At 52.5% G+C, this 55937-nt stretch carries 62 protein-coding genes and 1 pseudogene; 35 read left to right on the plus strand and 28 right to left on the minus strand.

Features of this window, described 5'->3' with window-relative positions; all coding sequences use genetic code 11:
• Nucleotides 1-9: 9 nt before the first annotated feature.
• The 7 genes from B0F88_RS13385 to B0F88_RS13420 all read left to right on the plus strand — a co-directional run bounded on the left by B0F88_RS13385 (nt 10) and on the right by B0F88_RS13420 (nt 9205).
• Nucleotides 10-111 (plus strand): energy transducer TonB, encoded by a 102-nt coding sequence (locus B0F88_RS13385; protein WP_258076677.1) that lies wholly within the window; start codon nt 10-12, stop codon nt 109-111.
• 253 nt (nt 112-364) lie between these two features.
• Nucleotides 365-1030, plus strand: coding sequence for a MotA/TolQ/ExbB proton channel family protein (locus tag B0F88_RS13390; RefSeq protein ID WP_104424438.1), 666 nt, complete (start codon nt 365-367; stop codon nt 1028-1030).
• A 4-nt stretch (nt 1031-1034) separates the two neighbouring features.
• A complete protein-coding gene (locus B0F88_RS13395) occupies nt 1035-1445 on the plus strand; it encodes an ExbD/TolR family protein (RefSeq protein ID WP_104424439.1) in 411 nt (136 codons plus the stop codon).
• A gap of 52 nt (nt 1446-1497) precedes the next feature.
• Entirely contained in the window at nt 1498-2817 is a 1320-nt protein-coding gene (locus B0F88_RS13400; RefSeq protein WP_104424440.1) for an efflux transporter outer membrane subunit, read from the plus strand.
• Between the two features lie 92 nt (nt 2818-2909).
• A complete protein-coding gene (locus B0F88_RS13405) occupies nt 2910-4076 on the plus strand; it encodes an efflux RND transporter periplasmic adaptor subunit (protein WP_258076667.1) in 1167 nt (388 codons plus the stop codon).
• A 192-nt stretch (nt 4077-4268) separates the two neighbouring features.
• Nucleotides 4269-7358, plus strand: a complete 3090-nt coding sequence (locus B0F88_RS13415) for an efflux RND transporter permease subunit (RefSeq protein ID WP_104424443.1) — start codon at nt 4269-4271, stop codon at nt 7356-7358.
• Between the two features lie 305 nt (nt 7359-7663).
• Nucleotides 7664-9205, plus strand: a complete 1542-nt coding sequence (locus B0F88_RS13420) for a PAS domain-containing sensor histidine kinase (RefSeq protein WP_104424444.1) — start codon at nt 7664-7666, stop codon at nt 9203-9205.
• A 1-nt stretch (nt 9206) separates the two neighbouring features.
• Here B0F88_RS13420 and B0F88_RS13425 read toward each other — a convergent pair whose 3' ends face one another.
• From B0F88_RS13425 to B0F88_RS13440, 4 genes are all read right to left on the minus strand, one after another.
• Nucleotides 9207-10541 (minus strand): L,D-transpeptidase family protein, encoded by a 1335-nt coding sequence (locus B0F88_RS13425; protein WP_104424445.1) that lies wholly within the window; start codon nt 10539-10541, stop codon nt 9207-9209.
• Nucleotides 10542-10679: 138 nt separating this feature from the next.
• Entirely contained in the window at nt 10680-11045 is a 366-nt protein-coding gene (locus tag B0F88_RS13430) for a DUF4870 family protein (RefSeq protein WP_104424446.1), read from the minus strand.
• 27 nt (nt 11046-11072) lie between these two features.
• Complete coding sequence (locus tag B0F88_RS19860; RefSeq protein ID WP_219820863.1) at nt 11073-11318, minus strand: DUF1348 family protein; 246 nt, start codon at nt 11316-11318, stop codon at nt 11073-11075.
• On the minus strand, nt 11303-12112 hold the full coding sequence (locus B0F88_RS13440) for a sulfite exporter TauE/SafE family protein (protein WP_104424448.1): 810 nt from the start codon (nt 12110-12112) through the stop codon (nt 11303-11305). Before B0F88_RS13440 ends, B0F88_RS19860 begins: the two co-directional genes overlap by 16 nt.
• A 168-nt stretch (nt 12113-12280) precedes the next feature.
• On the opposite strand from B0F88_RS13440, the gene B0F88_RS13445 reads away from it, so the two are divergent.
• The 9 genes from B0F88_RS13445 to B0F88_RS13485 all read left to right on the plus strand — a co-directional run bounded on the left by B0F88_RS13445 (nt 12281) and on the right by B0F88_RS13485 (nt 19769).
• Nucleotides 12281-12733, plus strand: a complete 453-nt coding sequence (locus B0F88_RS13445; RefSeq protein WP_104424449.1) for a nucleoside deaminase — start codon at nt 12281-12283, stop codon at nt 12731-12733.
• Between the two features lie 183 nt (nt 12734-12916).
• Nucleotides 12917-14215, plus strand: a complete 1299-nt coding sequence (locus tag B0F88_RS13450) for an NAD(P)/FAD-dependent oxidoreductase (protein WP_104424450.1) — start codon at nt 12917-12919, stop codon at nt 14213-14215.
• Between the two features lie 63 nt (nt 14216-14278).
• Nucleotides 14279-14809 (plus strand): YcxB family protein, encoded by a 531-nt coding sequence (locus B0F88_RS13455; RefSeq protein WP_104424451.1) that lies wholly within the window; start codon nt 14279-14281, stop codon nt 14807-14809.
• 65 nt (nt 14810-14874) lie between these two features.
• The gene (locus B0F88_RS13460) at nt 14875-15267 is read left to right on the plus strand and encodes an MAPEG family protein (protein ID WP_104424452.1); all 393 of its coding nucleotides are present in this window, start codon (nt 14875-14877) and stop codon (nt 15265-15267) included.
• An 82-nt stretch (nt 15268-15349) separates the two neighbouring features.
• A complete protein-coding gene (locus tag B0F88_RS13465) occupies nt 15350-16288 on the plus strand; it encodes an FRG domain-containing protein (RefSeq protein WP_104424453.1) in 939 nt (312 codons plus the stop codon).
• Between the two features lie 92 nt (nt 16289-16380).
• The gene (locus tag B0F88_RS13470) at nt 16381-18264 is read left to right on the plus strand and encodes an ATP-binding cassette domain-containing protein (protein ID WP_104424454.1); all 1884 of its coding nucleotides are present in this window, start codon (nt 16381-16383) and stop codon (nt 18262-18264) included.
• Between the two features lie 25 nt (nt 18265-18289).
• The gene (locus B0F88_RS13475) at nt 18290-18802 is read left to right on the plus strand and encodes a hypothetical protein (protein ID WP_104424455.1); all 513 of its coding nucleotides are present in this window, start codon (nt 18290-18292) and stop codon (nt 18800-18802) included.
• Nucleotides 18803-18810: 8 nt separating this feature from the next.
• Nucleotides 18811-19254 (plus strand): universal stress protein, encoded by a 444-nt coding sequence (locus tag B0F88_RS13480; protein ID WP_104424456.1) that lies wholly within the window; start codon nt 18811-18813, stop codon nt 19252-19254.
• A gap of 86 nt (nt 19255-19340) precedes the next feature.
• On the plus strand, nt 19341-19769 hold the full coding sequence (locus B0F88_RS13485; RefSeq protein ID WP_104424457.1) for a TM2 domain-containing protein: 429 nt from the start codon (nt 19341-19343) through the stop codon (nt 19767-19769).
• 73 nt (nt 19770-19842) lie between these two features.
• On the opposite strand, the gene B0F88_RS13490 is transcribed toward B0F88_RS13485, so the two are convergent.
• The 10 genes from B0F88_RS13490 to hisB form a co-directional block, all read right to left on the minus strand.
• Nucleotides 19843-20046: a cold-shock protein gene (locus tag B0F88_RS13490; protein WP_104424458.1), complete on the minus strand. Its 204-nt coding sequence runs from the start codon at nt 20044-20046 to the stop codon at nt 19843-19845.
• Between the two features lie 303 nt (nt 20047-20349).
• Nucleotides 20350-21159, minus strand: coding sequence for a twin-arginine translocase subunit TatC (gene tatC / locus B0F88_RS13495; protein WP_104424459.1), 810 nt, complete (start codon nt 21157-21159; stop codon nt 20350-20352).
• Complete coding sequence (tatB, locus tag B0F88_RS13500; RefSeq protein ID WP_104424460.1) at nt 21146-21496, minus strand: Sec-independent protein translocase protein TatB; 351 nt, start codon at nt 21494-21496, stop codon at nt 21146-21148. The genes tatC and tatB overlap by 14 nt, the downstream gene beginning before the upstream one ends.
• Nucleotides 21497-21501: 5 nt before the next feature.
• Complete coding sequence (gene tatA / locus B0F88_RS13505) at nt 21502-21714, minus strand: Sec-independent protein translocase subunit TatA (RefSeq protein ID WP_104424461.1); 213 nt, start codon at nt 21712-21714, stop codon at nt 21502-21504.
• Nucleotides 21715-21738: 24 nt separating this feature from the next.
• Nucleotides 21739-22056 (minus strand): phosphoribosyl-ATP diphosphatase, encoded by a 318-nt coding sequence (locus B0F88_RS13510; protein ID WP_104424462.1) that lies wholly within the window; start codon nt 22054-22056, stop codon nt 21739-21741.
• Nucleotides 22053-22445: a phosphoribosyl-AMP cyclohydrolase gene (gene hisI, locus B0F88_RS13515; RefSeq protein WP_104424463.1), complete on the minus strand. Its 393-nt coding sequence runs from the start codon at nt 22443-22445 to the stop codon at nt 22053-22055. Before hisI ends, B0F88_RS13510 begins: the two co-directional genes overlap by 4 nt.
• Entirely contained in the window at nt 22442-23215 is a 774-nt protein-coding gene (gene hisF / locus B0F88_RS13520) for an imidazole glycerol phosphate synthase subunit HisF (RefSeq protein ID WP_104424464.1), read from the minus strand. Before hisF ends, hisI begins: the two co-directional genes overlap by 4 nt.
• A 2-nt stretch (nt 23216-23217) precedes the next feature.
• Nucleotides 23218-23952, minus strand: a complete 735-nt coding sequence (gene hisA / locus B0F88_RS13525; protein WP_104424465.1) for a 1-(5-phosphoribosyl)-5-[(5-phosphoribosylamino)methylideneamino]imidazole-4-carboxamide isomerase — start codon at nt 23950-23952, stop codon at nt 23218-23220.
• 41 nt (nt 23953-23993) lie between these two features.
• Nucleotides 23994-24638 carry an imidazole glycerol phosphate synthase subunit HisH gene (gene hisH, locus B0F88_RS13530; RefSeq protein WP_104424466.1) on the minus strand — a complete coding sequence of 215 codons (645 nt, stop codon included), beginning with the start codon at nt 24636-24638 and terminating at the stop codon, nt 23994-23996.
• A 26-nt stretch (nt 24639-24664) separates the two neighbouring features.
• Nucleotides 24665-25258 carry an imidazoleglycerol-phosphate dehydratase HisB gene (hisB, locus tag B0F88_RS13535; RefSeq protein ID WP_104424467.1) on the minus strand — a complete coding sequence of 198 codons (594 nt, stop codon included), beginning with the start codon at nt 25256-25258 and terminating at the stop codon, nt 24665-24667.
• A gap of 660 nt (nt 25259-25918) precedes the next feature.
• Between hisB and B0F88_RS13545 the strand changes: the two genes are divergently transcribed.
• The 18 genes and pseudogenes from B0F88_RS13545 to B0F88_RS13630 all read left to right on the plus strand — a co-directional run bounded on the left by B0F88_RS13545 (nt 25919) and on the right by B0F88_RS13630 (nt 42019).
• Nucleotides 25919-27598 (plus strand): DUF342 domain-containing protein, encoded by a 1680-nt coding sequence (locus B0F88_RS13545; protein ID WP_104424469.1) that lies wholly within the window; start codon nt 25919-25921, stop codon nt 27596-27598.
• Between the two features lie 435 nt (nt 27599-28033).
• Nucleotides 28034-28249, plus strand: coding sequence for a DUF1289 domain-containing protein (locus tag B0F88_RS13550; protein WP_104424470.1), 216 nt, complete (start codon nt 28034-28036; stop codon nt 28247-28249).
• A gap of 7 nt (nt 28250-28256) precedes the next feature.
• Nucleotides 28257-28529 (plus strand): SemiSWEET transporter, encoded by a 273-nt coding sequence (locus tag B0F88_RS13555; protein ID WP_104424471.1) that lies wholly within the window; start codon nt 28257-28259, stop codon nt 28527-28529.
• Nucleotides 28530-28743: 214 nt separating this feature from the next.
• Entirely contained in the window at nt 28744-29787 is a 1044-nt protein-coding gene (locus tag B0F88_RS13560) for a methyltransferase domain-containing protein (protein ID WP_104424472.1), read from the plus strand.
• Between the two features lie 3 nt (nt 29788-29790).
• Nucleotides 29791-30384: a sigma-70 family RNA polymerase sigma factor gene (locus B0F88_RS13565; protein ID WP_104424473.1), complete on the plus strand. Its 594-nt coding sequence runs from the start codon at nt 29791-29793 to the stop codon at nt 30382-30384.
• Nucleotides 30377-30577 (plus strand): zf-HC2 domain-containing protein, encoded by a 201-nt coding sequence (locus B0F88_RS13570; protein WP_104424474.1) that lies wholly within the window; start codon nt 30377-30379, stop codon nt 30575-30577. Before B0F88_RS13565 ends, B0F88_RS13570 begins: the two co-directional genes overlap by 8 nt.
• Nucleotides 30578-30590: 13 nt before the next feature.
• On the plus strand, nt 30591-30812 hold the full coding sequence (locus B0F88_RS13575) for a GDCCVxC domain-containing (seleno)protein (RefSeq protein ID WP_104424475.1): 222 nt from the start codon (nt 30591-30593) through the stop codon (nt 30810-30812).
• A gap of 556 nt (nt 30813-31368) precedes the next feature.
• Nucleotides 31369-31698, plus strand: a complete 330-nt coding sequence (locus tag B0F88_RS13580) for a hypothetical protein (RefSeq protein ID WP_104424476.1) — start codon at nt 31369-31371, stop codon at nt 31696-31698.
• Between the two features lie 160 nt (nt 31699-31858).
• Nucleotides 31859-32251, plus strand: coding sequence for a carboxymuconolactone decarboxylase family protein (locus B0F88_RS13585; protein ID WP_104424477.1), 393 nt, complete (start codon nt 31859-31861; stop codon nt 32249-32251).
• Between the two features lie 20 nt (nt 32252-32271).
• The gene (locus B0F88_RS13590; protein ID WP_374953587.1) at nt 32272-33168 is read left to right on the plus strand and encodes an HvfB family MNIO-type RiPP peptide maturase; all 897 of its coding nucleotides are present in this window, start codon (nt 32272-32274) and stop codon (nt 33166-33168) included.
• Nucleotides 33165-33926, plus strand: a complete 762-nt coding sequence (locus B0F88_RS13595) for an HvfC family RiPP maturation protein (protein WP_104424479.1) — start codon at nt 33165-33167, stop codon at nt 33924-33926. Before B0F88_RS13590 ends, B0F88_RS13595 begins: the two co-directional genes overlap by 4 nt.
• The gene (locus B0F88_RS13600; RefSeq protein WP_181049907.1) at nt 33919-34356 is read left to right on the plus strand and encodes a hypothetical protein; all 438 of its coding nucleotides are present in this window, start codon (nt 33919-33921) and stop codon (nt 34354-34356) included. Before B0F88_RS13595 ends, B0F88_RS13600 begins: the two co-directional genes overlap by 8 nt.
• 1 nt (nt 34357) lies before the next feature.
• A complete protein-coding gene (locus B0F88_RS13605) occupies nt 34358-35476 on the plus strand; it encodes an inorganic phosphate transporter (RefSeq protein WP_258076668.1) in 1119 nt (372 codons plus the stop codon).
• A 101-nt stretch (nt 35477-35577) separates the two neighbouring features.
• On the plus strand, nt 35578-36327 hold the full coding sequence (locus B0F88_RS13610; RefSeq protein ID WP_258076669.1) for a DUF547 domain-containing protein: 750 nt from the start codon (nt 35578-35580) through the stop codon (nt 36325-36327).
• 25 nt (nt 36328-36352) lie between these two features.
• A pseudogene (gene lpdA, locus B0F88_RS13615) lies at nt 36353-38519 on the plus strand (dihydrolipoyl dehydrogenase).
• 11 nt (nt 38520-38530) lie between these two features.
• The gene (gene arsS, locus B0F88_RS13620) at nt 38531-39478 is read left to right on the plus strand and encodes an arsenosugar biosynthesis radical SAM (seleno)protein ArsS (RefSeq protein ID WP_104424480.1); all 948 of its coding nucleotides are present in this window, start codon (nt 38531-38533) and stop codon (nt 39476-39478) included.
• A gap of 515 nt (nt 39479-39993) precedes the next feature.
• A complete protein-coding gene (locus B0F88_RS13625) occupies nt 39994-41112 on the plus strand; it encodes a methyltransferase domain-containing protein (RefSeq protein ID WP_104424481.1) in 1119 nt (372 codons plus the stop codon).
• 19 nt (nt 41113-41131) lie between these two features.
• Nucleotides 41132-42019, plus strand: a complete 888-nt coding sequence (locus B0F88_RS13630) for an HD-GYP domain-containing protein (protein WP_104424482.1) — start codon at nt 41132-41134, stop codon at nt 42017-42019.
• A 138-nt stretch (nt 42020-42157) separates the two neighbouring features.
• Here B0F88_RS13630 and B0F88_RS13635 read toward each other — a convergent pair whose 3' ends face one another.
• The 11 genes from B0F88_RS13635 to B0F88_RS13685 all read right to left on the minus strand — a co-directional run bounded on the left by B0F88_RS13635 (nt 42158) and on the right by B0F88_RS13685 (nt 51307).
• Nucleotides 42158-42835 (minus strand): cupin domain-containing protein, encoded by a 678-nt coding sequence (locus B0F88_RS13635; protein WP_104424483.1) that lies wholly within the window; start codon nt 42833-42835, stop codon nt 42158-42160.
• 75 nt (nt 42836-42910) lie between these two features.
• Nucleotides 42911-43531, minus strand: coding sequence for a glutathione S-transferase family protein (locus tag B0F88_RS13640; RefSeq protein WP_104424484.1), 621 nt, complete (start codon nt 43529-43531; stop codon nt 42911-42913).
• On the minus strand, nt 43518-43811 hold the full coding sequence (locus B0F88_RS13645; RefSeq protein WP_146083353.1) for a hypothetical protein: 294 nt from the start codon (nt 43809-43811) through the stop codon (nt 43518-43520). The genes B0F88_RS13640 and B0F88_RS13645 overlap by 14 nt, the downstream gene beginning before the upstream one ends.
• A 497-nt stretch (nt 43812-44308) precedes the next feature.
• Nucleotides 44309-44791 (minus strand): nuclear transport factor 2 family protein, encoded by a 483-nt coding sequence (locus B0F88_RS13650; protein ID WP_104424486.1) that lies wholly within the window; start codon nt 44789-44791, stop codon nt 44309-44311.
• Nucleotides 44792-44847: 56 nt separating this feature from the next.
• Nucleotides 44848-46149, minus strand: coding sequence for an MSMEG_0569 family flavin-dependent oxidoreductase (locus tag B0F88_RS13655; protein ID WP_104424487.1), 1302 nt, complete (start codon nt 46147-46149; stop codon nt 44848-44850).
• Between the two features lie 311 nt (nt 46150-46460).
• Nucleotides 46461-46748 carry an MSMEG_0570 family nitrogen starvation response protein gene (locus B0F88_RS13660; protein ID WP_104424488.1) on the minus strand — a complete coding sequence of 96 codons (288 nt, stop codon included), beginning with the start codon at nt 46746-46748 and terminating at the stop codon, nt 46461-46463.
• Nucleotides 46749-46787: 39 nt separating this feature from the next.
• Nucleotides 46788-47765, minus strand: a complete 978-nt coding sequence (locus tag B0F88_RS13665) for a sll0787 family AIR synthase-like protein (RefSeq protein ID WP_104424489.1) — start codon at nt 47763-47765, stop codon at nt 46788-46790.
• Nucleotides 47762-48304 carry an MSMEG_0567/Sll0786 family nitrogen starvation N-acetyltransferase gene (locus B0F88_RS13670; RefSeq protein WP_104424490.1) on the minus strand — a complete coding sequence of 181 codons (543 nt, stop codon included), beginning with the start codon at nt 48302-48304 and terminating at the stop codon, nt 47762-47764. The genes B0F88_RS13665 and B0F88_RS13670 overlap by 4 nt, the downstream gene beginning before the upstream one ends.
• A gap of 1 nt (nt 48305) precedes the next feature.
• Complete coding sequence (locus tag B0F88_RS13675; protein ID WP_181049908.1) at nt 48306-49400, minus strand: MSMEG_0568 family radical SAM protein; 1095 nt, start codon at nt 49398-49400, stop codon at nt 48306-48308.
• On the minus strand, nt 49397-50551 hold the full coding sequence (locus B0F88_RS13680; RefSeq protein ID WP_258076670.1) for a Nit6803 family nitrilase: 1155 nt from the start codon (nt 50549-50551) through the stop codon (nt 49397-49399). The genes B0F88_RS13675 and B0F88_RS13680 overlap by 4 nt, the downstream gene beginning before the upstream one ends.
• 273 nt (nt 50552-50824) lie before the next feature.
• Nucleotides 50825-51307: an MSMEG_0572/Sll0783 family nitrogen starvation response protein gene (locus tag B0F88_RS13685; RefSeq protein ID WP_104424595.1), complete on the minus strand. Its 483-nt coding sequence runs from the start codon at nt 51305-51307 to the stop codon at nt 50825-50827.
• A gap of 501 nt (nt 51308-51808) precedes the next feature.
• On the opposite strand from B0F88_RS13685, the gene B0F88_RS13695 reads away from it, so the two are divergent.
• Complete coding sequence (locus tag B0F88_RS13695; RefSeq protein ID WP_104424492.1) at nt 51809-53233, plus strand: aminotransferase-like domain-containing protein; 1425 nt, start codon at nt 51809-51811, stop codon at nt 53231-53233.
• Nucleotides 53234-53419: 186 nt separating this feature from the next.
• On the opposite strand, the gene B0F88_RS13700 is transcribed toward B0F88_RS13695, so the two are convergent.
• From B0F88_RS13700 to B0F88_RS13710, 3 genes are read right to left on the minus strand one after another with little or no spacing between them, the layout of a single operon-like run.
• A complete protein-coding gene (locus B0F88_RS13700; RefSeq protein ID WP_104424493.1) occupies nt 53420-53893 on the minus strand; it encodes a nuclear transport factor 2 family protein in 474 nt (157 codons plus the stop codon).
• Between the two features lie 31 nt (nt 53894-53924).
• Complete coding sequence (locus tag B0F88_RS13705; RefSeq protein ID WP_104424494.1) at nt 53925-54530, minus strand: glutathione S-transferase family protein; 606 nt, start codon at nt 54528-54530, stop codon at nt 53925-53927.
• A gap of 15 nt (nt 54531-54545) precedes the next feature.
• Nucleotides 54546-55829, minus strand: a complete 1284-nt coding sequence (locus tag B0F88_RS13710) for a pyridoxamine 5'-phosphate oxidase family protein (protein WP_104424495.1) — start codon at nt 55827-55829, stop codon at nt 54546-54548.
• Between the last annotated feature and the right edge of the window lie 108 nt (nt 55830-55937).

Consider the following 55937-nt stretch of genomic DNA (forward strand, 5'->3'; position numbering starts at 1 on the left):
GAGGCCGCCATCGAAGCGGTCGAAAAATGGAAATTCATTCCAGCCAAGCGGGGCGACACGCCGGTGGCCAGTTCGGTTATCGTACCCATTAACTTTGTTTTGAATAACTAATAAGTAGACGTTCAAAAGTCTTTTAACGTAACCATGAAGAGCATGAAGAGCATGAAGAGCATGAAGGGCGTGAAGTTATTTTTCTTCTTCATGATCTTCGTGTTCTTCATGGTAAATAAGGAGACAAACGTTTTTTCATTTGGTTAAAAAACTTTTGCTTACTTATATGCACAGTCCAATGGACAGTGCGAAATTGGAGTGTCTTTCGTGGACAGCGCTTAACCTCAATTAATAAATAAAAAAGGAGATATTAATGCCCACTCATATTTCACCGGAAGTCATCATAGACGGTACCCTGTACACACTGCTGATTTTTTCGGTGGCCACTTGGACGGTGATACTTTTTAAAATCTGGGAATTTGCCAATAACAGTTACCGTAACCGGCGTTTTCACGCCGCGTTTTGGGATGCAGGCGATCTGGCGCAAGCCGAATCGGTTCCGGCAGACACAGCGATAGGCCCGCAGGCCCGGATTGCGCAACAGGGCTTTACCTGGCTCAATGAAAGCCGTCTGTCCGACGGCAAGCAGCTTAAATATTGCGGCGCCCAAGCTGACCTGCTGGAACAAGCGATGCGTGAGCAAATGCAGAAAGAACAACATCTGATGGAGAGCGGCCTGACCATGCTCGCCAGCATCGGCAGCACCGCGCCGTTCGTCGGCCTGTTCGGCACCGTATTGGGCATCATGCACGCGATGCATGAGATCACCGCCAGCGGCTCGACCAGCCTCGACGTCGTGGCCGGCCCGATCGGCGATGCGTTGGTCGCCACCGCAATCGGTATCGCCGTCGCGGTACCGGCCGTATTGGCCTACAACTTCTTCCTGCGCCGGGTCAAACAGCATCGTGCCGGCTTGGAAAACTTCGTCGCCAGCTTTCTGCATATCGTCTTCGGCACAGACAGTAAAGTTAAGGAATAGACACATGGCTTTTAAACCGCAATCGGAAGATGAAGGAGCGATGAGCGAGATTAACGTCACGCCGCTGGTCGATGTGATGCTGGTGCTGGTTATTATTTTGCTGGTGACCGCGCCTATGCTGACACAATCGGTGCGCGTGACTTTGCCGAAAACCGCCGAGACCACGGCGGATACCAAAGATCAGCCGCTACAGCTCGGCATTGATGCGCAGGGGGCGATAACGCTGAATAAGCTGCCGATGGCCGATCTGGCCGCATTGGAAACGGCGTTGAAGAACGAGCTCGCGCAAAACCCCGAGATAGGACTGCATTTATACGCCGACCAGGACGTTGTTTATTCCAAGGTTGCCGAAGTCATGGCGACGGTGCAGCACGCGGGGATCGCCAAAATAGCCTTTGTGACTGTGGAGCAGTAATTTGCCCGGCAGGATTTGTACAGTAAGTTTGTGCGTTCTAGGTTGCACGGTGATGCTGCTGACCGCATGCGCTACGACGCCGGAGCGCAATGCAACCGACATGACCCCATTTCCGGCGCAATGGACAGCCGCCAATGCATCCGATAAGCCCATTGCGACACAATGGTTAAGCGCCTTTGCCGACCCGGAGCTAAGCGCATTAGTGCATGATGCATTGAACCATAACTATGACCTGAAAGTCGCCGCCGCCCGCGTCTATGCAGCACGGGAGCAGGCGCGGATCGACGGTGCGGCGCGTTGGCCGCAGCTGGCTTTTGCCGCGGGATACCGGCACGGCGCGACCATAACGAACAGCGAGAGCGGCGCGTTTGAAGCGCTGTTCGCGATGAGCTGGGAAATCGATGTATGGGGGCGCATCAAAGCCGCCCAGCAAGCAGCCGGACAGGATGCCGAAGCCGTGGCCGCCGATTATCACGGCGCCGGATTGTCGCTGGCGGCGCGCACCGCACAAAGCTATTTTGAATTGATCGAAGCCAACCTCCAGGCCGAGGTCGCCGAGCAATCGACCAAGGATCGCCGAACCATCGTCGATCTGGTCCGCGGCCGGTTTGCCCGTGGCTTGACCCGCGGCCTCGATTTACGCTTGGTGTTGACCGATCTGGAGAATGCCAAAGCGCAATTGGCCGGTGCGCGCAATCGGGTGCAAATCGTCACGCGCCGTTTGGAAGTGTTGCTGGGCCGCTATCCCGGCAATAGCTTTAAAAAGCGCTCAGCCTTGCCGACGCCGCCGGCCGCTTTATCCGCAGGCTTGCCCTCGGAACTGTTGGCGCGGCGGCCCGATCTGGTCGCCGTTTTGTCGCGGCTGCGGGCGGCGGATTCCCGCGTGGAAAGCGCGAAAAAAGCGCTGTTGCCCAGGATCACCCTGACCGCCGCCGGAGGCACAGGCAGCCCGGCGCTGACTGAGCTGATCGACCCCCGCGCCGTCGCCTGGAATTTGGCTATGGGACTGGTGCAGCCCATTTTCACCGGAGGCCGCCTGACGGCGGCAATACATTTGAATGAGGCGCGCACCGAAGAAGCGTTTAATCAATATCAAAGTACGGCGCTTAACGCCTTTCGCGAAGTGGAACAAGCGCTGGCTGCGGAATCCTGGTTAAGGGAGCAGGAGCGGGCGCTGAAGGAAGCTGTCGAGCAAACCGAAGCCAGCCGAAAGCTCGCTATCTATTCGTACCGCCAAGGCCTGATCGAAATCCTGACATTGCTGGACAGTTACCGCAGCACCCTGAACGCCCAAAGCGCGCATCTTTCCGTGCAACGGCAATTGCTCAGCAACCGGATTGATCTTTATCTGGCCTTGGGGGGCGGGGTTTAAGGTGAAGGGCAAAAGGCGAAAGGCGAAGGGGGCCGTGTTGAAGCTTAGGTGTTTCGCCTTTTGCCCTTTGTCTTTCGCCTAAAAAAACATTTATGAGACGTTATTTAATGATTGTACAAAGCCGATTGAAAATTCTGCTGCCCGTTGTCTTGTTGCTGGCCGGTATCGCCAGCGCTTGGGCGGTTATTGCGACGCGCCCGCAAATGACGCTGCAAACGCCGAACACTGAAGCGCCGCTGGTTACCGTGATTCAGGTCGAACCGCAATCGCTCCGGCTTGATGTCCATTCTCAAGGCGTCGTCACGCCGCGCAACGAAATCGATTTGATACCGGAAGTCTCGGGTAAAATCATCCAGCTTCATCCCGATTTTGTCGCAGGCGGTTTTTTTGTCCGCAACGACCTGTTGGCGGCTATCGATCCGCGCGATTATGACTACGCTATTTCCCAAGCCCAGGCGCAAATCGCCGAAGCCAAACGGCAATTGGCGATGGAAGAGGCCCAGGCCGAGCAGGCGCATAATGAATGGCAAGCCTTGGGCGAAGGAACGGCCTCGCCGCTGGCGATGCATGAGCCGCAACTGGCCGAAGCCCGCGCCAAACTTAAAGCCGCCGAAGCCAGTCTGCTGCAAGCCCAGACCAAGCGCAGCCGGTGCGAATTGCGCGCGCCGTTTACCGGACGCCTGCAAACCAAGCTGGTCGGTTTGGGCCAAACCATCCAAGCCGGCGAAAAACTGGCGCGCATCTATTCGACCGATCTGGCCGAAATCAGGTTGCCGTTGCCGACCGATCAGCTGGCCTATCTGGATTTGCCGCTGGGAGAAGGGCAGTGCGGCGAGACCTGTCCCAAAGTGACATTCACCGCCGACTTCGCAGGAACCGTGCAAACCTGGGAAGGCCGTATCGTGCGCAGCGAAGGCAAGCTGGATGACACTACCGGCGTGCTCTATGCGGTGGCCGAAGTGCTCAATCCGTATAGCCGAAAAGACCGGAACTCACCGCTGCTGGCCGGGCTGTTTGTGCAGGCGCAGGTACTGGGCAAGGAACAGCAAAATCTGTTTGTGCTGCCGCAGGTTGCAATCAACGCCTCGCAGCAGGCCTTGGTCGTTGACGCCGAACTGCGGTTGCATATCCGCCGCCTTGAGGTGCTGCGCAATGAGCCGGATCGTATTCTGGTGAAAGGCGGCCTGAACGCAGGCGACCGGATTGTGACGTCCGGTATTCATGTGCCGGTGGAAGGCATGAAGGTCAGGGTCGAATGATTAAGGTAAAAGGCGCAAGGCGAAAGGCAAAAAAATTCTTGGACGCACAGCGTCCTGAAATGCTACGAATCATAGGTCACAAGGCTTTACACCCTGTCCAGATTACACGGCGCAGCGCGCCGAGACTGCGTTCCCACGTAGCGCGTGGGAACGAGGTAATATCTGTCCATGCAAGCCGTATTTTTCTAACTCATGAATAGTTCACCACACTATCGTTCTACCGGCCTTTTAGCCTGGTTCGCCTCCAATCCGGTGGCGGCCAACCTGTTGATGATACTGATCATTATCGGCGGCATCGTCGGTTTTAAGGTGATGGACAAGGAGGTGTTTCCCCGTTTTAACCTGCAACAGATCGAGATTACTGCAAATTATCCGGGCGCGGGGCCTTTGGAAATCGAAGAATCGGTGTGCGTGCGCATCGAAGAGGCGATCAGCGATATGCCGGGGATCAAACGGCAAAGCAGCGTGATTCTCGAGGGCGAATGCACCGTCAAGGTCTGGGTGTTGCCGGATTACGATCAGGATCTGGTTATCAGTTCCCTGCGCGGACGCATTCAAAATATTCCCCGGCTACCGAAAAACCTGGAAAAAATCGACGTGCAACCGGCCACCCGCAATGGCGATGACGGCGTTATCTGGGTGGCTTTGCACGGCCCTACCGATCCGCTGACGCTGCAACGTTTCGGCGAGCGCATTCGCGCCGACCTTGAGCAAATCCCCGGCGTGTTCCGGGTAATCAATTATGGCGAAATTCCTTATGAAATCGTTATCGAGGTGTCTTCGGCCAGACTGAATCAATACCACCTGTCCCTGCACGATGTCACCGAAGCCGTGCGTCGCGCCTCGCTGGACCAGTCGGGCGGACTGGTGAAAACGCCGTCAGGCGAATTGCAGCTCAGGGTCAAGGGCAAAGCCAAGGACGCATCCAGTATCGGCGATCTGGTGCTGCGCACCCATGCCGACGGCACGCGCTTGCGTCTCGGCGAGGTTGCCGTGATCCGCGACGGCCTCGAAGAGCGGCTGTCGGAATGGCATTATAACGGCGAGACCGCCCAGGGCTGGGCAATCCATACCAAATACAGTTCTGTCGACGTGGCGCGCCGGGTTAAGGACTATGTCGCCGACATGCAGCCGCAACTGCCGGAAGGTCTGGCGATGACGACCTGGTGGGATGATTCGCAGGCTTACGAGGAGCGGGTGCGCACGCTGGTGGAAGACGGCCTCGGCGGCTTCGTGCTGGTATGCCTGGTGTTGACCTTGTTTTTGCGCTTGCGCGTGGCGGTCTGGGCCGGAGTCGGTATTTTCACGTCGGTACTGGGCGCGTTGTGGCTGATGCCGATGCTGGATGTGTCGCTGAACATGCTGTCGTTGTTCGGTTTTCTGTTGGCGATGGGTATTCTGGTCGACGACGCGATCATTATCGGCGAAAGCGTGCATTCGCATCAGCAGGACGGGCAGGATGCCGAGGCCAGTCTTGCCGGTGCGATCAGCGGCGTACAGGCGGTGGCCTTGCCGGTGATCCTGTCGGTCATGGTGGCTTTGGTGGCGTTCCTACCGGGGCTGTTCCTGCCCGGATGGGCCGGGCAGATGATGAAACCGATCTGTCTGGTGATGATTTTGACCCTGGTGTTTTCGCTGATCGAGGCCTTGCTGATTCTGCCGTCGCATCTGGCCGCGCCCAATCGCGCGGTAACGGCTTATTCCCGGCTGGAACGTTTACGGGGCAAGCTCAATGCCGGCCTGGACCGCTTTGTCGAGCGTTACTACCGCCCGTTTCTGCAATTCGCACTGAATTGGCGCTACCTGTGCGTCGCCGGTTTCATGGTGTTGATACTCCTGTGCGGCGCATGGCTGGACAGCGGACGGCTGCGCATGTCCCTGCAGGCGGATGTGGTCAAGGACAGTTTCTGGGTTTCCCTGGCATCGCCGCAGGATGCGCCTTACAGCGAAGTGCGCGGCCGGGCGCAACAGGTGGAGCAGGCGTTTTTTGCGCTGCGAGATGAACTGGACGGAGCAAACCGCGATCCCAAGAAAGCCGGCGTCGTTGTCGGACTGGAAACCATGATCTGGGAGCATAGCGCCGGTTTCTGGACCGAATTTTCGGAGGAAGGCCGGCGACGGATAGTCGTCGAAGATTTTATCAATGAGTGGCGTAAACGTATCGGCGACCTGGGCCGCACCAAGATCGATTTTCTGTACAAGGAAGGCGACGTGCCTTACGACATCGAGATTGATCTCGGCGCGACCGATTCCGAGATGCTGCCTAAAGCCGCGGCTGAGCTCAAGCGCGCACTGGAAGGCTATCCCGGCGTTTACGATGTGGTGGATTCCAGTGAGCCGGGCAAGCCGGAAATCCGCTTGACCTTGAAGCCGGAAGCGGAACGCTTAGGATTGCGCCTTGAAGATTTGTCCGAGCAAGTCCGTCACGGCTACTATGGCGATGAAGTGCAACGCTTGCAGCGCGGGCGTAATGAAGTCAAGGTGATGGTGCGTTATCCGCGCGACGAACGCCAGTCGCTGGACAGCCTGGCGGCGCTGCCGGTGCAACTGCCTGACGGCCAGCATGCGCCGTTGGGCACATTAGCTAAAGTGACATTAACCCCCGGCGTCGCCAAGCTGATCCGGCAAGACCGCCGCCGGGTGTTGAAAGTGCAGGCGCGGGTCGACCGGCAAAAAGCCGATGTCAACGCGATCTATGCGGGGCTGGAAACCGGCGAGCTGAAAAACTTGCGCTTGAATCATCCCGGCCTGAGCGCAACCATCGGCCAGGATCGCCAGGAACAGCAATCCATGCTTGAGGCGCTGAAACAAAACACGCTGATCTCGCTGCTGGTGATTTATGTGCTGATTGCGGTGCCGTTCCGCTCGTACCTGAAGCCGCTGATTTTCCTGTTGGCCGCGCCGGTCGCCTGGTGCGGGGCGGTCATTGCGCACGGGCTGGCGGGTTTGCCGTTGTCGATGGAATCCTTGGTCGGGATGATCGCGGCCAGCGGCGTGGTTGTCAACGACAGCCTGGTGCTGCTGGATTATATGAAAGAGAACCACGACCCGGAAAAGCCGATTACGGAATTGATTTGCGCCGCCTGCACCTCGCGGTTTCGGCCGATCTTTTTGGCTTTCCTGACCAATTTCGTCGGATTTCTGCCGGCGCTGCTGGAAACCAGCCCGCAAGCGCAATTTTTGATTCCGATGACCTTGTCCCTGTCGGCGGGCCTGTTGCTGGGCATGGCAGCCAGCCTGATACTGACGCCGGTTTGTTACGCTATTTTGGGCAAGGCTTGAGTCCGCTCCACCGGAGCGAAACGGCGCCACCCTCATTCATAACTCGGTTGGATGGGGTTCACGGGTAAGGATAATCGCCCAAAAACACCTAAAACCTTTACGTTATTGATAAGTAACCGTACTTATTGATTGCAAACGTTCGATTCTCTATTTTAAACATACCCGTGCGGCATTGTCGGCCTTGATGATGTCGGCTGCATGTAAACGGCGCTATCGAGGGGCGTTGACTCTCAGACCTGTTTTGGGCTCCGGTTTTTTATGACGGTGCATTTCCTCATTTTATCCGATACCTGCAATGTTCCCGTATGACTGAGTTTTTTGGTATTAAAAACGAGACCCCTTATAGCTATTGTCTGAGCTGTAGCCCGGAATTGCTTTGGCTGCACGTTATTTCGGATTTGCTGATCACGCTTTCCTTTTATGCCGTTTTCCTGGGGGTCGTCCGTTTTATCCGGCAGCGTAAAAATTTACCCTATCCGTGGCTGTTTGCCTTGTTCGCCGGATTTATTGTCGCCTGCGGCGCCACGCACTTACTGTCGGTTATCATGATTTGGCTGCCTTTATATTGGCTGGACGGCCTGTTTAAAGCCTTTGCGGCGGCGCTCTCTGTCGCGATTCTTGTGCCGAGGCTGCATCTTATTCCCCGCATCTTGTCTGTCTCCGGCGCTACACACCTTCAAGCTGAGGCGGAGCAAGCGGAGAATAAACTTGCGGTTATTTCCGATAGCGTTGAGGCCTGCATACTGGATTCCCTGACCTCTCAGATCGCCGTGCTGGATACGCAGGGCGTTATCGTTGCGGTCAACAAGGCGTGGCGGCGGTTTGGCAAGGAAAACGGCAGTCAAGCTATGCCGGGATTTGATTATCTGGACGCTTGTAAAAGAGGACTCAATCAATCTTATGGCGATCAGGGAGCCGCCGCTCATATCGGCATTGCGGCGGTTCTGGCCGGCGAGCTGGAAACATTTCAGCTGGAGTATTCGTGTCATTTATCCGATCAGCAACGCTGGTTTTACATGAACGTGTCGCCATTGCGAGGTTCTCGCCGGGGGGCGGTGCTCAGCCATGAAAACATCACCGAGCGTAAGTACCGGGAGCAGCAAGACAAGGATCATCTGGATCAGCTCGCTCATGTCACTCGCCGCGGATTGATGGGCGAAATGGCGTCGGGCATCGCCCATGAAGTCAACCAGCCCCTGTCTGCGATTTCAAGCTATACGCAAGTGAGTTTAAACCTGATTAACACGGAAGACCCCGATCTGGTAAAGCTCACCGAGATATTGCATAAAACCCAGCAGCAGGCGTTGAGGGCGGGGTGGATCATTCATCGCATGAGGGAGTTTGTGCAAGCGCATGCAAAATACCGTTCAACGGCCGATGTTAATCATTTAATTCATAACGCTGCCGGCCTGTGTAGCGCCGAACTTAAACGAAACCACATCAGGCTGACCTTTGAGCTGAAAAGCAACCTGCCGCCTATCTATGTCGATTATGTGCAAATCGAACAAGTCATCATCAACCTGATCCGAAACAGCGTTGACGCGCTGCAAAACTTACCGCCGAAACAGCAGCGCCAGTTATCCATCCATAGCGGATTGGTGGGGGATAACGGCATACAGGTCAGGATGAAAGACAATGGGCCGGGACTCGATGAGGACCAGCAACAAAAAATATTAACGCCTTTTTACAGCACCAAGACCGATAGCATGGGCATGGGCTTACCGATCAGCCGCTCTCTGGTCGAAGCTCATGACGGCACGTTGCGTTTCGATAGCGCGCCCGGAAAAGGCGCCACTTTTTATTTCACGCTGCCGATACACAGAAAACTTGATGGGGATGGGGGCTGATTTAATTCACAGATGTTGAACGGGGTTTTAACGGTTCGGCATCAATTTCAAAATCCATTTTGATGCGTTTTACGGCGGCTTTCATTTCCGATTTGCTCTTAAAAGGTCCGGCGATAACTTGGTAGGCATCGTCTTTTTGGACTTTACGGGCGGGTATGACCGGTCCCTGGTGATTAAGCATGGTTGCCAGTTGTTGCGCTTGCGTTTCGTCATTAAAGCGGGCTACTAAAACGGACCAGTCGCTGTCTTTTAGCTCCTGGATAACCGGTTGGTCATAGAACCGGCCGGGATGTTTCAACTGCAAGGCGTTTGCCGATATTTGCGTTATATCGGGGCTGTGCATGAGCACCGGCGTGGGAATGCCGTCTGAGCGCCGGAGTATGCGTTCGACTTTTTCCCAATCGACAGCGACGCTTTTTTTTGCGCCGATTTCATGTAACTGCCTGATGACCTGTTTTTTCAGCTTGGCTTTATCCTTGGTCCATTTTTGTAAGGGTTCATGCGCTTCAAGGTATAACATGTCCTGACGCCATGCGGTCAAATAGGGCTGGTGAACGATGTGTACCGGCATGCCGACCGTCGCTTTTTTGAACAGCGCTTCAATATCTTCGGGATAAAGCTGCACGCAGCCGTGACTGATCTGCATGCCGATACCGTAGGGTTTGTTGGTGCCGTGGATTAAATAACCGGGGACGCCCAGGCGCATTGCATAAAGCCCCAGCGGATTGTCCGGTCCGGCATCGACTACCGCGGGCAGTGAATCGCCTTTTTCGGCGTGTTCGCGATGAATGGATTCGGGGACGCGCCAGCTGGGATTGGCGTTTTTGGCGACGATGCTGGTCAGTCCCATCGGCGTATTCCAGCCCTGGCGGCCAATGCCTACCGGATAGGTGTAGACTTTGCCGGGTTGTTTTGGGGGGTAATAAAACAGCCGCATATTCGCCAGATTCAGGGCTATGCCTTTGTGAGGCGAGTCGGGAAGTATAAATTGTAAAGGCAGCAAAACATGACTGCCCGGCGTGGGAGTCCAGGGGGAGACAGCGGAATTGGCTATGCTGATGTCGTTATAGCCCAGGCCGAAATGCCGGGCAATATCCGGCAACGTATCGTTTTCTCGGCTATCGATTGCGGCAATCGCACCGACCATGTTTTCGCCGTCAGACAGGTCGAATTCGTGGGTGGCGATGGTTTCGGGTTGAGGAATCTGATGGCTTGCCGTTTCCTGATAAAAAAGCGACGATAGCGTCTGACAGCCGCTAAGCAGTATTAATCCGGCTATCAGGGTCAGCGGCAGGGCGGTTTTTTTAACGGTGGGCAGGCTTCCTTGGTTGGGCATAGTCATAAGCTGCGAGTAGTGTTACAAGCGTCAAAGTATAGTCAGGGAAATATTAAGAAAGGATTAAATGCGGGGGCTTCCGGCCGTATGCGGCTGAAACCGCCTGGAGTTAAACTCCTTAGCTCCAGGCGGTTTAAGTCAAATCGATGGCTCTTTAACCGGCCGGTCGGAATTCAGGGCCATCCATCCGATTACGATTCTGTATATCATCAGTAGCAGGGTTGCAATCAGGATAAACAGGCCGATGCCCAACTCAAAAGTCAATCCGGCCAACGCCATACCGGCCAGAGCTATCCAGACGGTTTTGATTTGCCAGTCGAAATGGGATTCCAGCCAGGTTCCCCGGACGTCATCCCGCCTCATGAAGTTTATAACCGCCCCCACCAGCAACGGCAACCCGGCAAATGCGAAAGAGAGTACCTGGCATAGATAGACGGTCGCCGCCAGTCGTTTCAAGTCGTGTGATTTTTCAAGATCGGTTTGATCAGTTGAATTTTCATTCATGATACACCTGCCTGTTGATTTTTTCTGTTATGGCAGCCGCGAAGCCGCAGTGCCTTCTTGGCCGAATATAAGCTTTATTATCAGGCGGTAATCCAGTAGCCTGGCCCATTTTTGCTTTAGAAACTGCACAATCCGGTCGCGGCCGCTAAGAAATTGGGTCCGGTTACGCCATTGGCTGTCAATGCTGTAAGCCGGCGCTATTTTTTCCGGGTCATGGGGTATTCCAGGCGTTTTCGGCGGCGCGTGAATGCGGATTTTTACTGCAATACGAATTTAAGCCCGATCAACATCAGTATGCAAGCTAAAACCGGGCGTAAAAATCTTTCCGGAATCTTTGCGCTCAGGTGGCTGCCGATCCAGATGCCCGGCAACGAGCCGAGCAGCAGGCTGACCAATAAAATCAAATCCACATTGCCCAGGCTAAGGTGGCCCAGTCCCGCGACTGCGGTCAACGGAATGGCATGAGCCAGATCGGTGCCGACAATCTTCAGCGTGGTCATTCTGGGATAGAGAAATAACAGTGCAACGGTACCCAGCGCGCCCGCGCCGACAGACGACAGAGTGACCAATACGCCCAGCACCGCGCCAATCAGCACCGTGGCGGGAATTTGCAGATGCTTGAAGCGCCCGGCATTCTCGGGGGTGCTGTGCTCGTCATCAATAGGTTTAAGTTTCGCCGCCCTGTTTAATAACACGCTGCGCACGATCAGTGAGATCGAAGTCAGCACCAGCGCGATGCCCAGCGTAAACGTAATCGCCCCCGTGGTTTCCTTGCCGACTTCCATAAAATGTTTAAGTACAAACAAGGTGGCCAGCGCAAAAGGTATGCTGCCCAGCGCCAACCAGCCGACGATTTTCCAGTCTACCGAGCTGTGTTTATTGTGATGCACCCATACGCCGCCGGTTTTGGTGATGGCGGCAAATAAAAGATCGGTACCCACCGCGACGGAAGGTTTGAATCCGAACAGGAAAACCAGTAATGGCGTCATCAGCGAACCGCCGCCCACGCCGGTCAACCCCACCAACAGACCTACAGCAAGACCGGAAAAAGTGTATCCCCAATTCATAAAACCAACCCTTGTTTTAATGCGTCTAAAAAGACAGGCATTATAACAGGCGAGTAGTGCTGATTTTTAGATATGTTGTTCTGGATTATGAATAATGACTTTGCGTTTGGCGCTAAAATGCCTGTATAACCGTTTTGCAACGATATGCCCACCTTAGGAGAACCCTCGATGAACTATGCAAACATGCTGGCCGTGGCGCTTGCCGAAGCGCAAACCGGCTTTGATGAAGGCGGCGTACCGGTCGGCGCGGCGCTGTTCGACGCTGACGGCAACCTGCTTGGACGCGGCCGCAATCGCCGGGTGCAGGATAACGATCCCTCCGTTCACGGCGAAACAGACGCCTTCCGCAAAGCCGGCCGTCAAACCCATTATCGCGACAAGATTTTGGTGACGACGTTGGCGCCCTGCTGGTATTGCTCGGGGTTAATCCGGCAATTCAATATCGGCACCGTGGTGGTCGGCGAATCGGTCAACTTTGAAGGCCACCTGGACTGGCTCAAAGAAGCCGGGGTGAAAGTTGTTGAAATGAACGATCCCGACTGTATCGCGCTGATGTCGCGCTTTATCGAGCAATCGCCGCAGCTTTGGTTTGAAGACATCGGCGAATGCGATTGTGCTTAACGGGGCCTGGCGGTTTGTCTGCTGATTTGAGTCGCTCCGGCTTCAAGCGATTATGCTAAATCAGGCGCCCCCCATCAAAATTCAGCTCATCCCCAATCCGTGCTGAGTAAAATCGGTCACAACGGGGTTGATTCGATATAATGCTATCGTGCAGAAAAATAATGTTTTTTGAGGGGGATGACAATGACTGATAATAATGAAAAACACAAGATAGTGATTGTTGGCGGCGGGGCGGCGGGACTTGAGATTGCCACCCGTTTGGGTAAAAAATTAGGTAAAAAAGGCTTGGCTGAGGTCATGTTGCTGGACGCTTCGCCGACGCATATCTGGAAGCCGCTGCTGCATGAGGTTGCAGCCGGTACATTGGATGAGTCCGAGCAGATTGAATATCTGGCCCAGGCGCACCGGAACCATTTCCGCTTCAGGCTGGGCAGGATGGAAGGCCTGAACCGGCAGAAAAAGGAAATTTATGTCAGCCCGACGTTCAGCGACAGCGGCGAAGAATTAATCCCCCGGCGCACGTTCAGTTACGATACGCTGGTGATGTCGGTCGGCAGTATCAGCAACACGTTTAATATCAAGGGTGTGGCGGAACACTGCCTGTTCCTCGATACCACCGCGCAGGCTTTCAGGTTTCAAAAGCAACTGGTCGAATCGTATATCAAAAGCCATGCGGGCACAGCCGCCGACAAGACCTTGTCTATCGTTATCATTGGCGCGGGAGCCACCGGCGTCGAGCTGTCGGCGCAATTGCACGAGGTGACCGATTTGCTGGCGGTTTACGGCCTGGATGAATCCAGCGATGTAAAACTGACCATTATCGAAGCGGCCACCCAATTGTTGCCCGCATTGCCCGGCAAGCTGGCTCAGGCGACGCAGCAACAGCTGGTCAAGCTGGGCATTGACCTTAAGCTGGGCCGCCGGGTGGTTGAAGTGACCGGGGACGCCGTGCATACCCATGACGGCGAAATAATACCGGCGGATCTTAAAGTCTGGTCGGCGGGCATTAAAGCGCCGGACTGGATGAAAGACCTGGACGGCCTGGAAGTGAACAGGATCAACCAGCTGGTGGTCGATGAAACCTTAAAAACCAGCGACGATAACATTTTTGCGATAGGCGATTGCGCGGCCTGCCCGTGGCCCGGACACGACGGCAATGTGCCGCCGAGAGCCCAAGCGGCGCATCAGCAGGCATCGACGTTAAGTAAATCGATAGTCAACCGCTTACAGGGCGGAAAGCTGGTGAAATACACTTATCTCGATTACGGGTCGCTGGTGGCGCTCGGCAAATACACCACGGTCGGCAACCTGATGGGAAACCTGATGGGTTCTGTCAGTATCGGCGGTTTTATCGCCAGAGTGGTTTATCTGTCCCTGTACAAAATGCATCAGGTGGCGATACACGGCTATTTCAGGACGGCGATGTTGACGCTTTCCAACCTGTTCCGGCGCAGCGCCCATGCAAAAATTAAAATGCATTAAAATTTTTTATGTACCTACGCCTGCGTAGTTACTTTTTTATCATTATTGACCAAGACCAAAAACATGTTTGAAATTGAATACGAATTCCGCGAAGAAGATTTAATTCATTTTAATGAAATACAATTCATGAGAAATGAAGAGATACAGAGCAATATAAGAAAAAACCGCTGGATAGTGCCGGGCGTCATGGGGCTTATCGGTTCGTTTTATTATTTTTATTACGGCGATATGACTTCATCGGGCTACATCGTCGTTATTGCGATACTCTGGGCGTTGCTGTCGCCCAAGATCATGATGCTGGATTTGCGCAGGCAGATTCTTAAGAACTATACCTATAAAGAAAAGCACAATATGTTCGGCACCTATGTTTTAACCATAGACCCCGCCAATCCTAATTACCTGCTGGAGAAGTCGCCCAGCGGCAAGCATAAAATGGCCTGGAGCGACCTGGTTCGGGTCGAATACGGCAAACGCTATGTATATATCTATATTAATCTGAGCACCGCGTTGGTTATTCCGGTGGAAACCGTCAAAAGAGGCAATCTTGAACAATTTGCCGAGCAGGCGGAAAAGATGATTGAACGGTTTGCATAGAAGGCATGACACGTGTAGCAGGGAAGCTTTAACTCTTTTTAAATTTGCCTTACGGGGTAAAAGCCATGATTACATCAATATATGCATCGCTATCGGCCTTATTAATAGTGAAACTTGCGCTTTCGGTAATAAAGCTGCGTAGAAAAAACCGCGTCAGTGTCGGCGACGGCGGAAATGAGGCGTTGCAGCTGGCAATTCGCGCTCATGCCAACGCAGTGGAATACATTCCTATAGCATTGATGCTTTTGTTAACGCTGGAATTAAACGAAGCGCCGAAGATACTTATCCATGTATTGGGCGCGACATTATTAATTGGGCGAATCCTTCATGCTCTGGGTCTTCCCGCAAAGGACTTCAAGAAAAGAGTATTGGGCATGCAGATAACAATCTACCTGCTAATCGGCTTGGCCGTGCTGAATATTGTATTTTTTGCGTTTGCTGAGGCGCTTAAATTTTAGATTAGCTATATACCGCATGCCTGCCTGTTACAGGGCTTGAGTTGCACTGCGAAGGTAAAGCAAGCCCAAAAGGGATTATTTTATGTGCTACGACGAAAGGCATTTTGACACTGCTAAAGAATTAGTAGATTTTATTGAAAGTAATGAAAGTGAAAGCTTTAGAACTGCTGGAAAATTTGAAGCCACAACTGTTGGTAGAGGATTGCATATTTTTCGAGGGCAATCAGATTCCACTTGGGAAATAGTACCCGCTGTGTTTCGAAACCTCACTGCCCCGCCACATCCATTAAGTGATTTTGCGGCACAACTACCCGGTATATACGAAAAGACAACAGATAAACATCAATGGTTACAATCACAATTACATGCAGAACTTTGGTCTGTGTCGGAGTTTTTAAATACCGCTGACAAATTAGGAATAACAACACCAATTAATTATTTTCAAACCATAAAAGCTATAGATAGCAATATCTATGGCGACAAAGAAGAAAATTCACAACAAGATTTTCCACCTATAGCGATAATTGAAGGAATAGCGTTAGCTCAGCATCATGGTATCCCAACCAGGTTAATTGATTGGACTGAATCGCCATTGATTGCTTGTTTTTTTGCCGCATATGGTGCCTCAAATTTAGTATCAGATGGGAAACGAGAAAATTCAGCCAATATAGCTATCTTTTGTTTCAATGTAGTAACGCTCTCACGCTCAAACAAGATTGTCCAAGTAGAAGCAGCAAGACATAGAAACAATTTTTTACGGCAACAAAAAGGCTTGTTCACCTATATTCCAACGGCGAATTCTTATTTTATTAAAAATGGAAGTTGGCCTTCACTTGAAGATATTATCTGTGAAGAAAATAGTAGCGGGAGTTTAAAAAAATATACACTTCCTTCTTCGCAAGCCGATGAACTACTTAGAATATTATTCGATTATGATATTACTAAGCACCATCTTATGCCAACACTTGACAATATTGCACACAGCCATAGGTACATAAAGAAGTTATGGCCACAATTCTAAATCTTAATGAAAGTACCTAACATAATTTATGTAAAACCGGATTGCAAAGAATCCTTGCACCTTGCACCTTTTACCTTTCACCTTGAGCCTTAATGCTAAATTTTAGAAATATAACCCTCCGCCGCGGCGCGCGGGTGTTGTTTGCCAACTCTTCTTTCACCATTCACAAAGGCCAAAAAGTGGGCTTTACCGGCGCAAACGGCGCGGGTAAGTCCAGCTTTTTTGCGTTGGTCAGGGGCGAGCTGCATTTGGATGAGGGCGATTTTTCGATGCCGCCGGGGCTGGAGATTGCTCATGTCGCCCAGGAAACTCCGGCCGTCGTCCGCTCTGCGATCGATTACGTCATTGACGGCGATCAGCCGTTAAGACGCTTGCAAGCCCAATTGGTTGCCGCCGAACAGGCCGAAGACGGCTTGAAGCAGGCCGAATTGCATGCGGCCTTGGACACCATCGGGGGCTATACCGCACAGGCCCGTGCTTCACGGTTAATGAACGGCTTGGGCTTTAGTTCGGATCAGGAAAATAATGCAGTCAACTCGTTTTCCGGCGGCTGGCGGATGCGTCTTAATCTGGCCCAGGCCTTGATGTGCCGTTCGGACGTATTGCTGCTTGATGAACCGACCAATCATCTGGACTTGGATGCGGTGATCTGGTTGCAGGACTGGTTGTGCAAATATCCCGGCACTTTATTGCTGATTTCTCATGACCGGGACTTTCTGGATACGATCACCGATCATATCGTTCACATTGAACAGAATAAGGCCGAAATCTATACCGGCAATTATTCGGCCTTTGAACGCATGCGTGCCGAAAAGCTGGCGCAACAACAATCATCCTATCTGAAGCAGCAACGGGAAATCGCCCATATGCAGAGCTTTGTCGACCGCTTTAAGGCGCAGGCGACCAAGGCGAGACAGGCGCAAAGCCGGATCAAAGCCCTGGAAAGGATGGAGCTAATTGCGCAAGCGCATGTCGATTCACCGTTCGATTTCAGTTTCGCCAAGCCGGGAAAAATGCCGAATCCCCTGTTAACGCTGGATAAGGTCGATATTGGCTACGGGCAAACCTGCGTGATCAAGCAGGCAGGCTTGTCCATATCGCCGGGCGACCGTATCGGCTTGCTGGGGCCGAATGGCGCGGGCAAATCCAGCCTGATCAAGGTGCTGGCAGGCGATATGCAGCCGTTATCCGGCAACAGGAATGAAGCGGAAGCGCTAAAAATCGGCTATTTCGCCCAGCACCAGCTGGAGCAGCTGCGCGTCGATGAAAGCCCATTGTGGCATTTGCAGCAGTTGGACAAGCAGGCGACCGAAAAGGATCTGCGCAATTTTCTGGGCGGTTTCGATTTTTGCGGCGACAAGGTGTTGGAAGTCGTCAAACCCTTTTCCGGCGGCGAAAAAGCGCGGCTGGTTTTGGCGCTGCTGGTTTATCAAAATCCGAACCTGTTGCTGCTGGATGAGCCGACCAACCACCTGGACCTGGAAATGCGCCACGCCTTGAGTGTGGCCTTGCAGGACTATGAAGGCGCGATAGTCGTCGTCTCGCATGACCGGCATTTATTGCGCTCGGTGACCGATCAGTTATTATTGGTGTCAGGCGGCAAGGTGCAGCCTTTCGATGGCGATCTTGACGATTACCGGATGTGGCTGGCGGAGCAGAAAAAAGGCGAGGAAAAAACCGTTGCCAATACTGTTCAGACCGTATCGCGGAAAGACCAGCGAAAGCTGGACGCAGAACGCAGGCAAAAACACAAGCCTTTGTTCGATGCGCTGAAAAAAGCTGAAGCTGCGGTGGAAAAATATCATAATGAACAGCGGCAACTGGAGCAGCAATTGGCCGATCCTGCGATTTATGCCGAATCGGAAAAAGAGCGGTTAAAAGAATTGATGGAGCGGAAAGTAAAAATCGATAAGGCGCTGGATGAAGCGGAAGCGGCCTGGATGGACGCCGAGGAAAAGATCGAAGTGGCTAAATAATGGTGCAGGGGCGACCGGGGAAATCATGTTTGAAATCATAAAGCTGTTATTCGATATTTGCCTGTTTAAAAAAGGCCCGCAGGATTTGCCGTATTCCCTATGGTTGTTGCGGGTGTTGGCCGTTGCCGACGTTATCGTCAGCTTTTTAATGGTCAGTCTCGGTACGAAGTGGCTTGATTCGCTGTTACAGGCCCTTGTTTCAGTCTTGCTGATTGTCGTATTCAGCTGGGTTTTGTTATATCTTGCCCGAAAGCGGGGGCGATTTTATCAAACCGCCAGCGCCTTATTAGGCGCCGATGCGGTAATCAGTTTTTTTGCGCTGCCGGCAATGGGCTCAATGGTGATCGGGCAAGGCTCTTTATTGGCATTTATTGTGACAATGGGCTTAATGATTTGGCATTGGGCCGTTACCGGGCATATTATTCGCGATGCGCTGGGACAAACCTTGGTTTTTAGTTTAGGCTTGGCGTTTTTATACATATTCGGATCATATCAGGTGATGGCTTTGTTGTTTCCTGAAGTTGCCGGCGTTGAATAGGAGAAATGATGGAAAGCTATAAACATATATTACTGGCGGCCGACTTTTCCGAGCACGGCGAGGCCGTTGCCGACAGAGCAAAAGATTTGGCCGGGAAATATCAGGCAAAACTGGGTATTGTGCATGTGATGGACAATTTACTGATTGCCGATGCGGCTTATGGTTCGACGATCCCTTTTGATCTTGATTTAACCGCAGAATTAATGACGGCGGCAAAAAAGAGACTGGCCAATTTGGCAGAAAGATTGAATATTGCTGAAGATTGCCGGTGGCTGGAAACGGGCAGCCCTAAATTGGAAATCATCAGGGTTGCGGAAGAAAACAATGCAGATTTGATCGTAGTCGGTTCGCACGGACGGCATGGCTTCGCCTTGTTGCTGGGGTCGACCGCAAACGGAGTGCTGCATCATGCGCGGTGCGATGTTTTAGCCGTGCGTTTGTATGATGATTGATCTTGAAAGCCGGATTATATCGGTATTGTAATGTTCACAGGGCGAAGATGGCCGATGCGGCATCCTATTTTAAAGGTAGATGATAAATGATTGGACAGATTGAAAGCTATGATCCCGATAAGCAAACCGGGGTGATAAAAAATGAGGGTGGGTTGTTTACGTTTCATTTGGAGGATTGGGTCGCCGATGTACCCCCCGATGAGGGCGATGACGTTAACTTTGACGCTGACGGAACAATTGCGAGCAATATTAACTTGGTCGGCGCGTATTTGGAGCCGCCTAAAGCCGTTAAATATAAATACCTGGCCGCCGTGTTGGGAATAGTTTTCGGTTGGACAGGCGTGCACCGGTTTTACCTGGGTTTTTACCGGCTTGGTTTTGCCCAGTTAATGTTGACTGTGGTGCTTTATGTAACCGGACTGCCTGGATTTGCCGCGTTGTGGGGGTTTTTAGAAGGCGCTCTGCTTTTTGGCGGTCATATCAATAAAGACGCCAAAGGCCGCCCTTTAAAATAGTTTTCAAAACGAGAGATAAAAAAAAGCCCTTGTGAGTCGGCTCACAAGGGCTTTTTTTTAGATCAGGACATTCTTAGTTAGAACGCACATTAGCGGCGGTTAAGCCTTTGGGACCTGATTCGATGTCAAAAGTGACTGTTTCGCCTTCAGTCAGGGTTTTAAAGCCTTCGCCCTGAATAACTGAATGGTGAACGAAAACGTCTTCGCCGCCGTCAGCCGGTGCGATAAAACCAAAACCTTTCGTGTTGTTAAACCACTTTACGGTGCCTGTTGCCATTTTGAAACTCCTAAAATAAAAACTTACGGTTAACACAGAACTACAACATTGATAACCGGACAACCTAATAATTTAGGAATCCCTTAACTCAACATCTGTTTTCTGACGCAGCGTATTGTACTGTCTTTTTTATGATACTGTCATCCGCAATCTGCCTGCTGAGAGCCTACTTTTGCCGGTTGTCGGGTCGGCGCTCTCTGTCGATATATTGATGCCCGGATCTTTGGCTGTTTTAACCGGCAGCTAATCGGTCAGTTATGCGTGGAACTGGGTTCCGTTTTGTAAATAGCGCTTCCCAATGTCTTATTCATCTTCTTGGTGTTCAATCTGATCCAGCCGGGCTTCCGTTTCGGCGTCATCCGGGGCGGGGTAATGGCTGTCAGGCTTGGGTGCGAAAAGCCTTGAGCATAACAGGCCCAGCTCAAACAGCATCCACATCGGCACCGCCAGCAATGTTTGCGAGATGGCGTCGGGGGGCGTTAAAACGGCCCCTACGATAAACGCGCCGACGATCACATAAGGCCGTTTGTCGGCAAGACCTTCGGGCGTGATCATTCCGGTCCAGACTAATACGATGGTGAATATAGGTACTTCAAAACAAACGCCAAACGCAAAAAACAGCGCCAAGACGAAATCGAGATACTTGGCAATATCGGTCATGACCGCTACGCCAGTGGGTGCGGCAGCGGTCAAAAAGCCGAAAACCAACGGAAAAACCACGAAGTAGGCAAAGGCTACGCCCATATAAAACAGCAGGGTGCTGGCAATCAGCAGCGGTAAAATCATGCGCCGTTCGCGCTTATACAAGCCTGGCGCTACAAACGCCCAGAACTGGTAAAGAATGTAGGGAACGGAAATAAAAACCGAGACGATCAACACCAGTTTGAACGGCGTGAAGAAAGGGGAGGCCACGTCAATAGCGATCATCGTGCTGTTTTTCGGCATGTGCTGAAGCAAGGGGCCGGCCAAGAAGCTGTATATTTCATTGGCGTATGACGCCAGCCCCAGAAACACGATCAACACGCATAGAATGGCTCGCAACAGGCGGTTGCGCAGTTCAATCAGATGACTGATAAAGGGTTGTTCGCCCTCGTTATATTTATTTGGGTTCATGCTGTTCGGCGCTATCTGACGGTAATCGCACGATGTCGTCGTTCTGCGTTTTTGTTGCCGCCTGCGTCGGGTCGAATGTGGCTTTAAGCGAGTTGGACGTCTCGTCGAGCATTTGCTGGACGTCGTCGTGCAGAGCGGACTGCTCTTTAAATATCTGGCGCATTTCTTCGGCTTGCAGCTCCAGTTTGATTTCTTCCTTGACCGAAGCCACCATGCCGCGTGTCTTGCCCAGCCAGTACCCGGCAATTCGGGCTACTTTCGGCAATCGTTCGGGGCCGATCACTAGCAGGCTGACCAAACCGATCAGGCAAAGCTCCGAGAAGCCGACATCAAACATGGGCGTTAATCTTTATCGTTTTTTTTGGAAGTGACTTCGCCTTCGATGGCTTCGCCTTTATCTTCGGCGGCTTTGTCTTCTCCCCCTTCTTTCATGGCCGTGCGAAAGCCTTTGATGGCTCCGCCCAGATCTGCGCCTATATTGCGCAGGCGTTTGGTGCCGAACACGACAACGACGATGGCTAATACAACTAATAAGTGAGTAACGCTGAGGCCCATTTTAAACTCCAATGGTGAAGGACTTTACTTGTTACGTTGCGCCTTTTCTTCCAGACCGGACAAGCCGAAACGACGTTGCAGTTCCTGCAATACGTCATCGGGTCCCAGTCCCTGATCGGCCAGCAACACCATGCAATGAAACCACAAATCGGCGGTTTCATAAATAATCTGTTTTTTATCGCCGTCTTTGGCGGCGATGACGGTTTCAGTCGCCTCTTCGCCGATTTTTTTCAGTATGCTGTCCAGTCCCTTTGCATACAGGCTGGCGACATAGGATTTATCGGCAGACTCCAGTTTACGCTGTTCCAGAATTTGCGCCAGTTGTTGTAATACGTCGCTCATGATTTTTTATAAATAGTTGCGGGATCTTTCAAAACCGGGTCGACGGCTTGCCATTGTCCGTCGACCAGCTTGCGATAAAAACAACTCTCGCGGCCGGTATGGCAGGCAATGCCGCCTTCCTGCTCGACTTTAAGTAAAATCACGTCTTCATCGCAATCCAGAAACAGGCCGATCACTTTCTGCCTGTGCCCGGATTCCTCGCCTTTGCGCCATAATCTGCCGCGCGATCTCGACCAGTAAACCGCGTAACCTTCGGCGGCGGTTAAGGCTAATGACTCGCGGTTCATCCAGGCGAACATCAGCACTGTTCCCGTGTCAGCCTGCTGAGCGATAACCGGTGCCAGTCCGTCTTCGGTCCAGCGTATTTCGTCCAGCCAGGATGCGCTCACAGCCGTACCTCGATGCCGCGCGAGGCCATGTGTTGTTTGGCCTGCTCAATGGTGTATTCGGCAAAATGGAAAATACTGGCTGCCAATACCGCATCGGCCTTGCCTTCGATAATGCCGTCAGCCAGATGGTCGAGATTGCCGACGCCGCCGGATGCAATGACCGGCACCGATACCGCCTCGCTGATGGCGCGGGTCAACGGCAAATCAAAACCTTCACGGGTGCCGTCCCTGTCCATGCTGGTCAGCAGGATTTCCCCCGCGCCGTAGTCGACCATTTTTTTCGCCCAGGCTATCGCATCGATGCCGGTCGGCTTGCGGCCGCCGTGGGTGAAAATCTCCCACCGGCTGGTTTCGCCGGGGAGGCTGGTTTTTTTTGCGTCGATGGCGACCACGATGCATTGCGAGCCGAAACGCTGCGCCGCCTCGCGGACAAACTCAGGATTTGAAACCGCCGCGCTGTTAATGCCGACTTTATCGGCGCCCGCATTCAGCATGCGGCGAATATCTTCCAAGGTCCTGATGCCGCCGCCGACCGTCAGCGGGATAAAAACCTCGCTGGCGACCTGCTCGACGACATGGGCAATGGTGTCCCGATTATCGTGCGTGGCGGTAATATCCAGGAACGTGATTTCATCCGCGCCTTCGCGGTCATAGCGTCTGGCGATTTCTACCGGGTCGCCGGCGTCACGAATGTCGACAAATTTTACGCCTTTAACGACGCGGCCGTTATCGACATCCAGACAGGGGATAATGCGTTTGGCTAAGCTCATGGTTACTCAAATGATTCTGCTAATTTTTCGGCTTCTTCAAAATCCAGCGTGCCTTCGTAAATCGCCCGGCCGGTGATCGCGCCCATAATGCCGTCGCCTGCGACAGCGCCCAGGGCTTTGATGTCATCCATATTGGTGATGCCGCCGGACGCAATGACCGGAATCCGAATCGCGCGCGCCAGTCTCGCAGTGGCTTCGACATTGACGCCGGACATCATGCCGTCCCTGGAAATATCGGTATAGATAATGGCCTCGACACCGTATTCCTCAAAATGCCGGGCCATATCGACCACATCGTGTTTGGACAGTTTGGACCAGCCGTCAATAGCCACCTTGCCGTCTTTTGCATCCAGCCCGACGATGATGTGGCGAGGATATTCCAGCGCCATATCCCTGACAAAATGCGGCTCGTTAACCGCCTTGGTGCCGATAATGACGTACTCCACGCCGGCGTTAAGATAAGCCTGGATCGTTTCTTCATCGCGAATGCCGCCGCCTATCTGCACAGGTACATCGGGGTAGGCTTCGACGATGGCGTGAATCACGTCGGCATTTTTTGGTTTTCCGGCAAACGCGCCATCCAGGTCAACCAAATGGATTCTTTTTGCGCCCGCGGCAACCCATTTGCCTGCTACGGCGACAGGGTCATCGGAAAAAACCGTATTATCATCCATGCGTCCCTGACGCAAACGAACACATTTTCCCTCTTTTAAATCGATTGCAGGTATTAACAACATAAACAGTGAGTCCTCAATGGCGTGTAATCAGTCAAAAGTAACTAGGCTTGTCCATCCCAATGCAAAAAATTCTTCAGTAGCTGCAAACCAACCGCCTGACTTTTTTCGGGGTGAAATTGTACGGCAAACACATTGTTTTGCGCCAAGGCGCAGGTAAATGCATCCGGGTATTGCGTAGTCGCCGCCGTTATTGCGGCATCGTCAGGCTGCGCATAATAGCTGTGTACAAAATAAAAGCGGCTGTCCTGAGGGATATTCTCCCATAGCGGATGTTGCTGTTGCTGATGGACCTGATTCCAGCCCATGTGCGGAATTTTGAGTAAATTTCCGTCGCTGTCTTTTAATGATTCGGGAAAACGCACGACATGCCCGGCAAAAACGTCCAGGCAGGGGGTGCCGCCGTTTTCTTCGCTGTCGGTCAACAGCGCCTGCATGCCTAGGCAAATTCCCAGTAAAGGCTTGCTTTTGGCAACCTGTTGGATAACGGCAGACAAGCCCGAGTGATTGAGGGCCTGCATACAATCCCGAATTGCGCCGACGCCGGGGAAAACCACCCGGTCGGCGCGAAGGATCGAATCGGCGTCGGAGACACAAACAACTTCGACTTCAGGCGCTGCATGTTGCAGCGCTTTTACGATTGAATGCAGATTACCCATTCCGTAATCAATTACAGCGACAGAAGACATAAGAAATACAGGATTAAGATTAAAAGTTAGAGACTGCCCTTGGTTGACGGCATGATGCCCGCCATACGCGGGTCGGCGGTAATCGCCATGCGGATGGCCCGGCCCATGGCTTTAAAAATAGTTTCAGCGACGTGGTGGGCGTTTGCGCCTTTCAGGCTGTCGATATGCAAGGTTACGCCGGCATGGTTGACAAAGCCCTGAAAAAACTCGCGGAACAAATCAACATCAAAACTGCCGATCATGGCTTTCGGGTATTTGACTTCATAAAACAGGCCGGGTCGGCCGGAAAAGTCGATCACGACGCGCGACAAGGCTTCATCCAACGGTACATAGGCGTGCCCGTAGCGATAAATGCCTTTTTTGTCCGCCGTGGCTTTGGCAAACGCTTGGCCCAAGGTAATGCCGATGTCTTCAACGGTGTGGTGGTCATCAATTTCCAAATCCCCTTTGGCTTCAATATCCATATCGATCAAGCCGTGTCTGGCAATCTGATCGAGCATGTGTTCGAGAAAAGGGACGCCGGTTGAAAACGAGGATTGACCCGATCCATCCAGGTTAATTTTGATTTTGATTTGAGTTTCGAGCGTATTCCGCTCTACTTCCGCAGTACGTTGAGCCATGTTTGCATTATTAATATTGGTGACTGCGGCATTCTACTATGACAAGCAAGATTTTGCAGTGTTTGTTATTCATGGCGGCCGATGGAAATGTCCCGATTGGAAAATGACAGGCAACTGAAGTTATCCGTACCGTGTCGATGCCGCTCAAACATGCCATAACAGCCGACACGGCGTCATTTCAAGAGTACGCCAAGTTAAGCCTTGACCGGCTTTTTTCAAGGGGGTTTTCTGGGACAATAGCCGCGCCGCCAAAACAGAAGACGGATTTAATCAGTTTTAACAGGACGTTGCCAAGGATGGAGTGCAGCGCCAACCAAGCAGGCGGCGATCTTTAATCCCAGTACATCCTCGTGTGCTGGGATTTTTTTTAAATCGGCAAAACGCGCTCGGTGTGAACGACGAGGAGCGTTGCCGCGAGCTTCTAGTCGAGCAAGAAAAACCCCGGCAAACTCCGGCCTATACAGATAATCCCGCTGTTCAGCAGCCTGTCGAAGGGCTAAATCAGCGCTTCTTTAATAATGTGCTATCTTTAAGTCGGACTTCAGACATTGTTCCCGTGTTTCGCCTACTGTGGGCGATGACGTTCAAATTGATAGGGCAGGGTTCATGTTGTATATTCCCAACGCTGATAAGCAGCAATAATTCTCCAAGGAGCAAGTCGTGAATGATGCGTCACTTACCGATGTGTTGACGTTTAAGCTGAGCGATGACGGCAAGCTGCTTGCCGCATTTGAACCGTGTGAAAGCAAGCCTCCCGTTGATGAGGCGGCGATCAAGATGGCCCTGGCTAAGCAAGGTTTATCCAGCTTGTTTCTGTATGAAAATTCACTCTCGAATCTGGTACAGCAATACAACAGTCTTAATGAGAGCTTTGTGCTGGAAATAGGCGAGCGCCGCGATGGCGTATGCTCGATCCACATTGCCGATGACAAAATGACCGCCAGTCTTACCTTAACCCCTCCTTACGGCGGCGCTCCAGTCGGGTTGCTTCAAATCCAGCTTGCCTTACAGGAAAAAGGAGTGGTCAGCGGCATCATGAAAAATGAAATTGAAGCCGCGTTGAAGGAAGGTTACGCCAAGGAGCGCGTCATTGCCAAAGGACTGCCTCCGGTGCGGGGTATTGACGCGCGGTTTCAAAGCCTGATACCTGAAATAAGGGAACGGAAACCTCGGGTGGACGAACACGGCATCGCCAACTACCGCGATCTTGGGCAGCTTATTGTCGTCAGGCCCGGCGATCCGTTGATGTTCCGCACCCCGCCCACCGAAGGCAAAAAAGGGCGGGACATTACCGGACAAATCCTGATGCCCGAACCAGGACAGGATACGCCGTTTGCATCGGGATTGCAGGGCGTAGAGATTGATTCGAATGCGGAGCTTGACCCGGATCATAATACGTTATTGCTGGCTGTGATTGCCGGTCAACCCAAGCTGGTTCCTAACGGCGTTATCGTGGAACCCACCATCGACCTGCCGCGGGTGGATCTTTCAACCGGTAACATGAATTTTGACGGCACCATTAATATCAAAGGCGATATTAAGGACGGGATGAGAATTTGCGCGTCGGGAGACGTGTTCGTGGGCGGGATCGTCGAAGCGGCGGAAATTGAAGCGGGTGGAAATATTGTCGTCAAAGGCGGCGTGATCGGTCACAGCGAACATAGCGGCGACTCAAACGAAACGCCTACCTTTAATGCGAGAATTATCAGCAAAGGCTCAATCAGCGCACGCTTCGCCGAGAATGTCTGCATGGAAGCGGGCACCGATATTATTATCGAAGAATTCTCCATGCATAACCATCTGACCGCGCTTAACCGGATATTGGTCGGAAAATCAGGCGGAAAAAAAGGCCGCATCATCGGCGGCATTACCTGCGCGTCAGTTCTGGTAAAAGCGGCCATAATCGGTTCAAACGCCGGTTTTATAACCAAGATCAAGGCGGGCTTTAACCCTTATCTTCAGGCGCAGTTGGACAAGCTTAAGCTTGAGATTGACGTGAGTGAAAAGGAGCTGGAAGACCTCAAGAAGATTATCGCCTTTGTGTTGGCGCATCCCGAAAAAGATAAAAACGGGCTGTTAAACAAAGCGTTGCATACCAGGGAAAAAGTTGAGGCCGATTGTACCCGGCTGCATACCGAACGCGCCCATTTGCTGTCGGAAATGACGCTGGCCGAGAACGTCCAGGTTATTGTTGAAGACTCCGTCCATTGCGGCGTGGAGATTCAGATCGGCAACTCGATTTGGAAAAATAACGAAGAACGCGGCAAAGGCGTGTTTCAAATCGTTGACGGCGCCATTGATTTTGGCAACATCATGTTGAGCGTCGACAGATCGCAGTAACACTAACCGACGTTACACGGTCTTTATTTGTTGCAGAAAGGCGCCGCTAACGCGACGGCTATTTGAATCCGGTTCTCGCGGCTGAAAGCGAGTTACTTTTTTTGCGTCGCCTTAAAGCGCCCGCTTTCGGTTCCCCCCTATATTGCACTATCCCCGCGTCGGCGCGGGCAAGGATTGTAACGGCTGATTTTCCGTGTGGTAAAATCTCGCCAGGAGAAGTGGCGGCGGTCGCCGCACTATCTTCCCATTACCCTAAAAAATCAGTTGAGTCTTCCAAATGGTGAGGAGTGGAATCCGCTCATGCTTCGACAAGGCTCTCCTGAGCGTAGTCGAAGGGCTCAGCACGAACGAACGGTTTCCGCACGTTCCAATTGATTCTTTTAGAATGAAACCCCTGGCTTTTGAACAAGTCTGCAAACACGTAGAGGAGAGATTATGAAATTTAATCCATGTATTGATAAATGTACTTACGAAGGAACCCATTGCGAAGGCTGCGGCCGATCCCGCGAAGAAATAGCGGAAACTAAAAAGCTGGTCATGGCCTTAGTCGATTTTGCCCAAACACAGGGCTATGAGAACGTTGATGATTTTGCGAACGCGATCGGGCAAAGCATCGCTAAAAAACTGAAAAAATCCGCATCAGGAAAATAGTGGCGCTATGACGCACGTTGAAATTATCGGCTATATAGCCGCGACACTGACTACCGCCTCGTTTGTACCCCAGGCGGTATTGACGATAAAAACAAGAAACACCGAATCCCTTTCTTTCGGCATGTACAGCGCTTTTACCCTGGGCGTGTCATGTTGGCTTATTTATGGGATTTATCTCGCCGATAAGGCGATTATATTTGCCAACGCAATTACACTGTTGCTGGCCGCATCGATACTTTTCGTTAAGATCCGTAATATGGTTGGCAAGAAAAAAGCATAATTAGCTTAGCCGGATATTTTTTGTAAGGATTCTTGTCCTCTTAACGACTATTTATATAGTTCGGCGAAGGAGAACCCAATGATCACAATTGCGGCGGCAGGGCCGGTGCCGAAGTAACCGTATCAATTGCGCTACCCCGGCTGCCGACATGGCTATGTTCAACCGTTATGCGCCGGTAGCGGTCGTTTTTAATCTGAAACATTGGAAATCTCTCATGACTGTCAATATAGAAATCAGCGAGTCCGTCCGCCATTATTATGGACAGGTTCTGCAATCCAGCAATGACCTGAAAACCAGCGCCTGTTGCAGCATCGACGCGATGCCGCATCACTTAAAAGCCTTGCTGGCCGACGTGCATCCTGAAGTACTGGAACGTTTTTACGGTTGCGGTTCGCCGCTGCCGCCGGTTTTAACAGGCAAGACCGTGCTGGATTTGGGTTGCGGCTCAGGCCGCGACTGCTATCTATTGTCGAGACTGGTCGGCCCTGCGGGGCGGGTGATCGGCGTCGATATGACGCCGGAGCAACTGGAAGTCGCCGTGCGGTATCAAGATTGGCATGCCGAACGCTTCGGTTACGCCAATGTCGAATTCCTGCACGGGCATATCGAAAACCTTGCCGCTGTCGGTATCTACGATAACAGCATCGACGTGGTGGTTTCCAATTGCGTGATCAACCTGTCGCCGGAAAAGCCACGGGTACTGGCGGAAATATTCCGGGTGCTGAAGCCGGGCGGCGAACTGTATTTTTCCGACGTCTTCGCCGACCGACGCATTCCCGACGCCTTGCGTCAAGACCCGGTGCTGCTCGGCGAATGCCTGGGCGGCGCTTTGTATTGGGAAGACTTTCGGCGGATTTTGCAGGAGTTGGGTTGCCCCGACGTGCGCGTCGTCAAACAAAATCCGATTAGTCTCGATGATCCCGAAGTCGCCGACAAAATCGGCATGGTCAAGTTCCGCTCAGCGACCGTCCGCGCTTTCAAACTGCCGCTGGAAGACCGTTGCGAGGACTACGGCCAAGTAGCCTGCTATCTTGGCGGCATTCCCGAACATCGGCATGCCTTCGATCTGGACGACCACCATCATTTCGAAACCGGTCGGCCGCTACGGGTGTGCGGCAACACCGCCGACATGCTCGCGGCCAGCCGCTATGCCGGGTATTTTCAGGTGTTGGGCGGTAAATCCCGCCACTTCGGCTTGTTCGACTGCACGCCGGGGCAACAAGGCGAGTCGGCTGCGGTCGACGGTGCGTGTTGTTAAGCGGTGACAGCCTCATTATTATTGACTGAACAGACGCTGGCCGCGCAAAGGCCGGTGCTGTTCCGCTACGCTCTGCTGCAATTGCGCGACAGCGCGTTGGCCGACGACGCCGTGCAGGAAACGCTGCTGGCCGCCTGGCAATCGGCGGCGGGCTTCGAAGGCAAGGCGGGCTTGCGCACATGGCTGATCGGCATCCTTAAACATAAAATCGCCGACCATTGGCGGCGTAGCGCCCGTGAAGCCGTTGCCCCGGACGTTGACCGGGCTGACGACGGCGAAGCGGAAGAAGACGATTATTTCATCAGCAGCGGCCACTGGAACGGCGGCCCCAAAGCCTGGGCCGATCCCGAGGCTGCGTTAAAGCAGCAGGAATTCTGGGCGATCTACGAGGTCTGTCAAAACAACCTGCCGCCGAAAATGGCTAACGTGTTCATGTTGCGCGAATTGGTCGGTCTTGACGCCGATGAAGTGTGCCGGGAAGCGGAGCTTAGCGAAGCCAATTACTGGGTCATCATGCACCGGGCGCGGCTCAGGCTGCGCGAATGCCTGGAAATCCGCTGGTTTAACAACACCCTACAGGATAAACGCCATGCGTAGTTGTCGAAACATTTCCGCCTTGGTTTCTCAGGGAATGGATAAAAAATTGAGTTTGCGCGAGCGTTTTGCAGTGCGGATGCATCTGATGATGTGTACCCGTTGCCGCAATTTCCAATCCCAGAGTCGGTTTATCCGCAAGGCGGCGCGCCGCTATGTCGACGCGTTGCAAAGCCGGTTAGACAACAAATCGTAAATTAAGGATTGCCATGAACAACGTCATTTTGGAATCCGCGTTGGTTTGCCCTGAGTGCGGTTACCGCAAAACCGAGCCAATGCCCTCGGATGCCTGTCAATGGTTCTATGAATGCCAGGGTTGTCATAGTCTGCTAAAACCCAAAACCGGCGATTGCTGCGTATTCTGTTCCTATGGCAGCGTCGCCTGTCCTCCGGTTCAGCTGCACGGCAAACATTCGGGCTGTTGCGGGTGATGAATCGTCCCGAAAACTCAGTTAAGGAACATGCATGAAATAACTTGAGCAAGTTTTATTTTTCATTTTTTAACCATGAAGGACATGAAGCGGCATGAAAGGTTTAAGTCTTCATGTCCTTCATGCTCTTCGTGGTAATTGCCTAAATTAATTTAGGCACTATCCTAAGCCACGGATGAACGCCGTGATATGCCGGCCCTTCTCGCCAAGATTTTTCAAGCATCGAGACGGCGCGCCCTACGGCGAGAACTTTTAATGGCGTTTCCTTGACTTAATGGCGGTGATACGCCGTGTGGAAATGTAGTAAAGGCTTGTCCTGAGGCGTGTCGAAGGTGGTCCCTCTTATCTGTGAAATCTGTGTCCAATGATGGTTTTTAGGGGCTCATAGACTTCAAAATCATCCTCCGTTTGGACGATGGTTCGACAAAAATTCAGTTATCCCAAAAAGTTTTTGTAAGGAATACGGATTGCCCCCGACTGATGAGGCAGGAAGGTTTTACAGCATATGCCGTTAAAGCTTTCCTGACATTCATCAATCACTTTTGGAGTAATCAATATGAATAAAAAAACCTTATCTTTGACCTTGGGCGGCGCGATTGCATCCTCTTTTTTAAGCATGTCCCCCGCCATTCAGGCCGGTGAGAATCCGTTTGCAATGGCCAACATCAATACTTCGCAACAGCTTGCCGCAGCCGACGAAAAAATGAACGAAGGCGGTTGCAGCGGCAAATTGAAAGAAGGCAAGTGCGGTGAAGGCAAATGCGGCGGCAACAAAAATAAAATGAAGGAGGGCGGTTGCAGCGGTGCTGCTAAGCCGGAAGAGAAAATGAAAGAAGGCGGATGCGGAGACAAGATCAAAGAAGGCGGTTGCAGCGGAAAAATGTAGCAGCCCTAAAGAAAGCCGCCTGTAATTCATAGGCGGTATTTAATGGCCGTCCGCAATTTTTCTGTTTCAGACGCTGTAGGGCGCGCCGTGCGCGTCCTGCATACGCGGGATAAATTATCGGGATAGCTGTAATCGCATCTGACCCATATCGGGAATAAACATGGCAAACATAAATTTAATCGATGAAGCTGAAGCCGCCGAACCGGTCTTATCCATTTACAACGACATCAAGAAAACATTCGGCATGGATTTCGTCCCCGGCATGTTCAAGGCGATGGCCAATAACCCGGCCTATCTGGAAGCCAGTTGGAATCGCTATAAAGTCATCATGGGGCCGGGAAAACTGGACCGGAAAACCAAGGAAATTATTGCGGTCGCGGTTTCTACCGTCAACGGTTGCGAATATTGCATCAACGCGCACACCGCCGTGCTTAAGAAATTGGGCCTAGGCGATGCCGAGATAACGGAGCTTATGGCGGTGGTCGATTTATTCAGCGGCTTTAACAAGCTGCTGGACGGTTTGCGGGTCGAATCCGATATTTTCCCTACCTAAGCTTGTTCAATAGGCTAAGCATGATGAAAACTTTTGCTGTTAACGGCGCCGGGCTGGGGCTGCGACGGGAGCTTTTACCGGCGTTGGAATCGGGCGTTCCCGGAACGATTGACTTTTTCGAAGTGTCGCCGGAAAACTGGATAGATATAGGCGGCAGATTGGGCAAGATCTTTCGCGGCTATACCGAACGCCATAGCTTCGTGGCGCATGGGCTGTCGCTGTCTTTAGGCGGCCCGGCGCCGTTGGATATAGCTTTTTTGCGGCGCATGAAGGCCTTTCTCGATGAACATAACTTCGTGCTCTACACCGAACACTTAAGTTTTTGCAGCGACGAGGGGCATCATTACGACCTCTACCCGATCCCGTTCACCGGGGAAGCGGTGCGCCATGTCGCCGGACGCATTCGTCTTGCGCAAGACATTCTTGAACGCCCGATTGCGCTGGAAAACGCCTCCTACTACGTCAAGCCGCCGTTAGCTGAAATGGACGAGCTGGCCTTTATCAATGCGGTGCTGACGGAAGCCGATTGCCCCTTGCATTTGGACGTGAACAACATCTACGTCAACAGCCTTAATCACAACTACGACGCCGCCGCATTTTTAACCGGGCTGTGCGGGGAGCGGATTGTTTACGGGCATGTTGCGGGGCATGATTTGGATAAGTCGGGAGTGATTATCGATACGCACGGGCAAGCGGCTTGCGACCCCGTCTGGCAATTATTGGAACTGGCTTACCGGACATTCGGCGTGTTCCCGACCTTATTGGAACGGGATTTCAACATACCGCCGCTAGCCGATTTGTTGGTGGAAGTCGGGCATATCGCCGACTTGCAACGGCATCACGGCTACGGCATTGCGCCTCGCGCCGCCGGGTGGCTACCTCTTTTGCCAGTGCAAGCCGGTCGGGAAACCGCATGATGGCCTTTCGACAGGTACAACGGCAATTTTTAGCGCATTTGCGCAACCCCGTGCAACAACCTTTGCCCTCGGGGTTTGTCAAACAGGATGTGGCGATTTATGTTGACTTGCTGTACAACAAATTCAACGATAGCCTGACTGCCTGCTTCCCCGTAACGTATGCGATTTTGGGTGAAACGGCTTGGCAGCGGCTGCTGAAAGACTTTATCGCCGAACATCGTTGCCGGTCGCCTTATTACCGGCAAATCCCCGATGAATTTATCCGGTATTTGCAGACCGAATGGGTCGATCATACCGGACTGCCTTATTTGCTGGAACTGGCGCATTTCGAATGGGTAGGGCTGATATTGGCGATTACCGATGCCGAACCCGTTGTTAAGAACGAGACTGCGGTTAACGATTGGCTGGCATGCCACCCCGTTTTCGCGCCGGTCTTGCAGTTACTGCATTATGTCTATCCGGTACAGCGCATCGATGAAAATTATCAACCGGCTACGCCCTCGGAACAGGCAACGCATATTTTAGGGTTTCGGGATAGAGATGATACCGTGCAGTTTATTGAATTAAACCCTGCAACGGCGCGGCTGGTAGACATTTTGCATAACACTGATAATACCTACACCGTCCGCGAAGCAATAGAACAAATCGCCGCCGAGTTACAACACCCTGAACCGTCCGCGCTGTTTACTTTTGGCGTTGCAACCTTGACGGATTTAATGCAGCAAGGCGCTATTTTGGGCAGGGCGGCGGATGATTAATCAAAAACAAAAGTTAGAACTGTCACTGGTTTTATTAAGATTAAGTGTGTTTTTAGTCATGCTTATGTGGACGCTGGATAAATTGGTTAATCCCGGCCATGCCGCAAAAGTTTATGAAAAGTTTTATTTTCTCTCAGGTTTGGGGCATGAGCTTATGTACGCACTCGCGGCGGTTGAACTCATCGTTCTGTTGTTATTTGTGTGCGGTGTTTATAAAAAATACAGCTACGGAGCCGTGTTAATTTTTCATGCCGTTTCAACTTTGTCTTCATTCAAACAATATTTATCGCCTTATGAAGCGGGGAATTTATTGTTTTTCACTGCGTGGCCGATGCTGGCGGCATGTATCGCCTTGTTTTTGTTAAAGGATCAGGATGTACGATTATCGTGCGGAAATAAAGTTAAAAACCGAGTTTTTACGAGGATTTAAAATGATTTTTTTAAGCCTGTTAATCATTGCTACCTGTTTCCTGGCTTATGCCAACGGCGCAAATGATAATTTTAAAGGCGTTGCCACCTTGTTCGGCAGCGGCACGAGCAGTTACCGCAATGCTATCGGTTGGGCAACCCTAACGGCTTTCGCCGGTTCTGTTTGTTCCATTTTTTTAGCCGAAAAACTGCTTAAAAGTTTTTCGGGTAAAGGCCTGGTTCCCGATGCGGTCGCACTCTCGCCTGAATTTTTATTAGCCGTCTCAGTGGGTGCAGGCATAACGGTTTTAGTCGCCGCCTTAAAGGGTTTTCCTATTTCCACGACTCACGGTTTAACAGGAGCCTTAGTGGGTGCGGGACTGATGGCGGTCGGTACGGAGATTAATCTTTCCGTGTTGGGCTCGGCTTTTTTTATCCCTTTGTTGGTCAGTCCCTTAATCGCGGTTATCTTGGGCGCCGGGGTTTATTTTGTATTTAGAGCGGTACGCATTCAATCGGGCATAAACAAAGAATACTGCGTCTGCGTTGGACAAACGGAAACCATCGTCCCGATCCCGCGGCCTGATTCATGCTTTGCCATGACCACTGTTACCGGCATTGAAGCAAGTATTGATAGCGAAGCTGTCTGTCGGCAGCGCTATGTCGGCACGGTTTGGAAAATCAACAGCCAAAAATTATTGGATGTTTTTCATTACCTGAGTGCCGGGGCGGTTTGTTTTGCACGGGGCCTGAATGACACGCCTAAAATCATGGCTATTTTAATGTCCGCTCATGCCTTGGGAATGCAATCCGGCTTGTTGTTGGTCGGTTCTGCGATTGCGATAGGCGGTTTATTGCATTCGCGTAGAATCGCGGAAACGATGGGCAAGAAAATCACCCCGCTGAATCATGGGCAAGGATTTTCCGCCAACCTGGTGACCGCTTTTTTGGTTATTTTCGCCAGTCAATTAGGCGTTCCGGTATCAACGACGCACGTCTCGGTCGGCGCTGTGTTCGGCATAGGCGCGATTACCCGGCAAGCGAATGTCGGCGTAGTTTCTCAGATTGTGTTGTCATGGGTATTAACCTTGCCGATTGCGGCTTTTTTTAGCGCCTGTATTTACGGGTTCTTCATGGTTTAAAAATAAAACTTGCTCAAGTTACTTAACACCGCGCAATTGTGTAAGGTTTCGCCTTCTCGTGCGACTTAATAGCATCATACATAAATAACAAGGTACACATCATGCGTTTGACTAAATCCTTATTACTTGCCGCGGCGCTGAATTTAATGCTCTCAGCCGCTGCTTTTGCCGCCTCGCCTGACTGGAGCGTGTACGCCGAAACTTTACAAACGGTCAAATCCGGTAAAAAACACGATACCCCGCTTAATCTGGTGGATTATTCAGCCTTGAAAAAATCGGGACAACTGGAAGCGGCTTATCAGCTCATCAACACCTTTCCCGTTGAAACATTGGCAAATAGAGAAGAAAAACTGGCGTTCTATATCAACGCCTACAATATTCTTGCCCTGAAAATGGTGCTGGATCATTGGCCTGTAGACAGCATTAAAGACGTGGGAAATCTGTTAAGTCCCGTTTGGAAGAAAACAGCGGGGGTGATTGGCGGACAAGAAGTCTCGCTGGATGCGATTGAAAACGAGGTGTTAAGGCCGATGGGCGAACCGCGCATTCATTTTGCCATTGTCTGCGCTTCAGTCAGTTGCCCCGATTTACGCACCGAACCTTATAGCGCGGACAAGCTTAATGCGCAGTTAGACGATCAAGCCGGATTATTTCTTAACAACGCCCAAAAGGGCTTGAACGATGACGGCAAGGTGATTCACGTTTCAAAAATTTTCGACTGGTTTGACAACGATTTTAAAGCGGTCGGCGGCATTGAGGCGTTTATCCGTCAACATCGCAGCGGATTATCAAAATCCGCTATCAAAGCCGATATTGACTACGATTGGTCACTTAATAGTGCCGGCGAATAATTGTTATAGCCCTTGGAATAGCAACATGAATACACCCAAAATTGTCTTACTGCTGGTGATTGCCGGCGCCATCGCCGCTTTTTTTTACTTTAACGGCCAGCAGTATTTGACGTTGGCGATGCTTAAATCGCAGTACGCCGGTATTGCGGCTTTTCGTGATGACCATCCGATACCGGCGATTGCGGTTTATGGGCTGATTTATATTGCGGTGACCGGTTTATCGTTGCCCGGCGCGGCTATTTTAACCTTGGCCGGCGGGGCGGTATTCGGTTTGTTCTGGGGGACGGTGATTGTTTCTTTCGCCTCGACCATCGGTGCGACACTGGCGTTTTTAGCGGCGCGGTTTTTGTTTAAGGACAGTATCCAAGCCAAGTTCGGCGACCGCTTGCAAGCGATCAATGACGGCATTGCGCGGGATGGAGCCTTCTATCTGTTCACGTTACGACTTGTGCCGCTGTTTCCTTTTTTTGTCATCAACCTGTTAATGGGTTTAACCTCGATAAAGGTCCGCACCTTTTACTGGGTCAGCCAAATAGGCATGTTGGCCGGAACGCTGGTGTATGTGAATGCCGGTACGCAACTGGGCAAGCTGGAGTCTTTATCCGGCATTTTATCTCCCCTTGTTGTCGGGTCTTTTGCGTTGTTGGGAGTGTTTCCACTGATGGCAAAAAAAGCCATTGAATTTATTCAACAACAAAGGAAGTCGGATGTCTGAATCAGTCGCTAAAAAATGGCTTAAGCCAAAACACTTCGATAACAATTTAATCGTTATCGGTGCAGGTTCCGGCGGCTTGGTCACGTCTTATATTGCCGCTGCGGTTAAGGCAAAAGTCACGCTGATTGAAAAACATAAAATGGGCGGCGATTGTTTAAATACCGGCTGCGTGCCGTCTAAAGCGTTAATCCGTTCGGCCAAGTTTTTATCGCAGGTCAGCCGCTCGGCTGAATTCGGCATTAAGAGCGCTCAAGCGGAATTCGAGTTTGCCGAGGTGATGGAGCGTGTACAAAATGTCGTTAAAGCCGTTGAACCGCATGATTCGATAGCGCGTTACAGTGAATTAGGCGTGAATGTGTTAACCGGCACGGCTAAAATCGTTTCGCCTTGGCAAGTGGAAGTGACTACCGAAACAGGCGTGCAAACCCTTAGCACGCGCTCGATTGTGATTGCCGCGGGCGCGCGTCCTTTTGTGCCGCCGATTCCCGGCTTGGATGATGTCGGTTACCTGACTTCGGATACTGTCTGGAATTTGCGCAAAAAACCTAAACGCTTAGTGGTGTTAGGCGGCGGCCCTATTGGCTGTGAGTTGGCGCAAGCCTTTGCCCGCTTAGGGATTGAAGTCACCCAAGTTGAAATGCTGCCAAGGATTATGATGCGTGAAGACAGCGAAGTATCGGCTTTGGTGACGGCTAAATTTCGCAAGGAAGGCATTAAGGTTTTAGTCGAACATAAAGCCAAGCAGTTTATCGTTGAAAATGGCGAGAAAATCCTGATCGCCGAACATGACGGCAAAGAAGTCCGTATTGCCTTCGACGAAGTTTTATTAGCGATTGGACGCGTAGCGAATATCTCAGGCTATGGCGTTGAGGAAATGGGCATCGCCTTATCGCCACGTAGAACCATTTTGGTTAACGCCTTTCAAGAAACCAATTACCCGAACATCTACGCTTGCGGCGATGTCGCAGGCCCTTACCAGTTTACCCATACCGCCGCGCATCAAGCCTGGTACGCCGCGGTCAATGCGTTGTTTGGTTGTTTCAAGAAATTTAAAACCGATTATTCGGTGATCCCGTGGGCAACCTTTACCGATCCCGAAGTCGCCAGAGTCGGCTTGAATGAACAGGAAGCCAAAGAACAAGGCATTGCTTATGAGGTCAGCATTTACGGCATTGATGATTTGGACAGGGCGATTGCCGATAGTGAAGCGCATGGTTTTGTGAAAGTCTTAACCGTTCCGAATAAAGATAAAATTCTGGGCGTAACGATTGTTGGCGAACATTCCGGCGATTTGATTGCCGAGTTTGTGTTGGCGATGAAACACGGTTTAGGGCTGAATAAAGTGCTGGGAACTATCCATATCTACCCGACGATGGCGGAGGCGAACAAATATGTTGCGGGAGTTTGGAAACGCAATCACGCGCCGCAAAAATTATTGGTGTGGGTTCAGCGTTATCACGCTTGGCGCAGAAACTAACTGAGGTTTTTATGCTTGATTCCTTACCCTATTTAAAAAACTCCGATTTTCCCGCGATTAGCCGCAACAAGCTTGAAATTCTGCAAGTCAATCTGGGCTATTTATGCAATTTGAGTTGTACGCATTGCCATGTCAATGCCGGCCCGAAACGCACCGAATTAATGGACAAAGCCACGATGGATGAGATTTTAACGTTCATTGACAGTCATGCGGTCCATACCCTGGATTTAACGGGCGGCGCACCCGAAATGAACCCGCATTTTCGCTATCTGGTGACGCAAGCCCTGGACAGAGGCTTAAAAGTCATCGACCGCTGTAATCTGTTGATTTTAATGGAACCGGGTTTTGAATGGCTGGCAGGCTTTCTGGCAAAAAATCGGGTTGAAATCGTAGCTTCCTTGCCTTGTTACCTGAAAGACAACGTCGATAAGCAGCGCGGTAAAGGCACGTTCGATGCCAGCATAACGGCTTTACAAAAGCTGAATGCACTGGGCTATGGCCAGGGTAATAGCGATTTACAGCTCAATCTGGTTTTTAATCCGCAAGGCGCGACCTTGCCGCCGGAGCAACAAGCCCTTGAGCGCGATTACAAACAGCATTTATACGAACATTTCGGCATTGTGTTTAACCATTTATTTGCCCTCGCCAACCTGCCTGTGCAGCGTTTTGGCAGTGTCTTACTGAGTACGGGACAATTTGATAATTACATGAACTTACTCAAAAACAACTTTCAGGCCCCCAATTTGGACAAGGTGATGTGTAAAAACACCTTGAGCGTTGACTGGCAGGGTAAGGTTTATGATTGCGATTTTAATCAAATGCTGAAACTGCCGTTAGGGACGGATAACAAAACCCATATTCGCCAAGTTGCGGACTTAACGGGCAAAGCTATTAACACCTTGCAACATTGCTACGCCTGCACCGCAGGGCAAGGCAGTAGTTGTACGGGCGCGATTTAATGTCCACGAAAGGCACGAAAAACACGAAATATTTTCTCGTTCCCACGCGCCGCGTGGGAATGCAGTGCAGGACGCGCTGCGTCCCGTATACGCCAGACGTTGATCGTGATTCGCGGCGCAGAGCGCCTTGACTGCATTCCCACGGAGCCCGTGGGAACGAGAGCGAATGATTATTCACTTCGTGTCATCGGAATAAATTAAGCGCGATTGCCCTGAGTGAACAAAGCTCTCGGCAACCGCTCCTGCGTTGCCTACATGGATGTAGGTACTTAGCGTGAGCAGGAGCGGAAGCTGCGCCTAAAGCGCCTACTGTTGGTGCTCTACCTCCTGCATCCTTGCAGTCGTAGCTTTGCGAGCCGGGAAGCTAGAGCTTCCCGTACTGAATTCCCAAGCAGGAGCTTGGGAACTAGCACGATCAGCGTCTGGCGTCTCAATGCGCCGCGTTGAACAGTAGACCGTAGCGCGTGGGAACTAGGTAAGAAAACTAATTAATTTTTTATTTATTTGGAGAAGCTATGACTATCGAAACAGGCGTTTTACAGCGTTATTCAGAAGGCGCGGAAGCTGTGCAACCCGAATTGTGCTGCCCTGTTGATTATGACCGTGAATTGTTGGCGCTATTGCCGCAGGAAATTATCGATAAGGATTACGGCTGTGGCGATCCCTCGCGTTATGTACAGAAAGGCGATGTGGTGCTGGACTTGGGTTCAGGCTCAGGCAAAATCTGCTACATGGCGGCGCAATTGGTCGGCGATAGCGGCAAAGTCATCGGCGTGGATATGAATGACGATATGCTCAATTTAGCGCGTAAATATCAAGTTGAGATGGCAGTAAAAATAGGCTCGGCTAACGTCGAATTTGTGAAAGGGCAAATTCAGGATTTAGCCTTGGATTTAGCCGCGATGAATCAACATTTAGCCGAAAATCCGATTGCGACTGCCGAAGACGTGATTCATTTACGCGCCTGGCAGGAAAAACAGCGCAAAGAATCGCCCTTAATCGCCGACAATTCAGTCGATTTGGTGGTTTCCAATTGCGTACTCAATTTGGTGCATGACAGCGACAAAGAGCAATTGATTCAAGAGATTTTTCGCGTCGTTAAACCCGGCGGACGGGTCGCCATTTCCGATATTGTCAGCGACGAACTGGTGCCGCCGCATTTAAAAGCCGATACCCACTTGTGGAGCGGCTGTATTTCAGGGGCGTTGCAAGAACATGAGTTTTTACAGGCTTTTGTTGCCGCAGGTTTTGTGGCGGTGGCTTATGACAAATGGGAAAGCCAGGCCTGGCAGGTGGTTGAAGGCATTGAGTTTCGTTCGGTTACCATTACCGCCACCAAACCATCATCCGAACCCTGTCTGGACAAAGGTCATGCGGTGATTTATCGCGGACCTTTTTCTAAAGTGTATGACGATGAAGGCCATGTTTTTTATCGAGGGCAACGCATGGCTGTTTGTGAACGCAGTTGTAAATTGCTGACCAGCGGAGCGTATGCCGACCACTTTATCGGCATTGCCCCCGTGCTGGAACAATCGCCGCAAAACTGGCACCATGCTCCGGGTGCATTAAGGCCTGCGGCTGAAACCAAAGGCGCAGCCCATAAAGCGGACTGTGCATCATCGGGTTGTTGTTAAAAAGGGTTAGGGTTTTATCATGCTATCAAAAACTAAAATCGATGATTTTTTGCAAACGCTTTACACCATGGCTTTTTTGGTTGAAGCGCGCGATGCTTATACCGGCGGGCATTTATGGCGGGTATCGCAATTGACCGGGCGTTTAGCGCTAGCTTCCGGATTATCGCGTAAAGAAGCCGCCACAGCCGCATTAGGCGGTTTTTTACATGACTTGGGCAAAGTCGGCGTACCGGATGCTATTTTGAACAAAACGGATAAATTGACCGATACCGAATACGCGATTATCAAAACCCACCCTGAAGTTGGCGTGCGTGTGTTGCACGGGCATCCGCTGACCGGGCTTATTCATGATGCGGTGCTGAGTCACCATGAGCGCATCGATGGGCGCGGTTATCCTAACGGTATTACCGAAAGCGCAATCACACAGGTGGCGAAAATGGTCGGCTTGGCGGATGCGTTTGATGCGATGACCAGCAGCCGCCCGTATCGTGCCGGTATGCCGATAGTGGCTGCATTGGAGCAAATCGAAATAAATTTAGGTCGGCAGTTTGACAAAAAACTGGGCGAACGGTTTATTGCCTTGGGTCGTGCCGGGGAATTGAACGCTATTGTCGGACATAGCGATGCCGGTATTCCATTACATAGTTGCCCGATATGCGGGCCTGTGGTCGTGGTTAAACGCGAACAAAAAGCAGGCGATGCCGTGTATTGCCGGGTTTGCGGCAATGGCTTTCACTTGGCCGAAAAACATGACCATGCCTTACAGCTTGAACCCAGCCATAAAAAAGGCAGCCCCGCCGATTTAATGATGGATATAGATTACCCGTTGCTAAATCAACTGATTGAAAATGTCGCCCCGTATTTGTCCACCGGCAAAAGCCATTGGTGGAATTGGCGTTGTGCGTGAAAACTTGAATCATATTTTATGATTTTAGGGGGCGTTCTGAACAAGTTGATTCCATTCATGGCTCGACAATTTCACCATGAATAAGATCCACCACTTACCTTTCATCTTGAGTTCGTAGAAAATTTAATCGGGAGGTTCTTAGTTGTTTGGAGCGTTTACAAACCGAAGATGTCCGGTTTTAATCCAAACGCGTGTACCGAATGAACCCGCTGTTGCCACGATTTTGCTATCTATCGGAGCACGTAGCCAGGACTGGCTTTGTAAGTGATCGCCGCTTTCCTCAAAACTGCCTTCTAAAACAAAAAGTTCTGTTCCCCAGGTTGCGGTGATATTGACTTTCGCCCCCGGTTGCCAAACTTCTACCCGCACTTCTTCGTGAGTATCCTGGTAGAGTGGGATGACTGAAACCCCCGGTCGTTCAAGTACTGGCTTTGCTTTCATGCTGTTGATGTTCAGCCGGACAGGATTGCGGTCATCGGGATCGAATTGCCATAGCTTGACGAAGATCGTACAACCCTTTACCGAGCCGGGTGTGTGCTGCGTCAGTGGTGGGTTACGAATATAAGAACCGGCAGGATAGATGCCATGCTCATCTTCAAAAACGCCTTCGACAACAATGAATTCTTCGCCGCCGCTATGAACATGCGCTGAAAACCAGCTGCCCGGATCATAGCGCACTAGCGTGGTTGCCCGTGCGACTTCATCACCGATCCGATCCAACATCTTGCGTCCGACTCCTGCAATAGGAGAATCCTTCCAAGCCATTTCCTTGCCGTGAACAACGACTCTTTGCGCAAAATCGGCATTGATTTTCATGATTTTTCACTCTTTAAAGCTTAATTGAAGGAGAACGGAAATAGTATTTCGATGACTATTTCCGAGTCGATGCAGCTACCCTGCAATACTGGGGCGTTTGGCGATGTGTTCCCGCCATACGCGTAGGTTTTTCAGGTCTAGCGGGATATCTATTTTGGCGAAATCTGCAAATGCAAGCCCCGCAAAAACGGTAATATCAGCCATCGAGAACGAATCCCCTGCGATATAAGGTTGAGCGCTGAGCACCGTGTTGAAATAACGCATACCACTTAACGCCCGTTCGCGCTGTTTTTCTCCCCACTCCCTGTTTTGATAGGTTTCCAGTTCAGGCCCAAGCCCTGGCGTTGCATGATGAAAATAGTCTACCGCTGCATCCAGGAGGTTTCGTTCCCCACGCCGTTGCATCATGTGGATGATTGCCCTTTGCTTAGGTGTTTTGCCGGTCAAAGAAATTCCATCAAACATATGGTCCAGATATTCGGTAATGGCCGTACATTCGGAAATGGTTGTGCCGTCATCCAGTTCGAGTACTGGTATCGCGGCAGTTGGATTTTTAGTCAAAAATTCCGGCTTGCGGTGTTCGCCATTAGGAACATTAATGGTGATAAACTCAACCTTATCAGTGATCCCCTTCTCGGCTAAAGCGATTCTTACTCGCGCTGGATTAGGAAGGCCTTCAAAATCATAAATTCTCATTGTTGTCTCCGATAATTAATTTGGGATAAAAACTATGATCGCCAATGGTGATCGTTTGTTGGTCAAGCAGGTTGGCAAGTCCTTCGGCTACGTCAACGCTATCCTCAATAGACAAATTAGCAATAATGCCGAAGCCGTTATTACTTAACCGGCTAATCATCAAACCTGTCAGATGTTTGACTTTGCTGCATATCAACGATTGAACGGCGTTAAAAAGTTGCTGTTCAACTATGCTGCCGCCTAATAAACTGGCTACCTGAAGCGCATGATTGATTTTCATATAAATCAGAGTGTTCTCGGAAGTTCCGCTCTGAGATAAATGCTGTAGCGCTTCGATAAATAAGGGTCTTAACAGTAAAGTCATGGCTAAGCTTATCGATTCCTGAATTTTCTGTATGACTGGACGCTACAGTAGGTCGATACGCAATACGGCACCAGATACGTCAACGCTATCTTCAGCAATTCTTTCATGCCCAAACCAATGCAGGTGAGATTTTTCAGAGACGGAATTACACGCATCAATCTAACAAGTTCGAGAAATCTATCGCCATAGTTAATAGACGCAAGCACAGTGCCGACAAAAATCGCAATCCGAAATGCACTGTTACGAGTATCCTTGCATAGGGCTATTTTTAACCAGTATTTCATCAATTCTTGAGCTTTATACAATTCAAAGATTAGGGAGGGGAGGTCACAATGACTCCCCTAAATGTCAAACTTTATGAGACCCCCGGCAGAGCCGGGGGTACCAATGGTTAATTAGCTTGCGTTGAATAGTTACAACCCAAGATCGCTCAGTCCCGGATGATCGTCGGGACGGCGGCCCAACGGCCAATGGAATTTCCGTTCGGATTCCTTAATCGGCAAATCGTTGATGCTTGCGTAGCGCCGTTGCATCAAACCGTTTTGGTCGAATTCCCAGTTCTCGTTACCGTAAGAACGAAACCATTGGTCGTTGTCATTACGCCACTCGTAAGCAAAGCGGACGGCAATGTGGTTGCCTTCAAAGGCCCAGAGTTCCTTGATTAATCGGTATTCATGCTCTGTAGCCCATTTGCGGGTAAGAAACTCGATAATTTGCTCCCGGCCTACCGGAAACTCGGCGCGATTCCTCCATTGGCTGTCGATAGTATAGGCCAGGGCAACTTTCTCAGGATTACGGCCGTTCCAGCCGTCTTCGGCCATGCGTACTTTTTGGGCCGCCGTTTCACGGGTAAAGGGCGGAAACGGGGGACGTGATTCTTCATGAGTTGTGTTCATTATAAAACTCCTTGGTTAAGGTTTGATTGATCGGAATAATGATAGGGTTGTAATAATCAGGCCACGGCGGGCCTGCGCGAAGTGCAGGTTTGGCTCTGCACAGCCTCCAGCTTATCGTGAATGACTCCGGCCAGGTATTGCGCATCTTCGGCAATCCCCAGAAAGCGCCCGGAACCCCAGGTGTTCAACCAAGGCAAGCCGATGAAATAAAGTCCTTCGGCATTCGATACGCCGCGCCGGAACCGTGGATGCCCCTTGCCATCGAAGGCGGGCAGTTCGATCCAGCTGTAATCGGGGCGGAAACCGATTGCCCAAACGATGGAGGTGATGCCCGCGGCATCGGCATCGATACGCACGGGACCCGATTCGGATTTCCATTCCCATAGTTTTTCAAATGCCGGTTCCTCAGGGGCATCAATGTTGTTTTCCGCGATATAGCGGTCGATTTCCTCGCGTATCCGCACATACACTTCGTCGGCTTCGTCGAGGTTTCGGGTCAGGTCCGGCTTAAACTCCAGCATCGTGCCGTTAATGCTGTTCATGCTGCCGTAAAGGCGGACGCCTTGCAACGCGAATTTACGCAGATCGATTTCATGGCCGCCGCTACGTCCGCTCAGGTAATGGTTGGTTTTATGGCAAACCGCATCGCCGAGCGGGTGCTTATCGACAGTCAAGTTGTAAAAGCCCAGATCGTACAGCCACTCGGTGGTTTCGCGGCCTCGATACAGGCGTGGCGAACGGGGCGCGCTGCCGACCGCGAGATGCACTTTACGGCCCGCCAGGTGCAAGTCTTCCATGATCTGTACGCCGGATTGGCCCGAGCCGACCACCAATACTTCACCTTCAGGCAGCTGTTGCGGGTTGCGGTAATTGACGGAGTGAACCTGGGCGATATGTTTGGGCAGGCTGTGCGCATAATCCGGCACGATCGGAATATCGTAGCCACCGGTAGCCACGACCAAATGATCGGCGGTGAATTCGCCGACGCTGGTCGTCACCTCAAGCCAGCCCTGTTTGCCCCGGCGGACACGGGTCACGGCCACGCCTTCATTCAGCGGTGCGTTGATCTTTTCGGCAAAGGCTTCGACGAACTCGACAATCTCGTCTTTCAGCATGAAGCCTTGTGGATCGTCGCCTTGATATGGAAAATCCGGCAGGCGGCATTGCCAGTTCGGGGTTACCAGACAAAAGCTGTCCCAGCGGTCGTTGCGCCAGGAGTGGGCGACGCGGTTTTTTTCAAAAACGATGTGGCTGATGTCCAGTTTTTGCAGGTAATAACTGACCGATAAACCGGCTTGGCCGCCGCCGACGATGATGACTTGGTAATGCGGGTATTGGTTGCTTTGTTGATTATTCATGGGCTTCTCTCTTTATTGTTGTGTAGCGGTTTGTGATTCCTGAGTGCCGGGTCGGAAGCTCACCCTGTTTTTGCTCTCGTTCCCACGCTCCAGCTTCGCGAGGCGGGAAGCTGGAGCTTCCTCCACTGAATTCCCAAGCTGGAGCTTGGGGACTAGCGCAAAATCTGGAGGCTCCGGCTATCGTCCGGTTTCTCATCTAGCGCCGGAAGTAGGCCGGAATAAGCCCGCCCGGTGCTAACAAGGGCGGGTGTTTCCGGCAAGCGGAATGTCGGAAACACCGGTTCTCGCTACCGTTCGAACCGGCCTACTCCTTAGCCGATGAACTCTTCCACCAAAACCTTCGGGTTTTCAATTTCAGAAAACCGCGCGGCGACAGTTTCAATTTCGTCCAGCTGACTCATTGCGCTGGAGCAGGTATAGCCGTATTTTTGGCGAACCCGCTCGCCGGCAATCTGTAAAGCCGCCCGGCTGCGGGCCAGAAAATCTTCCAGTTCGTAAGTTTCGCCCGGATTAAAAAAATCCTTGATCACCTGTGACGGCGAATAACAAAGGCTGGTGGATCGGTCCGGCCAACGGACGCGAAAACGCATTTCAGGCATGGGTAATTCCTCTTTGATGAGTGGAATGGAGGGACATGGCTAAGCCTCCGGTTTGAGTTCTATGCTGCATCCGGTCAACGGTTCTGCATGCAAATCCCATAACAGTTCCTCTCCGTCGGCATCGGCAAGGCGCAGACAGCCGGACGCATCGGTTTCGCCGATCACCGAGCAACTTATGCCGCGCCGGGAGAAATGTTCGATGACGGCTCCGGTGTGCTTCTCTTCCGCGCTCAGCACAAAGCCGTAACTGGGAAAACAGCACAGCCAGCGCGCTAACGAAATATCCGGCGGGCGCGGTATCGCGGCCACGTCGAGCACGCCGCCCAAGCCGGAACACTCCAATAACATCAGCACCGTGCCGGCCAAACCGGCCATGCTGATGTCCTTTGCGGCTCCGCACAGCCCGGCTTCGGCAAGCTGCGGCAATAGTTCGAGATCCTCGCGCAATCGTTCCGGCGGCGAACCGGTGCTGGCATCCCACCAGGCATGAGGTTCGCGAAAACGCCCGCGCAAATCGACCGCCGCCAGCAGCTTTTGTCCGGCTTTTGCTTCGAAGCTGCTGAGCAATGTATTGGAGCGGCCGAGAATAGCGACCGACAGTTGCGGGCGGTCGTTGCGAAGATTGCTGTGTCCGCCGGCGATGGGTACGCGATAGACCTCCGAGGCGGCCGCCATGCCTTCGAGCACCGGTTTGGCTTGTTCCTCGCCGTCGCTCCAGATCGCATCGACCACGGCGATGGGGCGGCCGCCCATTGCGTAAATGTCGCTGACGTTGACCATCACGCCGCAGTAACCGGCAAACCAGGGCTGGGTCGCGACAAACTCGTTCAGGAAACCTTCGGCCGCGAACAACAAAAATCCGTCCCGGTCGGGTATCGCGGCGCAGTCGTCGCCGAGCGCGATTGTGCCGGACGGCATGCACTTGTTAAGCAGGCCGGTCACGGCGGCGATGTCGCGCTTGTGCGCCAAGCCGATGCTTTGTTTTACGTGCTGAGTCAGCCGGGCTAAATCGTTCATGCCGCAATCCTGCCGGTCGCAATAAAGCCGGTCTCGCCATCGGCATAGGGCGGATACCAAGCTAAATCCGCTTGCATCAAATGATGCGGCCTGCCGTGCAGTTCGATTTCCTGTAGCGAATTCCAATGCAGGCGGCGAAACAACGGCACGTTGCGGCTTTGCACCTGCGCCAGGAAGGTATGGCAATCCTGGGCATGGGCGCTGGTGACTGCCAGACGGATCAGCGCCGCGCCCAAGTTGCCCTGTTTCCGGTAGTCGGCAGCGACCGCCAGCCGCGAACCCCACCAAACACCGGGTTCGGCTTGATGAATGCGGACGGTTCCGACCACTTCATCGGGCAGGCCGCCGACGCAGGCAAGCGCGACAATCGGCGTCGAGATCCGGTCGATGTCGTCGAGGTCATCGCCCTGGAAAACGCCTTGCTCCTCGCAAAACACCGCCTGCCGCAAGCGCAGCATTTGCTCGCGTTCCCAATCCTGAGTCACCCATTTGACCAGGTACTCGTTGGGCACAAAACGGTTGATAGCTTCGTTCAGCATGTCAGGCCTCGTAACTGGAAAGGGCCGAGCAAGCGCCGCATTTGGCGCAACCGGCTTTCATATCGGCGGAGCGCAGCCCGGCTTGTTTCAACATCGCGCCCAACGGTTGCAGAATGCTCTGCATGAAGCGCGGGTCGGGCGAGGGATGATCGGCCAGCGGCGTGCCGGTGATCGGGATAAACGGCACGACGAACGGATAAACGCCTTTGCCGATCAATTGCTCGCAAACGGACAGGATCGCTTCCGCGCTATCGCCAAGCCCGGCCAGAATGTAGGTGCTGACTTCGCCCCGGCCGAACACCGCGACGGCCGCGTCGAAAGCGTCCATATAACGTTCCAGCGGCACACCGGCCTTGCCGGGCATGATGCGGGCGCGGACTTCCGGGGTGACGGCTTCCAGGTGCATGCCCAAGCTGTCGATGCCTGCTTCTTTCATGCGTCCGAACCAAATATCGTCATCCGGCGGTTCGCATTGGCCTTGAATCGGCAAATCGACGGCGGCTTTCACCGCGCGGGCGCTTTCGCAGAGAATCTCCGCGCCGCGGTCGGTCAGATTCGGCGTGCCGGTGGTGATGACCATGTGCTTGACGCCGTCCAGCGCTACCGCCGCGCGGGCGACTTCGGCCAATTGTTCCGGCGTTTTGCGGAGGATGGTTTTTCCGGCTTTCAGAGATTGCTCGATTGCGCAAAACTGGCAGGATTTTTTGCGGTTGCCGTAGCGAATGCAGGATTGCAGTACCGTCGTGGCCAGCACATCCGCCGCATGCAAGGTCGCGATATGGGAATAGGGTACGCCGTCCGAAGTTTGCAAACCGTAAAAACGCGGCTGGCGGGGGAATGCAATCGAATCGATTGCGCGGCCGTCGCGGCGAACGATGCTGATGCCTTGTTCATCGGGAGCTGAGGCGGTAAACGGCGATTTGGCAGCCCCGGCTATGGTTATCGGTACCATCACGGTTTTGCCGCCAATGGTGACGGCTTTATGATCGGACGGACCGGCGCCGCCTCGACGGACGGCAAGGCCGGACTCGGCGTCCTCCAGCCGCAATCCCAACGATTGCAGCTCGGTAATCAGCTGTGCTTCGGCTCTATTCATGGCTGGGTTGCCCGCTGCTTTGGGGAAAAGGTGCTTTTTGCTCCTTCTCCCTGAGGGACAAATCCGCCGGGAGCGGATTTGCACTCGCCCATAGGGTGGCGGACAGGAGAGTCCGGCATGATTAGGCTGGGATGAGGGGGATTAAATAAACTTTCTTCCTTATTCTCATTTCCCCTCACCCAACCCTCTCCCTCTGGAGAGGGCTTTATTGCATTTAATTCATCGCTGAACATCGGCGCAGCCGGTTTGTCGTTGATCCTCAGGCTTAACAATTCAGGCCGGGCGTAATGGCCGACCGAATCCATCATGCGTTTGCGTTTGGTTATCAACGACATATCCAGGTCGGCGATGACCATGCCTTCGCCGGAGCGCAACGGTTCGGCCAGATGCTGGCCTTCCGGCGAGATGATCGCGGTGCAACAGCCGCCGCGCAGATTTTTTTGCAAACCGGGATCGGGCGTCACCGATTCGATCTGCTCGTCGCTCAGCCAGCCGGTCGCGTTGATCACGAAGCAGCCGGATTCCAGCGCATGATGACGAATAGTCACTTCGATTTGTTCGGCGAAAATCGGCCCGACCAACGAGCCCGGAAACTGGCTGCAATGGATTTCCTCATGCTGCGCCATCAGTGCGTAGCGGGCCAGCGGGTTGTAATGCTCCCAGCAGGCCAAAGCGCCGATCCGTCCGATGCCGGTTTCGACCACTTTCAGGCCGGACGCGTCGCCCTGGCCCCAGATCATCCGTTCATGATAGGTCGGCGTGATCTTGCGGCGTTTTAAAGCCAGGTTGCCGCTCTCGTCGAAAATCAGCTGGGTGTTATAAAGGCTGCCGTGGTCGCGCTCATTGACGCCCAGCACCACGACCACGCCCAGCGAACGGGCCAGGGCGGCCACCGCATCGGTGGCCGGTCCCGGCACGGTCGGCGCATGTTGGTAAAGTTTAAGATGCTCGCGGCCCGCGGCGACCGGCGGCAGCACGAACGAAAAATACGGGTAGTAAGGCACGAAGGTTTCCGGGAACACCACCAGCTGAGCGCCTTCCTTGGCCGCGTCGCTGATGGCTTGGCAAACCTTGTCGACGGTGCCGGTGGCCGAATCGAACACCGGCGCAATCTGTACCGCTGCCGCCCTGACGATTTTTTTCGATGTCACAATCTGTACTCCTGTCATGAAAAAGCGGTTGAGCCACGGATGAACACGGATCAGGTTTATCGGGTGCTGATTCCAAAAATGTCATTTATTTTTACCATGAAGCGCATGAAGGACTTGAAGACATTACTGTATTGACTTCACGTGTGTATTGAGACGGTTTATAAAACACCGGTCATCCAAACCTCGTCCCGCTTCGTATCCTTCATGGTAATAAAAACAAGTTATAAACATTGTGCTGTATCAGCACCCGGTTTATCCGCGGCTAAAAATGATTTACATTGTCCAGGTATCCAGAATGAAAGCGTTCTCGCGGCGATGGATCAGCACGATGTCCAATACATCCAGCGGGCTGACCGGGCGGATGCCTTCGATCAGGCTGGGTTCGCCGTGGCCGTACAAGGCTTGCAGCGCGAACCGGCAGGCATAGACTTTGCCGCCTTCGGCCATGAATTTGTTGATTTGGTTGGTGTAGTTTTGGTGCCCCGGAAAAGCCTCGTCGCCCAAGCGCGGAAAGCCGCGTTGAATGCCTAAAGTCACGCCCGGCCCATACAGCAGGATCGAAGTTTCAAAGCCCTTGCGTTGCAAACGGGTCGCCTGCAACAGGTTCACGTAGCCGATGGAGCCTTCAAAAGCCACGGTGTGGAATTTCACCAGGGCCTTTTCGCCGGGTTGGGCTTTAACGTCCTCGAATACTTTCTCTTCGTAATCGACAAAAAAATCGCCGTTGGCGTGAGCTGGTTTTTGAACTGCCGGCATGGAATGTTCCTTGTAATAAGTAAAAAAAACCTGCATCAGGGGGCGATGCAGGGGGAGTTAGGGCTGTCAATCATTGAGGGGGACTGACGGGAGATAGTTTACGGAGGAGGCAATGTTGCTGACAGATTCAGGAAAAAACGATTTTTAGGGTACAGATTGCGATTTAATGCGATCTGTCCTGCCCAATAAACCGGATAACTGTTATGGAAAAACCCGTATTCATCGTTCCCACGCTCCGGCGTCGGCTTCATCCGAGTGCCGTACTGTTTGCGCTGGTTCCCAAGCTCCTGCTTGGGAACCCAGTGAGCAAAGCTCCAGCTTTGCGAGTCGGGAAGCTAGAGCTTCCCGTACTGAATTCCCAAGCGGGAGCTTGGGAACTAGCGAACGATATAGCATAGGGCCGGAGCGAGCGGGAGCGATACAATATGAAAAAATCAAACCATTGAGCGGTACAGTTATGCTAAATTTGCCGGACAGACAACCCGCAGAGATCCAAAACCAATGAAACATCTTTATGAAACCGTAGCGGAGAATATCCTCGCCCATATCGAACAGGGCGTTTACCGCTCCGGCGAGCGCTTGCCCGGCATACGCCGTTTGAGCAGCCAGATGAATGTCAGCGTATCGACCGCGCTTGAAGCCTACCGGCTGCTGGAGGATCAAGGCCGAATCCAGGCGCGTGCGCGTTCCGGCTACTACGTCAGCACCGTTCACCGGCTAGCCATCACCGAACCCGACATTTCCGAACCGCCGACGATGCCTTCCCGAGTCACGGGCCAATCGTTGACACGGCAAATTCTGCTGGCGGCAAAAGATCCTTACCAGATCAACCTGGGCTCTTCGGTGCCTTCCCCAGCCTTTTTACCGACGCGGGTTCTGCAACAAGCCACCCAAAAAGTCGTGCGCCTGTTTGAGAAACGCTGTTTCGACACCGATGAATTGCTGGGGAATCAGGAGCTTCGCCGCCAGATCGCCAAGCGCATGGTCGAATTGAACTGCTCCGTCAGTCCCGACGATATAGTCATCACTCATGGCGCCAGGGATGCGGTCCGGCTCGCGTTGATGGCGGTCTGCAAACCGGGCGACGTGATCGCCATCGAATCGCCGACCTTTTACGGCTTGTTGCAGGTCATCGAATCCTGCGGCATGGAAGCGCTGGAAATCCCGACCCATCCGCGCGATGGCGTTTCTATCGAAGCATTGCAACTGGCTATCGAACAATGGCCGATCAAAGCCTGCCTGCTGATCTCCAACTACAACAACCCGCTCGGTTCCTGCATGTCCGACGAACGGAAAAAGAACATCGTCGGGTTGCTGGAAAAAAACGGCATTCCGCTGATCGAGGATGACGTGTACGGCGATTTAGGCTTCGGATTAAAGCGGCCTTCCGTCGCCAAAGCCTGGAGCCAACACGGCGAGGTGCTGTATTGCTCGTCTTTTGCCAAAACCTTATCGCCGGGACTGCGCGTCGGTTGGTTGGTTCCGGGCCGGCACATGAAAAAAGTGGAAAACCTCAAATACATGCTGCACCAAGCCACGCCGACATTAAATCAACTGATCGTTGCGCATTTGCTGGAGCAAGGCGGTTACGACCGCTACCTGCGCCAAGTCCGGCAGGACTATGCGCAAAGCGTGGCGCGCATGGTCAAGGCCGTGAGCCGGTTTTTTCCCGAGGGGACCAAGGTGACCCAGCCGGAAGGCGGTTTCGCGTTGTGGGTCGAATTGCCGGAACATGTCGATGCGATGGAATTGCATCGGCAAGCGAGCCTTGAAGGCATCATCATTGCGCCGGGGCCGCTGTTTTCGGCCACGCAAAAGAAATACGGCAATTTCATCCGGCTCAGCTGCGCCGTACCCTGGAATGACCGTTTGGAACGGGCGTTGAAAAAACTGGGGGATATGGCTGGGGATTTGATGGCGGGATAAAGGGAGGGTCTGCCATCCATGGCAGTCGTCTTACCTGGAAGGTCTAACTGGGCGCATTTTTAGGAATGCGCATAATAACTTTATTTTTAAACCATGAAGAACATGAAAGGCATGAAGGATTGAAGTCTTCATGCGCTTCATGGTCATTGCTTAAATGTTCCTAAGCCATCAGTTCCGCGCGGCTATTCATAACCCCAAATCGCTCAAACCGGCGTGATCGTCTGGACGGCGGCCTAGCGGCCAGTGGAACAGGCGTTGTTCCTGCCGGATCGGTAAATCGTTGATGCTGGCAAAGCGCCGTTGCATGAAGCCTTGCCGGTTAAACTCCCAATTTTCGTTGCCGTAACTGCGGAACCATTGACCGTAGCCGTCATGCCATTCGTAGGCAAAGCGAACGGCGATGCGGTTGTCGGTAAACGCCCATAGTTCCTTGATTAAGCGGTAATCCAGCTCCTTGGCCCATTTGCGTTGCAAAAATTGCCGCACTTGCTCGCGGCCTTGCGGAAATTCGGCGCGGTTGCGCCATAGCGTGTCTTCGGTATAGACCAAGGCTACCCGATCCGGGTCGCGCGAGTTCCAGGCGTCTTCGGCCATGCGCACTTTCTGAGCCGCGGTTTCGGCGGTAAAGGGCGGGACGGGGGCTTTGATTTCTTCGGTCATGATGTTTCTCCGTTATTGAAGGGTGAGTGAGTTACGCCTGCCACATTCCCGGCATCGGAACATAGCCGGGCAAGGCGCGGATACGTTGAAACCAGGTAACGATATTCGGGTAAGCGCCGATGTCGATGCCGCCTTCCGGCGCCAGCGCCAAGTAAGGATAGGCGGCAATGTCGGCGATGGATACCGTGTCGCCGGCCAGCCAATCGCGGCTTTCCAGGTGACGGTCGATAATATCCAGTACTTTTTCGGCGGTCTGCCGGGCTTTTTCCGTATCGATGGCGCGGCCGAATTTATGATGTACGCGCAGCATGGCCGGGCCGTGGAAGATTTCGTTGGCGGCGGTCGATAGCCAAGCGGCGATTTGCGCCGAGCGGTAGGCGTCGTCGGGCCACCATTGTTCGCCGCCGTAACGTTTGGACAGATAGACCAAAATGGCTTGGCTGTCGCGGATGATCAGGCCGTCGTCATCCAGCACCGGCACTTGGCCGAACGGGTTGCGTTGCAGATAGTCCGGGCTGCGTTGTTCGCCGCCACGCAAATCCACCGGGCGAGTTTGGTACGGCAACGCCAGCAAGCTTAACAATAATCGGACTTTGTGGCAGTTGCCGGACAGCGGCATGTCGTATAGCGTTATCATCCTGTTCCCCTTCGGTTAAATAAAACTTTCAAATTGCACCCGCTGTTCGGCGATGCCGAGTCGGCGGGCGGTTTGGCGCACGGCGTCGATCAGGCGGGTCGGGCCGCAAACGTAAATGACGGCATCGGCGGATGCGTTACCGAGCAGCGCCGACACGTCCAGCCGGGTTGGGGCGTGCGCCCGGCTGAAATAAAACCGGCACCGATTGGGCAAATGCCGCAGCAAGTCCTCGACAAAGGCCATTTCTTGCGGCGCATGGCCGCTGTAATGCAATTGAAAATCCGCACCCCGCGAGGCCAATGCTTCGGCCATTGCTTTTAACGGGGTGATGCCGATGCCGCCGGCGATCAACAATGCCGGGCTGTCGTCATCGTGCAGCGGGAAATAGTTGTTCGGCGCATCGACGTTGATGCGGGTTCCCAGTTGCCAGCCGTCGTGCAATGCCGACGATCCGCCTTCGCCATCGTCCATTCTTAGCACTGCAATACGATAGCAATCAGGATCATCCGGCGCGTCGGTCAGCGAATAAGCGCGGCTGGTAACGCTACCGTCGGGCAGCGCAATCGGCACGCGGATATGCGCCCCGGCCCGATAGCCAGGCAGCGGTTCGCCGTCGGCATGGCGCAATTCATAGGCGCGAATGCGCGGCGTCAATTGCCGAATCCCGGCAATCGTTAACGGCAATGCGCCGCTACCCAAAACGCCGGGCGCTTGCCGCGCCACCGCCGCCGGTTGTTGGCGGGCTTGAACGAGCAGCGCTTCGACTTCGTTTTGGCTGTAGCGCGGCGTGATGTACTTGGGGCAGTTCCAGTCGAAGGCTTCGACTTGGATAACGATGCCGCGCTCGACCGGAGCGCGAAAGTCGGGCGATTCCAGTTTCGCCAGCAATGCCGGCTCGGTGTGTTCGTCCACCGCTCGCGCCCGGCCCCAGATTTTCAAGCGCCGCCGTTGCGGATAATCCATCAGCAACAAACTGACCCGGTCGTCGCCGCGCAGATTGCCTACCGAAATATATTGGCGGTTGCCGCTGTAATCGGCGTAACCGATGGTCCGGTCGTCCAACACTTTCAAGAATCCCACCGGCCCGCCGCGATGCTGCACATAGGGCCAGCCGGTTTGACTCACCGTGGCTTGATAAAAGCTGTCGCGCCCGGCAATAAAAGCTTGCTCGGCAGCGCCCAGCGCCACCTCCTCGGCCTCGCCGAGTTCGGCCGCCCGATACGCCATGCGGCTGCCCATTTCGGTTTGCACCGCTTGCACGTCGGGAGTGAAACTGATTTTAGCAAAAGTTCGGGCCATGACCTTGCTCCTGATTGGGGTTGAAACATTGGCGTTAACTGTGACACAGCCGCCAGCCGCGTTGAATAGCCATAATCTGCAATAGTTTATTCCATTCAGCGTAAGAAT

It is taken from the genome of Methylobacter tundripaludum, from assembly GCF_002934365.1.
In the GTDB taxonomy this organism is placed as follows: Bacteria; Pseudomonadota; Gammaproteobacteria; order Methylococcales; family Methylomonadaceae; genus Methylobacter_A; species Methylobacter_A tundripaludum_A.

Coding starts and splice junctions, on each gene's coding strand:
- B0F88_RS13605 (WP_258076668.1), top strand. CDS start 34,358: ATGATTTTTTTAAGCCTGTTAATCATTGCTACCTGTTTCCTGGCTTAT.
- B0F88_RS13395 (WP_104424439.1), top strand. CDS start 1,035: ATGGCTTTTAAACCGCAATCGGAAGATGAAGGAGCGATGAGCGAGATT.
- B0F88_RS13465 (WP_104424453.1), top strand. CDS start 15,350: ATGTGCTACGACGAAAGGCATTTTGACACTGCTAAAGAATTAGTAGAT.
- hisF (WP_104424464.1), bottom strand. CDS start 23,215: ATGAGCTTAGCCAAACGCATTATCCCCTGTCTGGATGTCGATAACGGC.
- B0F88_RS13470 (WP_104424454.1), top strand. CDS start 16,381: ATGCTAAATTTTAGAAATATAACCCTCCGCCGCGGCGCGCGGGTGTTG.
- B0F88_RS13400 (WP_104424440.1), top strand. CDS start 1,498: ATGCTGCTGACCGCATGCGCTACGACGCCGGAGCGCAATGCAACCGAC.
- B0F88_RS13475 (WP_104424455.1), top strand. CDS start 18,290: ATGTTTGAAATCATAAAGCTGTTATTCGATATTTGCCTGTTTAAAAAA.
- B0F88_RS13485 (WP_104424457.1), top strand. CDS start 19,341: ATGATTGGACAGATTGAAAGCTATGATCCCGATAAGCAAACCGGGGTG.
- B0F88_RS13570 (WP_104424474.1), top strand. CDS start 30,377: ATGCGTAGTTGTCGAAACATTTCCGCCTTGGTTTCTCAGGGAATGGAT.
- B0F88_RS13640 (WP_104424484.1), bottom strand. CDS start 43,531: ATGAGAATTTATGATTTTGAAGGCCTTCCTAATCCAGCGCGAGTAAGA.
- B0F88_RS13490 (WP_104424458.1), bottom strand. CDS start 20,046: ATGGCAACAGGCACCGTAAAGTGGTTTAACAACACGAAAGGTTTTGGT.
- B0F88_RS13630 (WP_104424482.1), top strand. CDS start 41,132: ATGCTATCAAAAACTAAAATCGATGATTTTTTGCAAACGCTTTACACC.
- tatA (WP_104424461.1), bottom strand. CDS start 21,714: ATGGGCCTCAGCGTTACTCACTTATTAGTTGTATTAGCCATCGTCGTT.
- B0F88_RS13510 (WP_104424462.1), bottom strand. CDS start 22,056: ATGAGCGACGTATTACAACAACTGGCGCAAATTCTGGAACAGCGTAAA.
- hisB (WP_104424467.1), bottom strand. CDS start 25,258: ATGGCTCAACGTACTGCGGAAGTAGAGCGGAATACGCTCGAAACTCAA.
- B0F88_RS13665 (WP_104424489.1), bottom strand. CDS start 47,765: ATGAACGATTTAGCCCGGCTGACTCAGCACGTAAAACAAAGCATCGGC.
- B0F88_RS13660 (WP_104424488.1), bottom strand. CDS start 46,748: ATGCCTGAAATGCGTTTTCGCGTCCGTTGGCCGGACCGATCCACCAGC.
- B0F88_RS13610 (WP_258076669.1), top strand. CDS start 35,578: ATGCGTTTGACTAAATCCTTATTACTTGCCGCGGCGCTGAATTTAATG.
- B0F88_RS13650 (WP_104424486.1), bottom strand. CDS start 44,791: ATGAACACAACTCATGAAGAATCACGTCCCCCGTTTCCGCCCTTTACC.
- B0F88_RS13550 (WP_104424470.1), top strand. CDS start 28,034: ATGAAATTTAATCCATGTATTGATAAATGTACTTACGAAGGAACCCAT.
- B0F88_RS13480 (WP_104424456.1), top strand. CDS start 18,811: ATGGAAAGCTATAAACATATATTACTGGCGGCCGACTTTTCCGAGCAC.
- B0F88_RS13390 (WP_104424438.1), top strand. CDS start 365: ATGCCCACTCATATTTCACCGGAAGTCATCATAGACGGTACCCTGTAC.
- B0F88_RS13655 (WP_104424487.1), bottom strand. CDS start 46,149: ATGAATAATCAACAAAGCAACCAATACCCGCATTACCAAGTCATCATC.
- B0F88_RS13595 (WP_104424479.1), top strand. CDS start 33,165: ATGATGGCCTTTCGACAGGTACAACGGCAATTTTTAGCGCATTTGCGC.
- B0F88_RS13555 (WP_104424471.1), top strand. CDS start 28,257: ATGACGCACGTTGAAATTATCGGCTATATAGCCGCGACACTGACTACC.
- B0F88_RS13695 (WP_104424492.1), top strand. CDS start 51,809: ATGAAACATCTTTATGAAACCGTAGCGGAGAATATCCTCGCCCATATC.
- B0F88_RS13425 (WP_104424445.1), bottom strand. CDS start 10,541: ATGCCCAACCAAGGAAGCCTGCCCACCGTTAAAAAAACCGCCCTGCCG.
- B0F88_RS13590 (WP_374953587.1), top strand. CDS start 32,272: ATGATGAAAACTTTTGCTGTTAACGGCGCCGGGCTGGGGCTGCGACGG.
- B0F88_RS13585 (WP_104424477.1), top strand. CDS start 31,859: ATGGCAAACATAAATTTAATCGATGAAGCTGAAGCCGCCGAACCGGTC.
- B0F88_RS13575 (WP_104424475.1), top strand. CDS start 30,591: ATGAACAACGTCATTTTGGAATCCGCGTTGGTTTGCCCTGAGTGCGGT.
- B0F88_RS13710 (WP_104424495.1), bottom strand. CDS start 55,829: ATGGCCCGAACTTTTGCTAAAATCAGTTTCACTCCCGACGTGCAAGCG.
- B0F88_RS13415 (WP_104424443.1), top strand. CDS start 4,269: ATGAATAGTTCACCACACTATCGTTCTACCGGCCTTTTAGCCTGGTTC.
- B0F88_RS13635 (WP_104424483.1), bottom strand. CDS start 42,835: ATGAAAATCAATGCCGATTTTGCGCAAAGAGTCGTTGTTCACGGCAAG.
- B0F88_RS13430 (WP_104424446.1), bottom strand. CDS start 11,045: ATGAATGAAAATTCAACTGATCAAACCGATCTTGAAAAATCACACGAC.
- B0F88_RS13625 (WP_104424481.1), top strand. CDS start 39,994: ATGACTATCGAAACAGGCGTTTTACAGCGTTATTCAGAAGGCGCGGAA.
- B0F88_RS13670 (WP_104424490.1), bottom strand. CDS start 48,304: ATGCTGAACGAAGCTATCAACCGTTTTGTGCCCAACGAGTACCTGGTC.
- arsS (WP_104424480.1), top strand. CDS start 38,531: ATGCTTGATTCCTTACCCTATTTAAAAAACTCCGATTTTCCCGCGATT.
- B0F88_RS13685 (WP_104424595.1), bottom strand. CDS start 51,307: ATGCCGGCAGTTCAAAAACCAGCTCACGCCAACGGCGATTTTTTTGTC.
- B0F88_RS13460 (WP_104424452.1), top strand. CDS start 14,875: ATGATTACATCAATATATGCATCGCTATCGGCCTTATTAATAGTGAAA.
- B0F88_RS13405 (WP_258076667.1), top strand. CDS start 2,910: ATGAGACGTTATTTAATGATTGTACAAAGCCGATTGAAAATTCTGCTG.
- B0F88_RS13455 (WP_104424451.1), top strand. CDS start 14,279: ATGTTTGAAATTGAATACGAATTCCGCGAAGAAGATTTAATTCATTTT.
- B0F88_RS13440 (WP_104424448.1), bottom strand. CDS start 12,112: ATGAATTGGGGATACACTTTTTCCGGTCTTGCTGTAGGTCTGTTGGTG.
- B0F88_RS13675 (WP_181049908.1), bottom strand. CDS start 49,400: ATGAATAGAGCCGAAGCACAGCTGATTACCGAGCTGCAATCGTTGGGA.
- tatC (WP_104424459.1), bottom strand. CDS start 21,159: ATGAACCCAAATAAATATAACGAGGGCGAACAACCCTTTATCAGTCAT.
- hisA (WP_104424465.1), bottom strand. CDS start 23,952: ATGTTGTTAATACCTGCAATCGATTTAAAAGAGGGAAAATGTGTTCGT.
- B0F88_RS13445 (WP_104424449.1), top strand. CDS start 12,281: ATGAACTATGCAAACATGCTGGCCGTGGCGCTTGCCGAAGCGCAAACC.
- B0F88_RS13645 (WP_146083353.1), bottom strand. CDS start 43,811: ATGAAAATCAATCATGCGCTTCAGGTAGCCAGTTTATTAGGCGGCAGC.
- B0F88_RS13450 (WP_104424450.1), top strand. CDS start 12,917: ATGACTGATAATAATGAAAAACACAAGATAGTGATTGTTGGCGGCGGG.
- B0F88_RS13705 (WP_104424494.1), bottom strand. CDS start 54,530: ATGATAACGCTATACGACATGCCGCTGTCCGGCAACTGCCACAAAGTC.
- B0F88_RS13420 (WP_104424444.1), top strand. CDS start 7,664: ATGACTGAGTTTTTTGGTATTAAAAACGAGACCCCTTATAGCTATTGT.
- B0F88_RS13600 (WP_181049907.1), top strand. CDS start 33,919: ATGATTAATCAAAAACAAAAGTTAGAACTGTCACTGGTTTTATTAAGA.
- hisH (WP_104424466.1), bottom strand. CDS start 24,638: ATGTCTTCTGTCGCTGTAATTGATTACGGAATGGGTAATCTGCATTCA.
- tatB (WP_104424460.1), bottom strand. CDS start 21,496: ATGTTTGATGTCGGCTTCTCGGAGCTTTGCCTGATCGGTTTGGTCAGC.
- B0F88_RS13580 (WP_104424476.1), top strand. CDS start 31,369: ATGAATAAAAAAACCTTATCTTTGACCTTGGGCGGCGCGATTGCATCC.
- B0F88_RS13700 (WP_104424493.1), bottom strand. CDS start 53,893: ATGACCGAAGAAATCAAAGCCCCCGTCCCGCCCTTTACCGCCGAAACC.
- B0F88_RS13560 (WP_104424472.1), top strand. CDS start 28,744: ATGACTGTCAATATAGAAATCAGCGAGTCCGTCCGCCATTATTATGGA.